The sequence below is a fragment of the Antarctobacter aquimaris genome (assembly GCF_900184945.1).
Classification (GTDB): Bacteria; Pseudomonadota; Alphaproteobacteria; order Rhodobacterales; family Rhodobacteraceae; genus Maliponia; species Maliponia aquimaris.
The window spans coordinates 1-55,347 of the sequence record NZ_FXYF01000022.1; the positions used below are offsets into that span (position 1 = coordinate 1).

Here is a 55,347-nt window from a genome sequence, read left to right on the forward strand (position 1 = left end):
CTGACCCAGACGGGGCGCGGCCACAGTTTCGGCCTGTTCCAGTCCGGTCGCGGCACGACGGCGCATATCGTGCAGCAAGGCCACGGACGGGCCGGCCTGCTGTTCCAGCACGGCTGGTGATGGGGCCGTGCCGATTGGCTGATCGGCCTTCGGCAACCGCTCCGTATCGGGGGGCGGCGGCGGCAATCCTTACCCAACTCACGGCACCGGGTCTTGAAGGCGTGGCGCCATGCGTGGTTCGGCTGCAAGCCCTCCGGCGTCAGCTCACTCTTGCGCAGCCAGTCAGACAGCTTGTTGCCGACGATCTTCACCGCGCGCCAGTATTTCTTCGGGTCGCTCTCGTTGTGGAACAATGGCCCATCCGCAGCAGCCCGCACGAAGTCGACAAACCCCTTCTCGATGACCTGGTGATGCAACGGCACGTCGCGAAAGTCGCCGGCCTTGACGGTCCCGGCGTCAGGCGTGATGCGCAACACCCATCTTCCGTCGATCTCGCGAACATCCTCCTTTCGCAGTTGGACGATCTCGCCGACGCGGGCGCCCGTGAAGGCGCAGATCAGCGGCACCCGTCGCTTCATGCCCACCGACTTCTCGCCCTCGCGCACGCGACCAGTGCCATCTGGCGTCGGCTCGTAGGCCCGTGAGGCGCGCAGAACCCGCAGGGCTTCCGCTGTGGTAAACCCACGTTCTCGACCGTAGATCCTTTTCGGCTTGGGCTGCTTGACAGTCGCGGCCACATTCTCGGGAAGACGATCATTCTCGACCGCCCAGGTGAACAATGACCTGACTGTCGACAGATAGATGTCGCTTACCGTCTTCGCCGACATCTGGTTCAGCAAGTGCTCGCGCCAAGCGAGCAGATCCTTCTTGGCGACGCGCGTCGCGTCATCGTGGCGCAGGAACGCCCGCAGGTTCTTGATCACCGGCGCCTGGCGTTTTCCACCATCGCGCATCGCTCCGATCTGCAGGCGGCTCCTGACATAGTCGTCCCACAGCCGCTCAAGGCTCACCGGCTGCCGGGCGGTTTCGGGCGGCTGCGCGTTCACGATAATCGGGGACGCCGGGACTCCGGTGAAGTCGCCTTCATCGCGCTCTGCCATGTGCGCCAGAGCTTCCAACTCGCCGTGGCAGAGCGCACGAGCGATCGCGCGCCACTCCATGCTGCCTGGCTGGGCATCGAGATTGCCGGAGGCTCGGAACTGCTCGATCTCGTTGCCGACCAGCGCGGTCAACACAGCGTCACTGGCGCGTCCCGCGACCGCCTCGCGCAACCTGCTTACCAGCAGGTCATTTATGCTCACGCTGGCCCAGCGAGGATCGTTGCGCAATTCATCGTCCAGAAGCAGCCGCCGTGTGTAGAGCGAGAGCGCCATCTGATCCGCGGCCATAGGGTATCGCGCAGGCGCAGCTGGTCTTCTCTGCCCCGATCGCCGTTCTGCGTCCAGAATCTCTGCCTGTAGCCGCGCGACCGCACCGGGCAGCAGCTTGATCGCGGTCCTGTAGTCTCCGCCAAGGGGTGTGCGCAACTCCGTCTTGCCGATGATCCCGCGCAGGTTATTGGGGACCACCAGCCGCGCATGATACCGCCCGGAACGGTTGACCAAGTGCCTCACCTTGCCCGCCATGCAACACCCCCGACTGTAACCAAAGAATGGGCAAAGGCCCTTGTTTGCAAGAGCCTTCTTTGATTCCAGATACTTGAGATGGTGCGGGTGGAGGGACTTGAACCCCCACGCCATAGGCGCCAGAACCTAAATCTGGTGCGTCTACCAATTTCGCCACACCCGCAACGACGCGCTCAATAGCAAAGCCGCGGGCACGAGGCGAGCAGAATTTTCCTTAAAATGGGCAAACAAATGCCCCGGATGTGAACGGATTGTTGCCGCATTCGAGGACAAGAACAGAGGGAGAAAAACAAAAGGACGAGCAGTGATGACCCCGAAGGCCCGGCTTGACCGCGGCGGCCTTGCCGCGCGCCACATCGCCCCCGAAACGCCTTGCAACGCGCTGGTGGCCGGCAGCATCGTACTGACGCTCGACGGCGCGCTGCCGGTCGAATTCCTGACCCCCGGAGACCGGGTGATCACCCGCGACAGCGGCACCGCCACGCTGCGCGCGGTCAACCATCGCCGCGCCCGCCTGCCCGCGGTCGCCATTGCGCCCGGCAGCCTGGGCCACATGCGCCCCGGCCACGAAATTACGCTGCCCGCGGCGCAGGAAATCCTGGTCCGTGACTGGCGCGCCGCGGCGCTCTTTGGCGCCTCCCGCGCGCTTGTTCCGGTCGCGCGCCTGGCCGACGGCACCCATATCCGCGAGGTCGGCGAGGTCGAGTTCAGCCTTTTCGAGCTGCGCTTTGACCGCCCGCACATCCTCTATGCCGACGGCCTGGAATTGGCCGCCGCCGCGCCGGTGACGGAACCGGCCTAAAGCCCCATGCCCCGGAACACCCGGGGCAGCGCCTCGGGCAGGTCCTCGGCAATCAGCCCGGGGCCATAGCTGCGCGCCGCCTCGACGTGCAGCCAGGCCGCCGTCACGGCCGCCCCGAGCGGATCGACCCCGCGCGCCAGCAATCCGCAAATCATGCCCGCCAGCACGTCGCCTGCGCCCGCCGTGGCCAGCCAGGGCGCCGCGCGCTCGTATGCGGCGGCATGGATGGCCACCTGTCCGTCGGGCGCCGCGATCACCGTGTCGCGCCCCTTCAGCAAAACGACGCAGCCCGCCCGCGCCGCCGCGGCGCGGCACGCGTCGACTTTGGAAAAGGCGGGGCCGCGGGTCGCCTCGGCGCGCAATTGCTCGGCCAGGTCGGGAAACAGCCGCGCGAATTCGCCCATGTGCGGGGTCAGCACGCAGGCCTCGTGCAGCATGCCGAACAGTACCGCAGGATCGCGCTGGAAGCGCGACAGCGCGTCGGCGTCCAGCACCGTGCCGCGCCGCGCCGCCAGGGCCGTGCGCACCAGCTCTCCGGTGGCCGGACCCAGGCCCAGCCCGGGACCCAGGCACAAACCGGTGTAGCGCATGTCCTCCAGCATCTCGGCCAGACCGGCGGTGCCGTCCAGCCCATGCACCATGATCGCGTCCAGCCGCCCCGCATGCTCGGCCACGGCGCGCAGCGGGCAGCCGACCGTGACCAGCCCCGCCCCCACCCGCAACGCGCCACGCGCCGCCAGCCGCGCCGCGCCGCCCTTGCCCGGCGGACCGGACAGCACGACGGCATGGCCGTGGGCATACTTGTGCGAGGGTCCCGCCTTGGACAGGCGTCCGGCAAGGGGCGCCTGCGCCAGCCAGGTCGGCGCCTCGGCCCGGTCCAGGCCGATGTCGCAGACCACCAGCTTGCCGCAACCCTCCGGCCCCTGCGCCAGGTAGTGGCCCGGCTTGGCGCTGTGAAAGCTCACCGTCAGATCGGCCTTGATGGCGGTGTCGAGGGCGGCGCTGTCGTCATGGCCCAGGTATCGCCCGCTGTCGGAACACAGCCCGCTGGGCACGTCCACGGCAACGATGCGCGGCTGCGCGGCCGCCTGCCATGCCGCCAGCCTGCCCCGCACGGCGCCGAGGTCAAGAAAGGGCCGCGTCAGCCCGGTGCCGAACAGCGCGTCGACCACAAGCGCCACGCCCTCAGCCCCTGCAAAGCGGTCGAGCGCGTCGTCGGTCAGAGGGTCCACTTGACCGATCTCCTGCCAACGCAGGAAGTTGTGGCGCGCATCGGGCGGCAGCCGCTCTGCATCGCCAAGCAGAAAGACATCGACCCGCCAGCCCCGCGCGTGCAGCAGCCGCGCGATGACGAAACCATCCCCGCCGTTGTTGCCTGGCCCGCACAGCACCACGGCGCGCTGCGCTCCCTCCTCCAGGTCCGGCCATTCGGCCAGCGCCGCAGCGACAACCCCGGCACCCGCACGCTCCATCAGGTCGAGTCCCGTGACCCCTCCGCCGGCCATGGCCGCCTGTTCGGCGGCGCGCATCTCGGTGGCGGTCAGGAGCGGGGCGTGGGAGAAGGAGCGATTCAATTTTGCCTCTTTAGTGTGCGAAGTGATCAATTTTTCACCTCGCCTAATTTTTCACCTGTTCCAGATCGCCGGCGAAGGGGCTATGCGATTGTGGCTGGCAGGGAGAAATGATCTGCCAGTGCCACACGGAGCGCAAGGGAGAGGTCAGGTCCATGAAAAAGATCGAGGCAATCATCAAGCCATTCAAGCTCGATGAAGTTAAGGAAGCTTTGCAGGAAGCGGGCATCCAGGGCTTGTCCGTGGTCGAGGTCAAGGGTTTTGGCCGGCAGAAGGGGCACACCGAATTGTATCGGGGCGCCGAATATGTCGTCGACTTCCTGCCCAAGGTGAAGATCGAGATCGTGCTGGACGACGACCAGGTCGACGGCGCCATCGAGGCCATTATCGGTGCGGCCAAGACCGACAAGATCGGCGACGGCAAGATCTTTGTCAGCCACATCGAACAGGCCGTCCGCATCCGCACGGGCGAAACCGGCCCGGACGCCATCTGATTCGTGCGACCGCGTCACCGGGGGGTGCGCGGCGAACCAACAATCGCAAGAGAAGGACAATAGAATGAGCAAGGACGCAGTTCTCGCGCTGATGAAGGAAGAGGACGTCGCCTACGTCGACATCCGCTTCACGGATCCGCGCGGAAAGCTTCAGCATGTGACCGTGGTGGCGGACCTGGTCGACGAGGATTTCCTCGACGAAGGTTTCATGTTCGACGGCTCGTCGATCGCCGGGTGGAAGTCGATCGAAGCATCGGACATGAAGCTGATGCCCGACACCGACAGCGTGTACATCGACCCGTTCTACGCGGAAAAGACCCTGTGCGTCCATTGCTCCGTCGTCGAGCCGGACACCGGCGAAGCCTATGACCGCGACCCGCGCGGCACCGCCGAAAAGGCCGAGTCCTACCTCAAGTCCTCCGGTATCGGCGACGTGGCCTATTTCGGCCCCGAGGCAGAGTTCTTCCTGTTCGACGATGTCAGGTATTCGGTCACCCCGAACAAGGTGTCCTACGAGGTCGACGCCGACCACGCGGCCTGGAACACCGACGCCGAGTTCGAGATGGGCAACCTGGGCCATCGCCCGGGCTACAAGGGCGGCTATTTCCCGGTGAACCCGGCCGACGACGGCCAGGACATCCGGTCCGAGATGCTGTCGACGATGAAGCGCATCGGCATGAAGGTCGACAAGCACCACCACGAGGTGGCGACCAGCCAGCACGAACTGGGCCTGATCTTCGGAACCCTGACCACCCAGGCCGACGAGATGCAGAAGTACAAGTACATCATCCACAACGTCGCGCAGGCCTATGGCCGTTCGGCCACCTTCATGCCGAAGCCGATCAAGGGCGACAACGGCTCGGGGATGCATGTCAACATGTCGATCTGGAAGGACGGCAAGCCGCTGTTCGCCGGTGACAAGTACGCCGACCTGTCGCAGGAGGCCCTGTGGTACATCGGCGGCCTGCTGAAGCACGCCAAGACCCTGAACGCCTTCACCAACCCGTCGACCAACTCCTACAAGCGCCTGGTCCCCGGCTACGAGGCCCCCGTCCTGCGCGCCTATTCGGCCCGCAACCGGTCCGGCTGCATCCGCATTCCGTGGACCATGTCGCCGAAGGCGAAGCGCGTCGAGGCCCGTTTCCCCGATCCGTCCGCGAACCCCTACCTGTGCTTCGCGGCCCTGCTGATGGCCGGCCTCGACGGCATCCGGAACAAGATCGATCCGGGCGAAGCCATGGACAAGAACCTGTACGACCTGCCCGCCGAAGAGCTGGCCGGCATCCCGACCGTCTGCGGTTCGCTGCGCGAGGCGCTGGACGCCCTGCGCGCCGATCACGCCTTCCTGCTGGCCGGTGACGTCTTCACCAAGAGCCAGATCGAAGGCTACATCGACCTCAAGATGGAAGAGCTCGAAAACTACGAGATGACGCCGCACCCGGTCGAATTCGCGATGTACTACAGCTGCTGAGCCTTCTCGGCTGGCAGACTTTTCGCGGGGCGCTCCCAGGAGCGCCCCGTTTTCGTGCGCGGCCCCCTGGGCGCCGGCCCTGCACCGGCGCGCGCCCTGTCCTCGCGCCACCCAACCCCGGTCCGACATCGGCCGCGGCCCGGACTGGGCAAGGCACCGCCGAAAACCGCTGCCGCACGGGGCAAAAGCCATGGCCCACGCGGGATTATCCCGCTAGTCTTCGGGCGACCCCGACGCCACATCCTGCCGGAGACTGCCCATGCGCCGCCTTGCCACCGCCCTTGCCCTGACCCTGTTCACCGCCGCCCCCGCGCTTGCCGCCGGCTGCGGCAACACCGGCCAGGGCTTTGACGCCTGGAAGGGCGAATTTGCCCAGGAAGCCCGCGCCGCCGGGGTGGGCGACCGCGGCATCGCCGCGCTGATGGCGGCCAGCTATTCCAGCCGCACGATCGGCGCGGACCGCAACCAGAAGGGCGTGAAGTACAGCTTTGAACGCTTTGTGCAGATCCGGCTGGGGTCCATCGACGGCTTTGCCGCCACCGCGCGCAAGCGCATCCAGGCCAACCAGGCCTTCTACGATTCGCTCGAAAGGCAGTTCGGCGTGCCCGCCGGGATCATCGTCGCCATCCACGGGATGGAAACCGCCTATGGCAAGACCATGGGCACCGAGCCGGTGGTGAACTCCATCCTCACCGTCGCCTACGACTGCCGCCGCCCGGATCTGTTCCGCCCGCACGCCATCGCCGCGCTCAAGATGGTGGATCGCGGGATGCTGGCGCCCAACCAGAAAGGCGCGTTTCACGGCGAGCTGGGCCATACCCAGTTCCTGCCCGGCAACGCCATGCGCTATGGCGTGGACGCCAACGGCGACGGGCGGGTCGATTTCTATAACATGTCCGACGCGCTGGCCTCCACCGCCAATTTCCTGCGCCAGAAGGGCTGGAAGGCCGGCCAGCCCTGGGGCCCCGGCACGCACAACTTTGCGGTGCTGAACGAATGGAACGCGGCAACCGTCTATCAACAGGCCATCGCCGCCGTGGCGGAACGCATCCACCGCTAAACCGGTATCGGAAACAAAGGATTAATAATCCTTTAATTTTCCCGAATTCGCCCGATTGCGACCACGATTCGTGCGCAACCTCTCCTTGTGCGGCCTGATGACCGCGAAAGGAGAGCAGCATGGCTTTTGATCACCCTTATGCCGGCCTGATCCTGCCCGATGTGCGGGACCTGTCGCCCGAACCCTACCTGGCCAGCGCCGCGCGCGTGCTGGCCCGGCTGGACCCCCGCCCCGAAAGGGGAGCGCCGACGCAGGTCCAGGACAGCCGCGTGATGGGCCGGACGATGGGCATCGCGGTGATCCCCGAAGAGCAGAGCGACTATGGCCCGCGCGTGGTGCTGGAGGTCGTGACCGACACGGACAGCCCGCCGGACGAGGGCGAGGCCGCGCGCCTGCTGTCTGACACCGTGCGGGAGGCGCTGAACCACTCATCGGCCGACATCCTGGAATGGTATCGCCCCGACGTGCTGATCGACCGCGAGGATTTCATCCGCCTGCGCAACTTTGTCTCGCCCGCGAAGATCGCCGAGATGGACAGCCGGATCGAGGATGCGCTGTTCGAAAGCGTCAACGCCGCGCAGGGTATCTGCGGCGCGCTCTACCCCGTCGTGCCGGACGACGTGATCGTGCAGGAGGTCCAACCGAAACGCTCGAAGTTCAAGGGGTTCTTGTCGCGGATCGGCGGCGGGCTGGGACTGCGCCGGACCGGCCATATCGCGGCGGTCACATGCCTGTTCACCGTGCTGACCTCGAGCAGTCAGATCGGCGGGTTGCTGGGTCCGCTGGTGCCGTGACTCACGTCGTAAGGGGCGCGCAGGCCAGCACGTAGGTGTGGATCGAAAACACCACGGCGCGGGTCTGCGGCAGTCTCAGGATGCATTGCCGCTCCGACCGCAGGAAGGGGGCTGCGCTCGGGTCGACCGGGGTCCGCGGATCCCTGACCGACCGCGGGTGGAACAGCGCGGCGCTGGCATAGCGCAGCGCGTTGAACCGCCACAGCGGGCGGCCCTCCTGCACCCCGTCGAACAGCCGCTGTACCCGGCGGGCCAGCGTGTCGTCGTAGTCCTTCACCGGATCGTGGATGCCGGTCAGCGGGCGCAGAAACTTTTCGTCCAGCCGCCAGCTGGCCGGAAAGCACAGCACCGCACCGGTCAGGACGTGCTGGTCGCCGCGTTTCTCCAGGAGGCAGAAATCCTCCTGGAACACCTGCCCCAGCGTGGCCAGCGGGTCGGTGTCGTCACGGGGCACCCGCGCGCCGTCAGGACAAAGAATAGTGTCGTCCTCACGGGCAAACCCCGCCGGGGCCGCCGCCAGCGCCACCTCCAGAAGCTCCCGCGCTGCCGGCAGCGCCTCGGGCGGCAGTGCCAGCACCTCGGGGCGGCGGGTCGCCAGCAGGCGGCGACGCTCGGCCATCTGCCCGGCGTAGGCCTCGTCGACGAGCAGCCAGTCGGCCGGGTCCAGCGGGCGGACGCCCGGCAGCGGCGGGGCTTCGGCGGGGTCGTAGGGAAGGTGCGTTTGCAGGATCATGGCGGCACACTAGACCGCCGCCCCGGCGGGTGAAAGACGGCGACGCAGGTCGAAAAAGCCCCGGTTGCAGGTCGCAAAACGGCGCGCGTCACCGGGCCGGAGCGTCCACCCTCGCGCCAGACCCCAGAACCCCGAGAGCCCGATGGACACCTTCTACCGCGACACCCGCAAGATCGACCCTACCCGTGGCGCCCTGACCGGCGACAACACCCCCAACGACATGGACCGGGTCGAGATCGGGCCGACGCGGCTGGCGCTGGCCGAATGGGCCGCTGTCGGGCTGGAACTGCCCGACCTTCAGGCGCTGCGCCGCTTTCGCTGGGAACGGCTGGTGTCCCACGTCGTCGCGCGCGACCTGGCCGGGGTGCTGATGTTCGACCCGCTCAACATCCGCTATGCCACCGACTCGACCAACATGCAGCTGTGGAACACCCACAACCCGTTCCGCGCGCTGCTGGTCTGCGCCGACGGCTACATGGTGATCTGGGACTACAAGAACTCGCCCTTCCTGTCCGCCTTCAACCCCTTGGTGTGCGAGGCGCGCTCGGGCGCGGACCTGTTCTACTTCGACCGCGGCGACCGGATCGGCGATGCCGCCGACACCTTCTCGCGCGAGGTGGCGGACCTGTTGACGCAGCACGCCCCCGGCAACAAACGTCTGGCGGTGGACAAGATCATGCTGCACGGGCTGCGCGCGCTCGAGGCACAGCGGCTGGAGGTGATCCCGGGCGAGGAACTGACCGAAAAGGCGCGGTCCATCAAGGGCCCGGACGAAATCAAGGCGATGCGCTGCGCGATGCATTCCTGCGAGATGGCCATGGCCGAGATGGAGCGTTTCGCCCGACAGAACGTGCCGGGCGGCGAGGTGTCCGAGGATGACATCTGGGCCGAGCTGCACGCCGGCAACATCCGTCGCGGCGGCGAATGGATCGAGACGCGGCTCTTGACCTCCGGCCCGCGCACCAACCCCTGGTTCCAGGAATGCGGCCCGCGCATTGTGCAGAACAACGAGATCGTCGCCTTCGACACCGACCTGGTGGGCGCCTACGGCATCTGCGTCGACATCTCGCGCACCTGGTGGATCGGCGACCGGGCGCCGCGTCCGGACATGATCGACGCGATGAAACACGGGTACGAACACATCATGACCAACATGGCGATGCTGCGCCCCGGCGTGAACATCGAGGACCTGTCGCGCAACACCCACGTGCTGCGGCCCGAGTACCAGAAGGGCAAGTACGGCTGCCTGATGCACGGCGTCGGCCTGTGCGACGAGTGGCCCCTGGTGGCCTACCCCGACAGGATGGTCGAAGGTGCCTTCGACTACGCGCTGGAGCCGGGCATGACACTCTGCGTCGAGGTACTGGTCTCGCCCGAGGGCGGCGATTTCTCGATCAAGCTGGAAGAGCAGGTGCTGATCACCGAGGACGGCTACGAGAACCTGACCAGCTACCCCTTCGATGCGCGCCTGATGGGACAGTGACCGCCCGCGGCGCGGCGGCGCGGGGTGGGTGGGCGGGAGCGTCGCCGCGCCGCGGCCCCACGCCGCTCAGAGGCGCGCCCGCAGGCGCAGCACGGACTCGGCCCGGGTGTGGCGTTCAAGCTCGGTCAAGCGCACCCAGGCCACCGCGTGCGACTCGTCCGAGACCGTCAGGTTCCCCGCCTCGGCCTGCATGAGAAAGCGCACGTCGTAGTGCAGATGCGCCGGCTCGTCCCCGCGCGCGGGGATCTCGTGGATGTCGATGTCGTAGACCGCCTCGGACAACAGCCGCACGCGCGCCAGCCCGGTCTCCTCGCAGACCTCCCTCAGCGCCACGAAACGGGCGTCGGCGATGCCGTCGCAATGCCCGCCCGGTTGCAACCAGCGGTCCAGCTTGCGGTGATGCAGCAGCACCAGCGCCCCGCCATCGGGCGACAACACCGCGCCCGAGGCGGTGACATGCCCGCCGATCCACGGATCGCGCGAAAACGCCGCCAGGCCATGCTGCGCGCAGAACGCCGCCAGCCGCGCCCATTCCTCCGCGTCGCGCGCATCGCGCGGCGCGAAGGCGCCGATCCCCTCAATCCGCATCCAGAAACACCCCCGCCAGCACCCCCGCGTGGTCCGATCCCAACAGCGGCCGCACCCGCGCCGCGCCACCCCCGGTGGCATAAACCTGGTCCAGTGGCAGCGGCACCGCCAGCGGCAGGCCCGAGGGACGCAGCCAGAACGTCGGGAACATGGGCCCGGCCCGGCGCACCCCCGTGGCGCGCACCAGCCGACGCACGTCGCTGCCCCAGGGCGTCATGTTGAAATCTCCCGCCAGCACCACCGGCCCCGGCAACCCGGTCACCAGAGCCTCGATCCGCTCGGCCTGCGGGCGCTGGTCATGCGGCCAGGGCCAGAACAGGTGCACCGACAGCACCCAGACCGGCCCTTCGGGCAGCGAGACACGCAAGCCCGCCAGCCCCCCGCCCTTCACGCACAGCGTTTCGCCTTGGACCACCGGGTGCCGCGACAGGACCGCCACGCCGGCGCAGAGGTACTGGTGCGGATAGCCCGGACGCAGCAGGTCCAGCAGGTGCCGGTTGCGGGTCGAAACCTCCTGCAAGGTCACCACGTCCGGCGCCTGTGCGGTGATTTCCGCCGCCATGGCCTCGGCCTGCGGGTTCCCGCCCCAGAGGTTCTTCTGGTACACGACAAAGGGGCCCGGCGCGGGCGCGTAGAGTTTCATTCCGCCGACCTGCCCCAGCGCCAGCAGGCACAGACCGGCGACCGGCCAGCGCAGGCGGCGCGGCCAGCTTGTCCAGATCACCGCCAGCGCGGCCAGCACCAAGAGCGGCACCCGCAGCACGGCCAGCGCGTCCGCCGCCGGGTGCAGCGGCCCTGCCCAGCTCGCCAGGGCCAGCAAGGCCAGCCCGGCTGCAACACTCTTCACCAACCTGTCCAACCCGCTCACCATCCCGTGACGCCACTGACACCCGGCTTGTGGCACCCTGCCCCGGGTCCCATTCTGGAGTCGACAGACAAAGGATGCCCCCATGCCCACCGAACGCATCAGCTTTCCCGGCCATTCCGGCCACACGCTGGCCGCCCGGCTTGACCTGCCGGACGGGCCGCACCTGGCCACCGCCCTCTTCGCCCATTGCTTTACCTGCGGCAAGGACATCGCCGCCGCGCGGCGCATCGCCCAGCGGCTGTCCGCCATGGGCATCGCCGTGCTGCGCTTTGACTTCACCGGGCTTGGGCATTCGGGGGGCGAATTCGCCAACACCACCTTCTGCACCAATGTCGCCGACCTGCGCGAGGCGGCGGCGTACCTCGAGGATCGCGGCATGGCCCCCAGCCTGCTGATCGGCCACTCGCTGGGCGGCGCGGCCATTTTGCGGGCAGCGCCGCAGATCCCGTCGGCCCGGGCCGTGGTGACCATCGGCGCGCCGTTCGACCCCGAGCACGTCACCCGGCATTTCGGCACCGCGCTCGAGACCATCGCGACGGAGGGCGAGGCACAGGTCGATCTGGGCGGACGCCCCTTCACGGTCGGGCGCGACTTTGTCGAGGACGTGCAGGCGCAGGAACTGGCGCCGGTGATTGCATCGCTGAAAAAGGCGCTGCTGGTGCTGCACGCGCCGCGCGACGCGGTGGTCGATATCTCCAACGCCACCCGCATCTTCACCGCCGCGAAACACCCCAAGAGCTTTGTCACCCTCGACGACGCCGACCACCTGGTATCCGATCCGCAGGACGCCGAGTACGTGGCCGAGGTGATCGCCGCCTGGGCCGGGCGCTATCTGGACCTCAAGCCCCCCGCCCCGCCCGTCGGCGCGCCCGAGGGTGTGGTGCGGGTGCGCGAATCCTCGCCCGACGGCTTTCTGCAGGACGTGCAGAACGGCCCCTATCATCACGCGCTGGCGGACGAACCGGAGGCTTACGGCGGCACGAACCGGGGCATGTCGCCTTACGGTTTTGTCGCCTCGGGGCTGGGGGCCTGCACTTCGATGACGCTCCGCATGTACGCGCGGCGCAAGGGCTGGCCGCTGACCGGGATCAGCGTGGACGTCACCCATGACAAGGTCCACGCGCAGGACGCGGCGGGGTCCGGCGACGGGCGGCTGGACCGCTTCATCCGGCGCATCACGCTGGAGGGTGACCTGGACGACAGCCAGCGCGCGCGGCTGCTGGAGATCGCCGACAAATGCCCGGTGCACCGCACGCTGGAACAGGGCGCACGGATCGAGACGGAACTGGCCTGACGGGTCAGAACGCCGGCGGCTGCACCCCCATGTGCAGCCAGGACACGAAGGTCAGGATCGAGAACACCGGCAGCCCGGTGGCCGCCCGGATGTCCGCCGCGTAGGGCCCCATGTTGGTGCATTCCAGCACGATGGCCCCCAGGTCCGGATGATCCGCCCTGAGCGCGGTCGCCGCGTCCAGCAGGTCGGCCCGCGCCTTGACCACGTCCAGCTGTGCCTCATCGTCCAGGATGGCGCGGGTGAACTCCGACCCGCCCTCGGTGCTGCCGATGGGTGTGCCCTCGGGCACACCCGCCAGGGCCAGGTGGCGCGGCGACAGGGTGCTGGCCGAGATGGTGAGGATCCCCGCGCGCCGGCCCGGCGGCAGCAGGCGGTTCACGGTCTCCACCTGCAACAGCGCCGAGGTCAGCACCGGGACGGGCAGCGCGGCGGCCAGATCGTGCTGGAAGACCGACAGGAACCCGCAGGAGGTGGTGACCAGCACCGCGCCGTCGGTCACCAGCGCCTGCCCCGCCGCGATGAAGTCTGGCAGCAGCGCGGCCGGATCGCGCCGCACCACGCGGTCGGGCGAGGCGCGGGCCACCTTGCGCGTCAGGATCGGAAACGGCCAGGACGCCGGGTTGCCGATGTCGCCGGGGATGCGCGGAAACCGCGTGTCGAGCATCAGGATGCCGACCGGGGCGGGTGTCTGGGTCATGGGGTCTCCCTGCGCGCGGGGCGCATACGGCATCTTGCGCAGGGGGGCGTATCAGGTCCAGTCTCCGCCTGACACTCGGGGAGAGAAAGATGGCGGACCCTCAGCATGTTGCGGTGATCGGCGCGGGCATGGTCGGCGTCTCGACGGCGCTCTGGCTGCAACGGCGGGGCGTCCGGGTGACGCTGATCGACCGCGAAGGCCCGGCGGCGGGTGCCTCGCAGGGCAACGGCGGCGTGCTGGCCAGCATCGCGGTGGTGCCGGTGCCGGTGCCCGGGCTGCTGCGCAAGGCGCCGGGAATGCTGTTCGACCCGAACCAGCCGCTGTTCCTGAAATGGGGCTACCTGCCCCGCCTGCTGCCGTTCCTCGCCCGCTATCTGCCCTATGGCCGAGCCGACCGGGTAGAGCGCATCTCGCAAGGGCTGACCACGCTGCTGCACGACAGCCCGGACCAGCACGCGGCCCTGGCGGCGGGGACGGCGGCGGCGGAGTACATCCGGCCCGGCAGCTACGTCTACGGCTACGAGTCGCGCGCAGCCTATGAACAGGACGCCTTTGGCTGGGAGCTGAAGCGGCGGCGCGGCCTGCCCTTTCACGAGATGGACGCCGAGGCGCTGGCCGCCTTCGATCCCGCGCTGACGGGACGCTTTGGGTTCGGGGTGAATTGTACCGGGCTCGGGTTCATCACCGATCCCGGCGCCTATGTCCGCGCGCTGGCGGCCCATTTCACCGAGAGCGGCGGCACACAAGTCACCGCCACGGTCAGCGGCTTTCGCGCCGAGGGCGGCCGCGCCGTCGCGGCATTGACCGATCAGGGCGAGATCGCGGCGGATGGATTCGCGCTGACGCTGGGGGCCTGGTCGGGCGCCATCGCCCGTGACCTGGGCATCACCGTGCCGCTGGAAAGCGAGCGCGGCTACCACGTCGAGTTTCACGACCCCAACCTCACCCTGCGCGGGCCGGTCATGGTGGCGGCGGGCAAGTTCGTGGCGACCCCGATGCAGGGACGTTTGCGGGCGGCGGGCATCGTCGAATTCGGCGGGCTGAAGGCGACGCCCTCGCGCGCGCCCTTTGACCTGATGCGCCGCAGCGTGGCGCGGATCTTTCCCGACCTGACCTACAGCCACACGACGGAATGGATGGGCCACCGCCCGGCCACGGCAGATTCGCTGCCGGTCATCGGACCCGCGCCGCGCCTGCCGAATGTCTGGCTGGGCTACGGTCATCATCACGTGGGCTTGACGGGCGGGCCAAAAACGGGACGCTGGTTGGCGCAGATGATGACCGGCGCGACCGTGAACGAGGACCTGTCCCCGTACGCTGCCGACCGCCGGGTGTAGGACCTGCCGAAAAAGAAAACAGGGAGACAGAGAAATGAAGTTCACCACCCTCACCGCCGTAGCCGCGCTGACCCTTGGCGCCGCGACCGCCGCCAAGGCCGAAAGCTGGGACATGCCGATGGCCTATGCCGCCTCGAACTATCATTCGGAGTTCGGCGTGGTCTTTGCCGACAAGGTGCGCGACTACACCGGCGGCAGCATCGACATCACCGTGCACCCCGGCGGGTCGCTGTTCGGCGGCGGCGACATCAAGCGCGCGATCCAGACCGGCCAGGTGCCGATCGGTGAACGCCTGATGTCGAGCCACGCCAACGAGGACCCGCTGTTTGCCTGGGACAACCTGCCCTTCATCGCCTCCAGCTACGCCGACAACGAAAAGCTGTGGCAGGCGGCCAAGGGCGCGGTGGGCGAGGCGCTGGAAGGCCAGAACCTGGTCACGCTCTACACCTGCCCCTGGCCGGGACAGGGCTTCTACTTCAACAAGGAGGTGAACGGCTCCGCCGACACCCAGGGGGTCAAGTTCCGCTCCTACAACGCCGCCACCGCCACCATCGCGGAAAAGCTGGGCATGATCCCGGTGCAGGTCGAGGCCGCCGAACTGAGCCAGGCGCTGGCCACCGGCGTGGCCGAGGCCTTCATCTCGTCCGGGTCCACCGGCTATGACCGCAAGGTGTGGGAGCACCTGAGCCACTACTACAAGGTCAACGCCTGGCTGCCGCGCAACTACGTCATGGTGAACAAGGGCGTGTGGGACGGGCTGGACGCCGACACCCAGGCCGCCATCCAGAAGGCCGCCGACGAGACCGGCGCCGCCTGCGCCGCCAAATCCGAAGAGCTGGCCGACTGGTATCACGACCAGCTGGCCGAGAACGGCATGTCGGTGACCGAGGCCAGCCCCGAGTTCGTGGCCGAACTGAAGGAAATCGGCAGCGGCATGCTGAATGACTGGCTGGCCCAGACCGGCGACGCCGGTCAGGCGATCCTCGACGCCTACAACCAGTAAGCGCGGCCTGACCGCTCTCCCCGGTCCGCCCGTCGCGGGCCGGGGCACTTGTGCACGAGGACCGGCATGCGCGATTTCGGACCCTACCTGGGCCTGCCCCTGTGGCTGTGGCTCTTTGTCCTTCCGACCGTCACGGTGATCCTGGCGGGGCTGTTCCGCCAACAGGCCGAGCCGTTGCTGCGGCCGGTCTGGCGGCTGCTGGACCGGGTGTACCTGGCCGGCGGGATGATCGCCGCCGTGGGCATGATCACCATTCTGCTGCTGATCGTCGGGCAGATGATCGCGCGCTGGAGTTCGATCGCCTTTCCCGGCTCCACCGCCTATGCCGGTTACGCCATGGCGGCGACCTCGTTCTTTGCGCTGGCCTACACGCTGACGCGGGGCGGGCATATCCGGGTGTCGGTCTTTCTCAACATGAACCGGTTTACCGCCTTCTGGCTGGACGCCTTCGCCATGCTGATCGGCGCGCTGACGGCGACCTTCTTTGCCCGCTACGCGATCAAGGCGATCGGCTTTTCGGTCATGTTGAACGACCGCACCCAGGGCCAGGACAAGGTGCCGGAATGGCTGCTGGCGGCGGTGTCGATGCTGGGCACCTGGCCGTGGCACTGGGCCGAGGTCTGGGCGACACGCGGCACCGGCTGGGTCTTTACCCCTCTCTGGCTGCCGCAGTTGCCGATGGCGGTGGGCACCATCCTGCTGGCCCTGTGCCTGTGGGATCATCTTTCGCGGCTGGTCGTGACCGGGCAGACCGCCATCGTATCGGAGGCGGTGGAATGACCGAACTGGGCGCGACGCTGATCTTCCTGTTTGCGCTGTTCGCGCTGCTGGGCTCCTCCGTCTGGGTCGGCCTTGCGCTGATGGGGGTGGCCTGGATCGGGATGGAGTTGTTCACCACCCGCCCCGCCGGCGACGCCATGCTGACGACGATCTGGGCCTCGTCCTCCAGCTGGACGCTGACCGCCCTGCCGCTGTTCATCTGGATGGGCGAGATCCTGTACCGCACGCGCCTGTCCGAGGACATGTTCCGCGGCCTCGCGCCCTGGATGCGCGGCCTGCCCGGCGGGCTGCTGCACACCAACATCGCCGGTTGCACGGTCTTTGCCGCAGTCTCGGGGTCCTCTGCCGCGACGCTGACCACGGTGGGCAAGATGTCGATCCCGGAACTGCGCGCGCGCGGCTACCCGGAGTACATGATCATCGGCACGCTGGCGGGCGCGGCGACGCTGGGCCTGATGATCCCTCCCTCGCTGACGCTGATCGTCTACGGGGTGTCGATCAACGAATCGATCACCCAGCTGTTCATGGCCGGCATCCTGCCCGGCCTCGTGCTGGCGCTGTTGTTCATGAGCTACATCATCGGCTGGCACTACCTGCGCCCGCAAGAGCGCGCGGCGCGCGAACCAAAGATGTCGTTCGGCGAGATGCTGGCCGAAAGCCGCTTCCTGATCCCGGTGCTGTTGCTCGTCTTTGCGGTCATCGGCTCGATGTACTTCGGCTGGGCCACGGCGACCGAGGCGGCGGCGGTGGGCGTGATCGGCGCGCTGCTGCTGGCGGGGCTGCAAGGCTCGCTCAACAGCAGCACCTTTTTCGAGAGCCTGATGGGCGCCACGCGCACCTCGGCGATGATCGCGCTGATCCTGATGGGCGCGGCCTTCCTGTCGCTGGCGATGGGCTTTACCGGGCTGCCGCGGGCGCTGGCGGGCTGGATCGACAGGATGGAGCTGTCACCCATCACGCTGATCGCGGCGCTGACGGTGTTCTACATCATCCTCGGCATGTTCCTTGACGGCATCTCGTCCGTGGTGCTGACCATGGCCATCGTCGAGCCGATGATCCGCCAGGCCGGGATCGACGTGATCTGGTTCGGCATCTTCATCGTCGTGGTGGTGGAAATGGCGCAGGTGACGCCGCCCATCGGCTTCAACCTCTTCGTGTTGCAGGGCATGACCAACCACCAGATCGGCTACATCGCCAAGACGGCGGTGCCGATGGTGGGGCTGATGCTGGTCATGGTGGTGATCCTGGTGGTCTGGCCCGAGCTGGCCACCTGGCTGCCCGAAACGATCCGGCAACGCCCCTGATGGACCCGCTGATCCTGGCCGGGCGCCATGCCAAGTGGGTCATGGCCGGGGGCCTCGTGGTGGCGGCGCTGCTGCCGGGGCTGGCCAAATGGCTGTCGCACGGGCTGGTGCCGCTGATCATGATGCTGATGTTCCTCGGCGCGCTGCGGCTGAGCCCGGAGGAAACGGCGCGCATCCTGCACCGGCCGGGTCGGTCGGTGCGGCAGGCGCTGACGTTGCAACTGGCGATGCCGTTGTTGGCGGCGCTGGTGCTGACGTTGACCGGGCAGATCGTCCACCTCTGGGCGCTGGCGATGGTGCTGGTGCTCAGCGCGCCGTCGATCGTCTCCAGCCCGAACGTCGCGGCGCTGCTGGGGCTGGATTCGGCCACGGCAATGCGGCTGATGATCTGGGGCACCGCGCTGGTGCCGCTCAGTTCCCTGCCCGCGCTGGTGCTGCTGTTCGGCACCTCGGGCATCGGCCCCATCGTCTGGGCAGCGCTGCGGCTGGCGCTCATCATCGCGGTGGCGGGGGGCCTTGGCCTGCTGGTCCGCCGCGCGGTGATGCCAAGCCCGGGCGCGCGGACGTTGCAGCAGCTGGACGGGCTGTCGGCGCTGGCGCTGGGCGTCTTTGTCATCGGGCTGATGCCCGCGCTGCGCGACGACTTGGCCGACCGGCCGGGGGTGATCCTGGGCTGGATCACCTTTGCCTTTGTGCTGAACTACCTGTCGCAGATCGGCACCTGGTTCTGGCTGAAACGGCGCGGTGTGCGGGCCGAGGCCGGGGCCATCGCGCTGATCGCCGGGAATCGCAACCTCGCGCTGTTCTTTGCCGCGTTGTCGCCGCAGCAGGCCGCGCCCCTGCTGCCCTTCCTTGCGGCCTACCAATTCCCGATGTTCCTGACGCCGCTCTGCCTGGGCTGGCTCTACCGCAAATGAAAAGGCCGGGCGCGGGGCCCGGCCTTTCTGATGCGTTCCCGGAGAGGATCAGCCGCGCGCGCGGCCCACGGCCTTCCACGCCAGCGGCAGCAGCACGGCGGCCAGCGCCAGCTTGATCGCGTCGCCCAGCAGGAAAGGGGTCAGGCCCCAGGCCAGGATCGGCTTGTCCCACCCGTAGAGCATGCCCAGCCAGATCAGGCCCGGCACGTAGATCAGCGCGTTGCCGATCAGCAGGGCGCCGGCTATCTTCGGCGCGGTGCGGTCCCAGCCGGCGCGCGCCAAAAGGCCCAGCGCAACGGTGGCCGCCACGTAGCCCACGAGGTACCCGCCGGTGCCGCCCATCATGTATTCCAGCCCGACCTTCTCGGCCGAGGAGCCGGCGAAGACGTCATAGCCCAGCGCGCCGACGATCATGTAGCCAAGGATGGTCACCAGACCCAGGCGTGCGCCATAAGCCGCGCCGATGGTCAGCACCGCAAAGGTGCCCATGGTGATCGGGACCGGCCACATCGGCACCTTGATCTTGGCCGCCACGGCCAGCATCAGGATGCCGAAGGCCACCAGCGCCACCTGCTTGAGGCGCAGCGCCGCGCCCTCGTTGGCGCCAAAAGCCTCGACCAGCACGGAGCGGTTCATCGTCAGGTTCATGGGGTCCCCCCTTGTCATCTGTCTGCCCTGTCTGTTTTGCCCGACTTGCTGCGCCGCCGCAAGGGCGCTTTGAGAAGATGTGCAAAGTCAGCTAACCTCCTCATTTGCAAACCCTGAATGACGCCTCCCCAATCGACGCGGTCGCGCGGCACCCACCCCCCTTGGGGGCGACGCCGTTTGCCGCATCGGCGGACGTCATGTACCCTGGACACAAATAATTCCCCGGAGAAACCGCTTGATCGGGCAAAGGGGACCCGGTTCAGTACGGCTCCAAAGGTAAAGGCCGGTTTCCCGGCTGGAGGAACGCCATGTCCATCGACAGGTACTACATGCGCGACAGCTCTCTCGTCGTCTCGGTTTTTTCGGGCGTGATTTGCAGAACTTCAATCAGCCAACACCTGGCCTCCCATCTTGGCGATCCGCTGTACCGGCCCGACATGCACGAGATCGCCGATCTGAGCGATATCGAGGATTTGCAGCTGGATTTTGGCAACATGCGCAGCGTCGTGCGGGAAAAGAACACCTCGTATTCGTACCGCAAGACGGTCAGCGTCTACGCGCCGGGCGACCTGGCCTTTGGATATGCGCGGATCTATCAGAACCTGGCCGAAGCGGACGATGGCATACAGGCGGAAGTATACAGGACCGAAAAAGAGACGCTGGGGTTTCACGGCTTGTCCGACCCGTCCATCGGGTGCCTGATCGCGCGCTGCGTCGCACGCCACGCCGACGTCCTGCCGGACGCTGCGCACCGGCCGGCAGGGTTACAGGTGCCCAAGCCGGCCCAATAACCCCGGCATCTGCCGCAACAGGTCCAGCGCCATGTTGGCGTCACGCAGGCTGAGCGCTGCGACGGGCGTCTGCCACGCCTGCCCGCGCACCGCGCAGATGCGGAATTCACCGCTGTCCCGGTCCCCCGTGCCGTCGTCGAAATACCCGAAGGCCACCACCATCGGTCCCTTGGCATATTGGGCCAGATCCTCGGCCAGCGCCGAAGGGGCGAGCGGCTCCAGCGGCTTGACGATCTGCCATCCCGCCCCCCGGAACACCGAATTGATCTGAAGCGCCGGTTCCATACGCTGTCCCCCGATTGTTTCCCTGCAGACTAGAAAGGGCCCGCCGGTCCGGCGAGCCCTTGATTCTGTCAGCGTCGAATGGGTGGCGGAAACCCGCCACCGCCCTAGGAGATGCGGTTCAGGAGCTCGCCCAGTGATGCCTTGGCGTCACCGTAGAACATCCGCGTGTTGTCCTTGTAGAACAGCGGGTTCTCGATGCCCGAATAACCGGTGCCCTGGCCGCGCTTGGAGACGAAGACCTGCTTGGCCTTCCAGCACTCGAGGACCGGCATGCCCGCGATGGGCGAGTTTGGGTCCTCTTGGGCTGCCGGGTTCACGATGTCGTTCGAGCCGATGACGATGGCCACGTCGGTGTCCGGGAAATCCTCGTTGATCTCGTCCATTTCCATGACGATGTCGTACGGGACCTTTGCCTCGGCCAGCAGCACGTTCATGTGGCCCGGCAGGCGGCCGGCCACCGGGTGGATGGCGAAACGCACGTCCTTGCCCTTGGCGCGCAGGCGGCGGGTCAGTTCCGCCACGTTCTGCTGCGCCTGCGCCACCGCCATGCCGTAGCCCGGGATGATGATGATGCTGTCGGCCTCTTCCAGCGCCGAGGCGACGCCGTCGGCGTCGATGGCGATCTGCTCGCCGGTGACTTCCATCGCCGGTCCGCCGGTGCCGCCAAAGCCGCCCAGGATGACGCTGACGAACGACCGGTTCATCGCCTTGCACATGATGTACGACAGGATCGCACCCGAGGAACCGACCAGCGCGCCGACCACGATCAGGAGGTCATTGCCCAGGCTGAAGCCGATCGCCGCCGCCGCCCAGCCCGAGTAGCTGTTCAGCATCGAGACCACCACCGGCATGTCGGCGCCGCCGATGCCCATGATCAGGTGATAGCCGATGAACAGCGCCATGATCGTCAGGATCAGCAGCGGGAAGAAACCACCCGAGCCGAGATACCAGAACAGGCAGAGCGCCGAGATCAGCGCCGCGCCGGCGTTCAGCATGTGCCCGCCCGGCAGCTTGGTCGCGGCCGAGGTCAGCTTGCCCGCCAGCTTGCCGAAGGCGACGATCGAGCCGGTGAAGGTCACCGCACCGATCCAGATGCCCAGCGACAGTTCGACCCGCAGGATGTTCTGCTCGACGCCGGTCTTGTGCGCCAGAAGCTCGGCAAAGCCGTGCAGCGCCTGGCGCGCGGTGTCGTCCATGGCCATGACGCGGCCCAGTTCGAAGTGCGCGTTGTAGCCGACAAAGACCGCCGCGAGGCCGACCAGCGAGTGCATCGCGGCGACCAGCTGCGGCATCTCGGTCATCTGGACGCGCTTGGCGACGATGTAGCCGATCACGCCGCCTGCGGCGACGAGGATGACCGAAAGCACCCAGAGGCCGGAGCCCGGCCCGATCAGCGTGGCAAAGACCGCCAGCCCCATGCCGAAGATGCCGTACCAGACCGCGCGCTTGGCGCTTTCCTGGCCCGAGAGGCCGCCCAGCGACAAGATGAAGAGGACGGCTGCGACCACATAGGCCGCTGTCGTGAATCCGAAGTCCATAATTCCCTACCCCTTCACGATTTCTGGAACATGGCGAGCATGCGCCGCGTCACGAGGAAGCCGCCGAAGATGTTGATCCCGGCCATGAACACCGAGAGCGCGGCCAGCACGATCACCAGCCCGCTGCCCGAGCCGATCTGCATCAGCGCGCCCAGGATGATGATCGACGAAATGGCGTTGGTGATCGCCATCAGCGGGGTGTGCAACGAGTGGCTGACATTCCAGATCACCTGGAAGCCGACAAAGACCGACAGCACGAACACGATGAAGTGCTGCATGAAGCTGGCCGGGGCGACGAGGCCCACCAGCAGCAGGAGGCCGCCGCCGATCGTCAGCAGCGTGACCTGCTGCCGGGTCTGCGCCTTGAACGCGGCGATTTCCTTGGCGCGCTTTTCTTCCGGTGTCAGTTCCTTGGGCTTCTCGCGCTTGACCGCGGCGATGGCCTGGACCTTCGGCGGCGGCGGCGGAAAGGTGATCTCGCCCTGATAGGCGACGGTCGCGCCACGGATCACGTCGTCTTCCATGTTGTGGTTGACCTTGCCGTCCTTGGCGGGCGTCAGGTCGGTCAGCATGTGACGGATGTTGGTGGCGTACAGCGTCGAGGCCTGCGAGGCCATGCGCGACGGGAAGTCGGTGTAGCCGATGATGGTCACACCGTTCTCGGTCACCACCTTCTCGTCCTTGACGGTGCCTTCGACGTTGCCGCCGCGTTCGGCCGCGAGGTCGATGATCACCGAGCCGGGCTTCATCGCCTTGACCATGTCCTCGAGCCACAGCTTGGGCGCGGGGCGGTTGGGGATCAGCGCGGTGGTGATGACGATGTCCATCTCCGGGGCGAGTTCGCGGAACTTCTTCAGCTGTGCTTCGCGGAATTCCGGGCTGGAGACCGAAGCATAGCCGCCGGTGGCCGCGCCGTCCTGCTGCTCTTCCTTGAAATCGAGGTAGACGAACTCGGCGCCCATCGACTCGACCTGTTCGGCCACCTCGGGACGCACGTCAAAGGCGTAGGTGATGGCGCCCAGCGAGGTCGAGGTGCCGATTGCGGCCAGACCCGCGACACCGGCGCCGACCACCAGCACCTTGGCCGGGGGCACCTTGCCCGCCGCCGTGATCTGCCCGGTGAAGAATCGGCCAAAGTTGTTGCCCGCCTCGATCACCGCGCGGTAGCCGGCGATGTTGGCCATCGACGACAGCGCGTCCATCTTCTGCGCGCGGCTGATCCGCGGCACCATCTCCATGGCGATGACGTTGGCGCCCTTCTCCTTGGCCTTGTCCAGGCCTTCCTGGTTGCCGCCCGGGTTGAAGAAGGTGATCAGCGTCTTTTCAGGCGACAGGTGGTCCAGCTCGTCCAGCGTGGGAATGCGGACCTTGGCGATGATGTCCGACTGCGCCCAGAGATCGGCGGCGGACTCTGCCACGGTGACGCCCGCGGCCTGGTAGTCGGCATCGGAAAAGCCCGCTTTCTTGCCGGCGCCGGTTTCGATGAGGCACTCGTAGCCCAGCTTCTGGAGCTGGCGCGCCGAGTCCGGAGTCATCGCGACGCGATTTTCCCCGGCCTCGACCTCCATTGGTGTCCCGATTTTCACGTTTCTCATCCCCCTTATTCAGGAATTCCGTGCCCGATGCCCTGACGGCACCGACTTGGCGATGGGTCTACAGGGCTGACCTAAGCCCGACAACCTCGACGAGCGGTTCTAAACCACAGCTTTGGAGGTTTTCAAAGCCATCTTCGCGTTTGTTGCGAGTACCGCGCGAATTCGGCAACAAACTTGCGCCGCAACCGCGCTTCTTCCGGCTCTATGAAGCGTTTTTCGATCACCCAGACAAAGACCGGCACAAGCGCGAGCGCCAACACCGCGTCCCAGTACAGGATCATCCCCAGCAGGATCATCGAATCGCCCAGGTAGATCGGGTTGCGCGTGCGCTTGAAGATGCCGCTGGTCACCAGCCGATCGGCCTCCATGTGCGGAACGACCGTGGTGCGGTGGCGGCGCATCTCGTAGATGGCCAGCGCAAGCAGGATCAGCCCGCCGCCCACCAGAAGGCCGCCCAGCAGGTCCGCCCAGACCGGGCCAAAGCCCAGCCCGAACCCGTACCGCGTCTTCTGCACCCATGCGAGCGCAAGCGCTCCGGCCAGCCAGACCGGCGGCATGTCGATCCATTTCAGCATCTGCGCGGCTTCCTGCTTCTTTGGTTTTCAAAATACCTCGGGGGAGGCGCCCCGCAAGGGGCGGCGGGGGCAGCGCCCCCCTCTCCCGAAACCGTTCAGGCCACGCTGTCCGGGGCTTGCGCCTTCACCGTTCTCACCCGGAATGGCACCGCGTGGGCCAGTGATCTTTCGCTGCGCGAAAGACACCCTTGCCCACCGGCCGCGCAAGACGGAGCTTGCGTTGAGCCTGAGCACCCGGAATTGCACCGTGTGGGCTGGTGACCTTTGCTTTGCAAAGGCACCTTTGCCCACCGGAATGACTTCGCCTTCGCGAAGTCATTCCCACTCCATCTCCTCGAAGACGCGGCCGGCGTTCTTGGTCGCCAGTTCCTCGAAGGTGTCCAGGTGCGCCCACTGCGACTGGTCGACGTAGTAGGCTCCGGCCAGGTCGCCGCCATCGTCGATATGCACCCGGATCTTCTCCCGCAGGTCCTTGAGGTAGTCCGTGGTATAGCGCGTCACCTGCGCCATGTTGGTCGGATGTCCATGGCCCGGGATCACGTAGGTCGCGCCCAGCCCGGTGAAGGGGCCGTCAAAGGTCTCGATCCAGCAACTGGTGCAGGTGTCGCCAAAGATCGGCGGCATCCGCTCGTGAAAGGCGATGTCACCGGCGATCACGATGCCCCATTGCGGGATCCAGACCTGCGTGTCGCCCGGCCCGTGCGCGGGCCCCAGGTGCAGGACGTGGAAATCGACCCCGCCCAGGGTAAAGGCGTATTCGTCCTCGAACGACATGTTGGGCACCACGACGCGCGTGCCCTCGGCCTTGTCCTGGTTATAGCCGCGCATCCCTTGCAAGATGAAATCGCCGTTGGTCTCGATCTCCTCGATGGCCTCCACGTGGGCCAGGATATCGACCCCCAGGTCGGCCCAGTAGGAATTGCCGAGGATCGCGTGCCCCTGGCCGTTCTCGTTGATCACCAGCTTGACCGGCAAATCGGTGACAGCCTTGATCTCGTCGTGCAGCGCGGCCGCCAGGCGGGCAGAGGCACCGCCATTGATGACCACCACGCCTTCGTCGGTCACGACAAAGCTCAGGTTGTTGTTGTGGCCCGAGTTCTCGTAGGTCGGCGGCGCGGTCGCGCCGATCGCCGAAAAGACATGCGGGATCACCTCGTAGGGTTTGTCGTAAAGCTCGGATTGCGGGTATTTGTCGGCGATGTCCTCGCTGGCCTGTACCGCCACGGTGGCGGCAAGGACAAGCGCGAGACCCGGAACCAGGGAAATGCGTGTCATGGAGTTCCTCCCAGAAAAACAGGGACATATTCGCATGCGTGAATAGCATTGCCAAGCGGCCTTCGCGGACCACTTGTCACAGCCCGCCGCGCCTGTAGGCTGCGGACAACACGGGAGGGTTTCATGCTGGACGGAAAACACGCGCTGGTCACCGGCGGCGGAAGCGGCATCGGTCTTGCCATCGCGCGGGCGCTGGCGGCCGAGGGCGCCACGGTCACGATCACCGGGCGCAACGTCGACCGGCTGGAGGCGGCGCGCGGGCCGCACATCTTTCCGCTGTCGATGGACGTGATGGACGAAACCTCGGTCTGCCACGGCGTCGCCGAGGCGGTGGCCGAGCGCGGGCCGATCCAGATCTGCGTGCCCAACGCCGGCATCGCCGAGGGCCGCGCGCTGCTCAAGACCGACATGGCCTTCTGGCGGACGATGATGGCGACGAACCTCGACGGTGCCTTCCTGACGATCCGCGAATGCCTGCGCTCGATGTCCGGCACGGACTGGGGCCGGGTGATCGCGGTGTCCTCGATCGCCGGGCTGCGCGGGCTGAAAGGCGCGCCGACCTATACCGCGTCGAAACACGCGCTGATCGGGCTGATCCGGGGGCTGGCGGCGGACTACGCGAAAAAGCCCTACACCTTCAACGCGCTCTGCCCGGCCTACGTGGACACCGACATCGTCACCAACAACGTCGGCTCGATCATGGAGCGCACCGGCTGGTCCGAGGCCGAGGCCCGCGCCGTCATGGTGGACGTCAACCCGCATGGCCGCCTGATCGCGCCCGAGGAAGTGGCGCAGGCCGCAGTCTGGCTCTGCCACCCGAATTCGGCCAGCGTCAATGGCCAGGCGATCCAGATCGCCGGCGGCGAGGTCTGAGCGCCCCGCCCGCCCTCACTCCTGTCCCAGTTCGCCCAGCCAGCCTTCGACCCGCGCGCGATTCACGCCCATGTCGGACTGGCCGAAACGCGCCCGCGCCCAGAGTTCCAGCACCTCGCCGCTATCCTTGACCGTGGTGTAATCGGGAAAGCCCATCCACCTGGAGCGGGTGATGTAGGTCACCAGCCCTTCGGCGGGGCTGCCGGCCAGCACCTCGGTGCGCGGGGTGGCCAGGACGATGGCGTTCAGGCGGTCAAACACGCCCTCGCCGCCCGGAATGCGCCGCCGCACCCCGTCGGCCAGGTCCTGGTCGGCGGTGACCTTCGGATCGACGTGCCAGCGCGCCGGGTCCGAAGGTGCCAGACGGATCCAGGCCAGGCCGGCGGCGGCAAGCAGGACAACGATCAGCAAGAGCATGCGCAAGGGGAACCTCTTTCAGCCGGGGCGGGACATGGACCGGGCATGCCATGCCCGGCCCCGATTCTGAAAGCCAAGGTATCGCAAGAGCGCCGCGCGCTCATCCCTTGCGCCGGGTCCAGCCCCAGAGGCAGAGGATTTCCGTCGCCACATGGGCGGCAGCGATGGCCGTGGCCCCCGTGGTGTCGAACGGCGGCGAGACCTCGACCACGTCGCCGCCCTTGAGGTCGATGCCCGCAAGGTGGCGCAGGATCACCGCCGCCTGGTGGCTGCTGAGCCCGCCCCAGACCGGCGTCCCGGTGCCGGGCGCAAAGGCCGGGTCCAGCGCGTCGATGTCGAAGGTCAGGTAGCAGGGCCGCTGGCCCACGATCTCGTGCACCCGTTCAGCCACCCACTCCGGTCCGTTGCGGTGGACGGCGCGGGCGTCGAGGATGTTGAAGCCGTGGGTGTCGGGATTGTCGGTGCGGATGCCGATCTGGACCGACCGCTCGGGGTCGACGAACCCCAGCTTGGCCGCCTTGTAGAGAAAGGTGCCGTGGTCGATGCGGGTCATGTCGTCATCGGTCCAGGTGTCGGAATGCGCGTCGAACTGGATCACGCTGAGCGGGCCGTGCCGTTCGGCATGGGCCTTCAGGCAGCCGAAGGTCACCGAATGGTCGCCGCCCAGCACGACACAGGCCGCGCCCGCATCGAGGATTCCGCCCACGTGGTCGGTGATCCGGTCCCAGACCTCGGCCGGGCGGGCATAGTCAAAGGGCATGTCGCCATAGTCGGCGATGGCGAATTCGCTCAGAACGTCATAGCCCCAGCCGTAGGGCGCGTCGCAGGGTTGCAGCAGGGAAGCCTCGCGGATCGCCCTCGGCCCCAGCCGGGTGCCGGGCCGGTTGGTCACCGCCTGGTCAAAGGGCAGCCCGGTCACGGCGACATCCACCCCGGCCAGGTCCTTGGTGTACTTGCGGCGCAGGAAGGAGGCGGCGCCGGCAAAGACGTTCTCGAACGAGGACCCCTTGAGGTCGGTCCGGGTGAAGGCGTGGTCGATCTGCTGCTTGGCGTCTTCGAGACTCATGGATCAGGTCCTTGTGGAAACGGGGCAAGGGGGCGCTGCCCCCTCTTGGCCTGCGGCCAATTCACCCCCGGGATATTTCTGGCCAGAAGAAACACGGGGCGCCGGTCAGCCAGGCAGCGGCAGCGCCTTTTCGACGAGGCGGGCAAAGAAGCTGGCCCCCACGGGGGCGATGGCGTCGTTGAAGTCGTACTGCGGGTGGTGGCAGACCGGCGTATCGCCCTGACCGAGGAAGAGATAGGCGCCCGGCCGCGCCTCGAGCATGTAGGCGAAATCCTCGCCCGGCATGATCGGCGGGCAGTCGATCGACACGGCGTCGGCGCCGACCACCTCTTCGGCCACAGAGGCTGCGAATTCCGCCTGCGCGGGGTGGTTGACGGTGGGCGGGTAGCCCTCGGCGTAGTCGAGCGTGGCGGTCATGCCAAAGCTCCTGGCCTGGTATTCGGCGATCTCGGCCATGCGCTCCTTGACCACTGCCTGCACCGCCTTGTCGTAGTAACGGACCGTGCCGTTCAGCATGGCGCTGTCGGGCACGATGTTCATGGCCGATCCGGTGTGGATCTGCGTCACGCTGACCACCGCCCGGTCCAGCGCGTCGATGTTGCGGCTGACGATGGTCTGCAGCGCCTGCACCATGGCGGCGGCGCAGACCACCGGGTCGCGGGTCTGGAAGGGCACCGCGCCATGGCCGCCGCGGCCCTTGATGTGGATGGTGAATTCGTCCACGCCGGCCAGCAGCGCGCCGCGGTTGGTCAACAGGTGGCCCACCGGCTGGCCGGGCGAGTTGTGGATGCCGTAGACCTCGTCGATGGCAAAGCGGTCCATCATGCCCTCTTCGACCATGATGCGCCCGCCGCCCTCGTTCTCTTCGGCCGGCTGGAAGATCAGCGCGACGCGACCCGAGAAATTGCGCGTCTCGGCCAGGTATTTCGCGGCGCCCAGCAGCATGGTGGTGTGGCCATCATGGCCGCAGGTGTGCGCCATGCCCCGTACGGTCGAGGCGTGCTCGGTGCCCGACAGGTCCTGCATCGGCAGCGCGTCCATGTCGGCGCGCAAGCCGATGGTCTTGCCCGGGGCGCGGCCCTCGACGATGGCGACGACGCCGGTGCGGGCAAGGCCGGTGTGGATCTCGGTGATGCCGAAGCTCTTGAGCTTGTCCACCACGAAGGCCGCCGTCTTGTGGCACTCCAACCCCAGTTCCGGGTGCTGGTGCAGGTGCCGCCGCCAGGCGGTCATCTCCGGTTCGAGCGCGGCAATGGAATTCACGATGGGCATGGCACAGTCTCCTTTGCGCGCAGACTGCCTTTTCGGACAGGCGAAGGAAAGGGCCCAAGCCGACGGCGGACTGATGGCGCGCGCCCCTGTTTCTTCTCTGGATAAATACCCCTGAAACGCCGGATGTCAGCGGGCGTGCCGTGTTTCGATCAGCCGGGAAAAGAAGCTGGCGCCATAGGGCGCGGCGGCGTCGTTAAAGTCGAAGGCCGGGTGGTGCACCGACGGCCCGATTCCCTGGCCCAGGAACAGGAAGGCGCCGGGGCGCTTTTCCAGCATGTAGGAGAAATCCTCGGCCCCCATTTCCGGCGGCAGATCCTCGATCACGTCCGGCGACACCTCGCGCGCGACGGCGGCGGCAAAGCCGGTCTGTGCGGCGTGGTTGATGGTGGAGGGGTAGTTGCGCCGGTAGTCGAGGTCGACCGTCACCCCGTAGGAGGCCGCCTGCCCCGCCACGATCTCGGCGATGCGCCGTTCGGCCATGTCGCGCACCTCCGGTGTCAGGCTGCGCACGGTGCCGGCAAGGCGGACGCTCTCGGGGATGATGTTGAAGGCGGTACCGCCGTGGATCATGGTCAGCGAGACGACCAGCGATCCCAGCGGGTCGGCGTTGCGCGAGACGACCGTTTGCAGCGCCTGACCGATGGCCAGCGCGCAGGGCATCGGGTCGACACAGGCATGCGGGTAGGCGGCGTGCCCGCCCTTGCCCTTCACCACCATCTCGAAATCGTCCACCGCGGCCATGATCGGCCCCGGGCAGGTTCGGAACTCGCCCAGCGTGCCAAAGGGATCGGTGTGCAGGGCATAGACCTCCTCGATGCCGAAGCGCTCCATGATGCCTTCCTCGACCATGATGCGGCCGCCACCGATGGTTTCCTCGGCCGGCTGGAAGATCAGCACGGCGCGGCCGGTAAAGCGGCGCGTCTCGCACAGGTACTTGGCCGCGCCCAGCAGCATCGCGGTATGGCCGTCGTGACCGCAGGCGTGCATCCGGCCCGGCACCGTGCTGGCCCAGGGCGCGCCCGTCTCCTCTGTCATCGGCAGCGCGTCCATGTCGGCGCGCAGGCCCGTCACCGGCCCCGGCCCCTGCCCCGCGATCACGGCGACCAGGCCGCTGGTGGCGATGCCCTCGTGGATCTCGTCGACACCGAAACCCCGCAGCCTTTCGGCGACAAAGCGCGCCGTCTCGTGGCAGTCGAGGCTCAGTTCGGGGTGCCTGTGCAGGTGACGGCGCCAGCCGGCCATCTCGTCGGCCATGTCGGCAATGGAATTGATGATCGGCATCTGAATCGTCCTCGCGGTTCGCATTGCGCCCTGGTGCGGGCAGCATGGATAGGACCGGGCGGCAGGGCAGCCTCCGGGTCAAACACAGGCTCGAGATAGGTCGACGCCCTGCCTCGCGCAATCCGCCCCGGACCGTGCGACCCGAGAAACCCGGATGCCACCCGGGCCGGCCCCGCCCTTGTCTTGCGCGACACGACCCGCAGGACCCGCGACGACGCCCGCCGCCGCTGGACTCCGGCGGCGGGTTCCTGCATCCCTGTGCCCCGACGCAAGGGAGCATGGCGCGATGAGCGACGATCTGATCCACGACCCGAACGGCGGCATGCCGCGCCTGCTGGAGATCATGCGCCGGCTGCGTGATCCCGAAGGGGGATGCCCCTGGGACCTGGAACAGGACTTTGCCAGCATCGCGCCCTACACCATCGAAGAGGCCTACGAGGTCGCCGACGCGATCGAGCGCGAGGCCTGGGACGAACTGAAGGGCGAGCTGGGCGACCTGCTGTTCCAGTCGGTCTTTCACGCGCAGATGGCGACGGAGGCGGGGCTGTTCACCTTCGACGAGGTGGCGGATGGGATGTCCGACAAGATGGTGGCGCGGCATCCGCATGTCTTTGGCGACGAGAGCCGCGACAAGTCGGCCGAGCAGCAGACCCGCGACTGGGAAGCGATCAAGGCGACCGAGCGCGCCGAAAAGGCGCAGCAGGGCGTGCTGGACGGCGTCGCGCAGGGGCTGCCGGCGCTGCTGCGGGCGGTGAAATTGCAAAAGCGCGCGGCGCGGGTGGGCTTTGACTGGCCCAGCACCGACGAGGTCATGGACAAGCTGCGCGAGGAAATGGACGAGCTGCGCCAGGCACCCGACGACGCGGCGCGGTTCGAGGAATTCGGCGACCTGCTGTTCGTCATGGCCAACCTGGGCCGGCACATGGGGATCGACCCGGAGGCCGCGCTGCGGGCCGCGAACGCCAAGTTCACCCGACGGTTCCGGTCGATCGAGGCGGCGCTGGCCGCCCAGGGGCGGCGCCCCGAGGACAGCGACCTGGCCGAGATGGACGCGCTGTGGGACGCAGCCAAGGCGGCGGAAAAGGCGGCGGGCTGAGCGAGGGGACTCGTCCTGGCGGCCGATGAAGGCAAGCAGGGCCTCGGGGTGATCGGTGAGCCCCGACAACCCCTGGTCGAGGATCGCCCGCCAAGGCGCCGGATCGCCCCTTTCGACCAGCGCGAAATCCTCGCCCAATGCCCAGCCCGAGATCACCACCGCCAGGTCCAACGCCCTTGCCCGGGCAAGCACCTCGGGGGTCGCTTCGCGGGACTTCAGCATGACCATCTTCGGGTGAGGCCCCAGCTGCGCCGCGACCGCATCTAGATCGGACAGGACATCGCGCGACCGCTGCAGCGCCACCCCCACGCCCAGACTCGTCGCCTCGACCAGCGCACGCAGTTTGCTCTGGTCGGTGCCCGGATCATGGAGCTGGAACAGTCCGCGTCATGCCCTGCCGGGGCGGCCGCAAGACTGTCCACCTCATAGGTCTTGAGACCAAGGCTGACCAGCATCCCTCCCCCGACGAGATCGAGCGCCGCGCCAAGCGTCGGCACCGGGTGGGCCACGCCGTCCGGGCCGGGCCCGAGCCGCAGCTAGCGGATAACCGCAAGCCGGTCGTTGCGGATGAAATCCTTGCCGCCCCGCGCCGCACGTGTCCGCCCCCCGGGCGGCCCCGCCGGAAAGACCGTTTCGGCATCGGTCATCCGGTTCAGCATTTGGTCGCGCATCGGGACCTACTGCCCGTCCGTGGTCAGCTGCGGATTGACCTGCACCCCGTCGATGCCAGGCACGATGCCGGGGTGGGTCCAGGGCAACGCGTTTTCCGGGAACCCGCCCAGCACCGCGCCGCGATGCGCCGGCACAAGGGGCGGTAGGCCGTCGACGGGGGCCGCTCGGCCAGCGCCACGAGTGCGAAGACCGATCCCATCAGGGCCCTTCTCGACATCATGGTCCGGGCTCTCCCCGCGAACCGCCAAGACCAGCCCTCAGCCTGCCGAAGCGCGAAGACCCGGACCTTGATGCGGGTCAAGGTCGCACCGCACAAATGAAAACGGCGCGCCGGGGGCACGCCGTTCCTGTCTGGTCGTCCGACGGGGACGCTTATTGTGCGTCGGTGATGAACTTCACCGCATCGCCGAAGGTCTGGATGGTTTCGGCCGCGTCGTCCGGGATCTCGATGCCGAACTCTTCCTCGAAGGCCATGACCAGTTCCACGGTGTCAAGGCTGTCAGCGCCGAGATCGTCGATGAACGAGGCCGATTCCGTCACCTTCTCTTCTTCAACGCTCAGGTGCTCGACCACAATCTTCTTAACCCGATCTGCGATGTCGCTCATGTCTGTTCCTCACAAGTCTGTCGGACCCTTCGGCCCATTTTGCCCTGCCCCGCGGCGTGGCGTCTGGTGCCCTCACGGGCGGCTCGATCTCCCGGCCCTCCGGGCGCACCGGCGGCCCGCAACGCGGGCAACCGGCTGGAATCTGCGCGGCCTATAGCACAGGCGGCGGTGATGGCAAACGCTTTCCCATGCTGCACTGCAACAGCCGCTTTGCCTGTCAAAGCATGGCCATGCCGCCATTGATGTGCAACGTGGTGCCGGTGACATAGGCCGCCTCGGGGCTGGCCAGGTAGAGCACGCCGGCGGCAATCTCCTCCGGGCTGCCCATGCGCCCCGTGGGGATCTGGGTCAGGATCGCGGATTTCTGGTCATCGGTCAGCTTGTCGGTCATCGCCGTCTCGATGAAGCCGGGGGCGATGGCGTTCACGGTGATGCCGCGGCTGGCGACCTCGTAGGCCAGCGACTTGGACATGCCGACCATGCCGGCCTTGGCGGCGGCATAGTTGCCCTGCCCCGGGTTGCCCGTCGCGCCCACCACCGAGGAGATGTTCACGATGCGACCCCAGCGCGCCTTCATCATGCCGCGCAGCACGCCCTTGCAGAGGCGGAAGGTCGAGGTGAGGTTCACGTCGATGACGCTCTGCCACTCGTCGTCCGACATCCGCATGAAGAGGTTGTCGCGGGTGATGCCGGCGTTGTTGACCAGGATGTCGACGCTGCCCATCGCCTCGGCGGCCTGCTTGGGCAGCGCGGTGACGGCCTCGGCATCGCCCAGGTTGCAGGGCAGGACGTGGGCGCGGTCGCCCAGGGCGGCGGCCAGTTCCTCGAGCGGCGCAACCCGGGTGCCCGACAGGCCCACGGTGGCCCCCGCGCCGTGCAGCGCCCTGGCGATGGACCCGCCAATGCCGCCCGACGCGCCGGTGATCAGGGCGGTCTTTCCCGTCAGATCGAACATTGTCCTCGTTCTCCTCTCGCGGTGCAAATTCCGTGTGCGGAATTTGCAAATTTTGTCGACAAAATTTGTGCGCCCGGCTCAGCCGGCGGATGCCTCGACGGCCGCGGCGACATCCGCCGCCGTGCCGACAGTGCGCACGGCTGCCTCGCGGTGGATGCGGCGCACCATTCCGGACAGCGCCTTGCCCGCGCCGATCTCCCAGAACTCGGTCACGCCCTCCTGCGCCATCAGCGCCACCGACTCGCGCCAGCGGACCGCGCCACAGATCTGCGCCTTGAGCAACGCGCGGATGGTGTCGGGATCGCTGACCGGCGCCGCCTCGACATTGGCCACCACCGGCACCAGGGGCGCCTTGATCTGCACGGCGTCCAGCGCCGCGGCCATGGCCTCGGCGGCTGGCTGCATCAGGGCGCAGTGGAACGGGGCCGATACCGGCAGCATCACCGCGCGCTTGGCCCCGGCCGCCTTGGCCAGTTCCACCGCGCGTTCTACCGCCGCCTTGTGTCCCGAGATCACCACCTGCGCCGGATCGTTGTCGTTGGCCGCGGCCACGACCTCACCCTGCGCGGCCTCCTCGGCCACCTTGCGCACGGCCTCCAGGTCCAGCCCCAGCAGCGCCGCCATGGCCCCGACGCCCACAGGCACCGCCGCCTGCATCGCCTGCCCGCGCGTGCGCAACAGGCGCGCCGCATCGGCCAGGCTGAGCGCGCCCGCCGCCGTGAGTGCCGAGTATTCGCCCAGCGAATGCCCGGCGACAAAGGCCGCCGAGGTCACGGCGACGCCTTCGGTCTCGAGAGCGCGCATGGCGGCCATCGAGGTCGCCATCAGCGCGGGCTGCGCGTTTTCGGTCAGTGTGAGGGTCTCGATATCGCCGTCCCAGATCAGCGCCGAGAGTTTTTCACCCAGCGCCGCGTCGACCTCGTCGAAGACGGCGCGCGCCGCCGGGTAGGCCTCGGCCAGGTCCCTGCCCATGCCGATGGTCTGAGCCCCCTGCCCGGGAAAGATGAACGCGCGGGTCATGCCCCTCTCCTTGCCGTGATCTGCTTTCCGCAAGCCCTTACAGCCCGGAACGCCGATCCGCAATCTTTCCCCGCGCGTCGGGACCGGTCGCGCGGGGGTGGGTGCGCTCAGACCTTGCGGTGGAGCGCGCCCGAGAACAGCCCCAGCCCGCCGGTCAGCATGGCGACGGACAGCCCCAGCTTGAACAGCATCAGCGAGGGCGAGACGGTCGCGGCGGGCACCAGCCACAGCGCGAAGGTCGCCAGCACCAGCGCACCGCCGACCAGCAACTGCACAAGAGGTGCGAGGCTGGTCGAGCGTTCGCCGTCATGGGCGCGGGCATTGTCACGGGTGGCGGTGGGGACGATCTCGATGAGGGCCATGTCACATTACTCCGGTCTGTTGTTAACGATGAATTAAACTCTGGATTGTGCCCGCAATTGGGCGCATCCGGGGCAATCCCGGGCCGGATCCGGCCCCCTTGCGCAACGCGGCGATCCGTGTATACGGGGCGCTCTCTTCGCAACGACGTTTACCCGCGCAGGCTCTCGTGGGCAGGGCGCGAAGAGCCCAAGGCCCCTGCCCTATGAAATGCGCCTTGATAGAAATGGAGCCCGCATGCCGCTGTATGAGCATGTATTCATCTCGCGTCAGGACTTGTCCAACGCGCAGGCCGAAGGTCTTGTCGAACATTTCGGCACCGTCCTCGCGGACAACGGCGGCAAGGTCGTCGAAAGCGAGTACTGGGGCGTCAAGACGATGGCCTACAAGATCAACAAGAACCGCAAGGGCCACTACGCCTTCCTCCGCACCGACGCGCCCGCCTCGGCCGTGCAGGAAATGGAGCGCCTGATGCGCCTGCATGACGACGTGATGCGCGTCCTGACCATCAAGGTCGACGCCCACGAAGAGGGCCCTTCGGTCCAGATGCAGAAGAGGGACGAACGTGGTGACCGTGGCGATCGCGGTGACCGCGGAGATCGTGGCGACCGCCGCGAACGCCGTCCGCGCGACGACCGCTGACCCCAGGAAGGAGAGCTAAACCATGGCCGCAAAACCGTTTTTCCGCCGCCGCAAGGTCTGCCCCTTCTCGGGCGACAATGCACCTGCGATCGACTACAAGGACACCCGTCTGCTGCAGCGCTACATTTCCGAGCGCGGCAAGATCGTCCCCTCGCGCATCACCGCCGTCTCGGCCAAGAAGCAGCGTGAACTGGCCCGCGCGATCAAGCGCGCCCGCTTCCTCGCCCTGCTGCCCTACGCCGTGAAGTAAGGAGTACGACCCATGCAAGTCATCCTTCTCGAACGCGTGGCCAAGCTGGGCCAGATGGGCGATGTCGTCGACGTCAAGCCCGGCTTCGCGCGCAACTACCTGCTGCTGCAGGGCAAGGCGCTGACCGCCTCGAAAGAGAACATCGCCCGCTTCGAAGAGCAGAAAGCCCAGCTCGAGGCGCGCAACCTCGAGACCAAGACCGAAGCCGAAGCCCTGGCCGCGCGGCTCGACGGACAGAAGTTCGTCGTGATTCGCTCCGCTTCGGACGGCGGCAACCTGTACGGCTCCGTCACCACCCGTGACGCGTCCGTGGTCGCCACCGAGAACGGCTTTTCGGTCGACCGCAAGCAGGTGATCATCCGCCAGCCGATCAAGGAACTGGGCCTGCACGAAGTCGAGGTGCACCTGCACCCCGAGGTCGTGGTCACGATCCTGCTGAACGTCGCGCGTTCGCCCGAAGAGGCCGAGCTTCAGGCCTCCGGCAAGTCGATCCAGGAACTCGCCGCCGAGGAAGAGGCCCAGGCCGAATTCGAAGTGTCGCAGCTGTTCGACGACATCGGCGGTGCCGCCTCCGACGACGAGGGCGATGCCCCCGCCCGTCCGGCGGCCGACGACGAAGACAACTGAGCGCCACCCAGGCGTCAGCCCTGACAAGAACCGCGCGGGACAGTGTCCCGCGCGGTTTTTTCATGCCGGGACACGTGCCCGCCCTTCGACCCGTGCCATGTTCACGGTCAAACGGTCGCCTCCGTCCTGCATCGTCAATCGGGTGATGACCGGCGTGCACCGAACTGCCGTTTCCGGCGCCAGACCCGTCCAGATCCAAGGTGCGGCGCGGCACGCCTTACCGTGAGGGGATGGACTTAAGCATGCGCGTCACCTCGGCATCCGGCCGCCCGTAGCTGACCACGCGGACCTCCAGGCCGTGATCGCGCACCAGGCCCAGCGCCCGCGCCACCGCGTCCAGAATCCAGCCCTTGCCATTGCCGAAGGCGCCGCCGCCCAGCAGGGTCAGGAACACCCGGTTCGACGCCCCGCGGGCCGCGTTCCGCAGGGCGCAGAGCATCGTCGCCTCGTAGGCCGCCTCCAGCACCAGCCGGGCAAAGAGCTCCCACTCCGACAGCGCGCCGCCGCCGTAGGCCACCGGCAAGGCGCTGCAATAGACCTGGCTGACGACATGGCCGGTCGGCGCGATCGTGACCTCGCAGTCCTCGTGCAGGCCGATCCGAAGGAGACCGCGCAGGTGGTCCTTGCCCCCAGCATCCAGCCCGCGCAACTGTCCCGCCACCGCGGCAAGATCCCCGGGCCGCGGCAAGGCATAGCCGTTGCGCATCTGCCAAAGCGCCCCCTGCCCGTTGCCGAAGGCTGCGCCCAGATCCGCCAGCGTGTCGATCTGCACCTCGGTCTGGCCCAGCCCGCCCGACAGCGGCGTGAAGTAGTTGCGCCAGATCGTGCCGGCACCGCAGGCGATGGCGCAGGCCGGCCCTTGCGTGGGATCAAGGGCATAGCGCGTCACGCCGTCCGACGGCGTGACCGAGGGACCGACCATCTCCAGCAGGTTGAATTGCGACGCGACCTGGAACAGCGCCCCGGTGTTGGCCGGGTCCTTGTGCAGCGCCCGAACGTCCGCCACCACCTGCCGGAAGGTCGATGGTACGTCGCACGCAGGCGGCGCGTCGGCGCGCAACTCGGCCAGCGACGGCAGGGACAGCCGGCCCGCGCGCATCCGCCGGCCGGTCTTGCGTGCGATCAGGAATTCCCCGTCGCAATCAAAGGCCGCGCGCGCCGCGTCAGGGGATCCCTCGGGCACCCCGGCCAGCGTTTCGAACCATGTCATGACCCAACCCAGCGTTCGCGAAAACGAAAAGGGGCCGCCCTGGCAGGCGGCCCCGAAATCCTGACACGGATCGAAGGTCAGGTCACTCGTCGTCGAGCGACTCGACCGCCTTCTGAAGCTCTTCCTTGGTCACTTCCTTCTCGGTGACTTCGGCCTTGCTCACGATGTGATCCACGACCTTGTCCTCGAAGATCGGCGCGCGCAGCTGCTGCTGCATGCCGACGTTCTGACGGACGTATTCGAAGAACTGGCGCTCCTGGCCCGGGTACTGGCGGGCCTGGTTCATGATCGCCTGGGTCATCTCGGCGTCGGACACCTCGACCTCGGCCTTCTGGCCCATATCAGCCAGCAGCAGGCCCAAGCGCACGCGGCGCTCGGCCAGCTTGGTGTGCTCCTCGGTGGTCTCGATATCGGGGTGGTTGTGATCGTGGACGTCCGGGTTTTCCTCGTGCCACAGCTGGTGCGCGATCTGCTTGGCCTCGGCTTCGACCAGGGTCGGCGGAAGTTCGAAGCTGACCATGCCGTCCAGCTTGTCCAGCAGGGCGCGCTTGAGCACCTGGCGCGCGGCGCCGGCGTATTCAGCCTCAAGCCGCTCGCGGATCTGCGTCTTGAGCGACGCGAGGTCCTCGGCGCCGAACTTCTGCGCCAGCTCGTCGTTGATCTCGGCGGCCTTGGGGGACTTCACGCCCTTTACGGTCACGTCAAACACCGCGGACTTGCCGGCCAGGTGCTCAGCGCCGTATTCCTCGGGGAAGGAGACCTCCACGGCCTTTTCGTCGCCCGTCGAGACGCCGACCAGCTGCTCTTCGAAGCCGGGGATGAACGACCCCGAGCCCAGCGTCAGCGGGTAATCCTCGGCCGCGCCGCCCTCGAAGGCTTCGCCGTCGACCTTTCCGACGAAGTCGATCACCACCTGGTCACCGTCCTCGGCCGCGCCGTCCTTGTCGTCGAAGTCCTGCGCAGTGGCGGCGAGCGAGGCCAGTGCCTCGTCGACGGAGGCGTCGTCGGCCTTGACCACAAGGCGCTCCAGCGTGACGCCGGCCATGTCCAGTTCGGGGACCTCGGGCAGCGCCTCGTAGGTCATCTCGACCTGCACGTCGTCGCCTTCCTTCCAGTCCTCGTTGGCCATCTTGACCTGCGGCTGCAGCGCCGGACGGTCACCCGAGTCCTCGAAATGCTTGGACATCGCGCCGTCGATGACTTCCTGCATGGTCTCGCCCAGCATGCGCTGGCCGAACTGCTTCTTGAGCAGCGGCAGCGGCACCTTGCCCTTGCGGAAACCCTTCATCTCGATGTCGGGCTGTGCTTCTTTCAGCTTCTCGGTGACCTTGTCGTCAAGCTCGGCCGCCGTCACGGTGATGGCGTAGCCGCGCTTGAGCCCCTCTTTCAGCGTCTCGGTGACCTGCATGTCTCTTCCCTCGGAATGGTCAAGCGCCCCGGAGTCCGGGGCGCCCTGTGCGAATTTGGCACCTTCTATTGCCCGTCGCCGCCCGGCGCAAGCGGGATTCAGGCCGCAATCCGCAGCGATGCCGCGTGCAGCCGCTCATAATGCGGCAAGGCGGCGTCGTGGACCGCGCGCAGCGCCGGGTCCACCTTGGGCAGCGGCCCCTCGGCCCCGGCAAATCCGGTCGACCTGTGCACCGCGTCGTACCAGTGCGCCGCCCAGACACCGTCGTCCTTGTGCCCGCCCGCGGGCCAGGACAGCATGGCCGGGTCAAAGGGCAACCCGATGGCACCGCAGAGCGCGCGCATCGCGGGTTCGGGCGCCCGGCGGATGTCGTAACTGTCAATCACCGCGTGCCGCCAGCCGCGCCGCACCACCTCATCAAAGATCGCACCCTGCTGGACAAAGCCGATGTCGGTCAGCGCGGGGTTCTCGCGCTTGACCGAGTAGCTGGCCAGCACGCGGGCCGGATTGCGGATCAGGAAGACATGCACCGCCTCGGCGGCCCAGTCGATCCCGTCGCCCTCCAGCACGTGATGCGTCATCAGCTTGAGGTAGAAATGCGGCTGCCCACCCGGCGCGGGGGCGGCGCAGCGGCGGGCGACCGAGGCAAAATCCCTCTCGCCCGCCGCAAGGATCTCGTCCCGCATGGGATGCACGATCCCGGTGCGGTCGAGATACGCGGCGTAAAACGGTTCGTCCCAGACACCGCAGTCGCTGCGGGCCCCGAACGAATACATGAGCGCAGTCGAAAGGTTCCGGGGACCGGACCAACACGCGATATTCATGTCCCTGCTCCCCTTCCATGGGTGATGGCCAAATGGATCATGCGCCCTTATTGCGCCGATTTGGCGCGGAGGTCGAGAGTGTCAGGGGGTCCTTGCGTGCCTGTCTTGTACTCCGGGCTGGCGGTCGATCATCCCTGCCCGGCCGGCGGCAGAACCCGCTTCGTCGCCCTCGGCCGGGCCGGCCCGGGAGAGGGCGGCACCGCGCCGACCGCGGCGGTATTGCCCCTACCTGCTGCCCGGCGATGGCATCGCCTGCCATGACAGCGGCGTGACCGACATGGCCGACGTGGCGCGGGTGGTGGGCGCGGTGCGGCGCTGCCGGCAAAGCCTCAGCCCAGGCTGGGCGCGGGCGCCGTGTCCCAGGCGGCACGGGCCTGCGTGATGGCCACGGACAGCGCCGCGGCATCGTCCTGTTCGGCGGCGGCCTCGACCTTCAGCAAGGCCATGCGCAGGTCCGGCTGGCCAAAGGCCGCGGCGCTGCCCGCGATGCGGTGTGCGCGCTCGGCGATCTCGGTCATGTCCTCGGGCCGTGTCTCCAGCCAGTCCAGCAGCTGCGCGCCCTCGGCCATGTATCGCGCCATCAGCGCCGCCATCGGGTCGGTCTCGGCCGCCGGAGGCGAGGCCTGCGGCAAGGGGGTGTGGTCAGTCGGCATGGGCCGGCAGCACCGCGCGATCAGTTCGGCCAGCTCGGTCTTGCTCAGCGGCTTGCCCAGAAAATCCGACATGCCCCCGGAGATGAAGCGGTCCTTGGCCTCGGGCAACACGTTGGCCGACAGCGCGACGATGGGTGTCGCCTGGTTCGGCCCCTGCCCTTCGCGGATCGCCCGGGTCGCGGCCAGCCCGTCCATCACCGGCATGCGGATGTCCATCAGGATCAGGTCGAACCGCCGCTGGGCCGCTGCCTGCACACCTTCCAGGCCATTGACCGCCACCGTCACCTGATGCCCCAGCAGGTGCAGCATGTCGCGCGCCAGCTGCATGTTGATCTCGTTGTCTTCGACCAGCAGGATCGCGCAGGGGGGCTGCGCCGCGGCGGGGGACATGTCCTGTCCCGGCTCAGGCTCTGCCGGTTCCTCGTAGGGCGTGACGGGCAGATGCACCCAGAACACGCTGCCTTCGCCCAGCGTGCTTTCGGCCCCGATCTCGCCGCCCATGGCCTGGACAAAGCGCCGCGCGATGCCCAGACCCAGCCCGGTGCCGGGCACCGCGTGCGCGAGCGGCGCGGAGCCGGTCTGGAAGTCGCCGAAGACGCGTTCGATATCGTCCTCGGCGATGCCGACGCCGGTGTCGATGATGCGGAACTCGACGACGGGAGCGCCGGCGCCATCCTGCCGTTCCAGCTCGATCGAGACGCGGCCCTGCCGGGTGAACTTGAGGGCGTTGCCGACAAGGTTCAGCAGCACCTGCTTCAGGCGCGAGGCGTCCACCGCCACCCAGTCCATCGGCGCGCCGACCCAGCCCCATTCCAGCCGGTTGCCATGTGCCGAAGCGGCGCTGGCCTGGCTGTCGACAAGGTCCTGCACCAGCCGGCCCAGGTGCACCACCTCAGCGGGCGACACCGATGCGCCCGCTTCGAACCGGGCCACGTCCAGCACCGCGTCGACGTGCTGCATCAGCAGGTCGCCCGAAATGCCCATGTTCCGCACCAGCCGCTCCTGGTGGGCCGTCAGCGGTGTTTCGGTCAGCAGCGACAGGTTGCCCAGCACGCCGTTCAGCGGGGTGCGAATCTCATGTGTCATCATGGCCAGGAAATCCGCCTTGGCCTTTTCCCCGGCGAGCGCGCGGTCGCGCGCCTCCACAAGCTCGTTCTCGGCCGCGACCCGGTGCGAGATGTCACGCAGGAAGCCGATCACCATTTCCTCGTCGCCGGTCTGCGCCATCTCCAGCGCCATTTCGACCGGAAAGACCTCGCCGCCGGCGCGCATCGCCTCCAGCCGCACGCGGCCATGACCGACCACGCGCTTTTCGCCCGTCGCATGCATCCGCGCCATGCCAGCCTGATGCGCGGCGCGCAGGTGGTCCGGCACGATCAGATCGCCGATGTTGCGGCCGATGGCCTCCTGCGCGGCGTAGCGGAAAATGCGTTCCGCGGCGGGGCTGAACTGCAGGACCCGGCCGCCCGGATCGGCCACGATGACCCCGTCCAGCGAGGTGTCGAGGATGGTGTTCAGCCGCGCATAGGCGGCGGCCAGTTCGCGCCCCCGGCGTTCCGTCTGGCGGGAGGCCTGGCGGGCATGGCGCAGGAGATACAGCAAGGCCAGCACCAGCAGCCCGGTCAGCAACGCCAGCCGCGTCAGAGTGACGGCGACAGAGGTGCGCTGCGCGTCGGATTTCGACGCGAAGTAGGACAGCCCCGAGGTCGACAGCGCCCGCACGTCCTGCCGCATGTTGTCCAGCGACGCCGCCATCTCGTCGATGCGGGCGGCGAGGTCCTCGCGCGGGCCGTCGATCAGCGGGACCAGCGCCATCATCTTGTTGCGGACACTTCGCAGGGCGTCGTCAAAGCCCGGTTCCGCCCGAACCCCTTCGTAGAGCGAGCCTTCGGCCAGCGTGGCGATCCGGCTGAAGAAGATGTCGTATTCCTCGACCAGGCTGTCCAGGCTGCCGTCCGCGCCGGAGCGCGCGACGTCCAGCGCGTGCTGGAACTCGAGGAACTCGACCTCGGCCTGCGACAGGGTCCATTGCACGTTGTCCGAATCGGCGGTGTTCAGCAGACGCAGATCGCGCACGATCTCGGTCACCAGGTAGGCGATGGCGCCGAGGCACAGCAGCGCAAGACCCAGCAGCAGGGACCGGCCGCCGATGTGGCGCGGCAGCGCCCTGCGCGGCTGTTGCCGGGTCATCCGCCGCTCAGTCGTGGACGTGCATCCGGTCAAGCTGCCAGATGCTGCGGGCGTAGATCACCTCGGTGCGGTAGCTGCTTGACGATGCGTAGGGGTAGATCAGCCACAGCGGTCCCTTGTCCCGGCGCGACATCGGCTGGCCGTTCATCTCGTAGGCGACGACGGGCCCGCCGTCCACGCCATCGCTGGCAGGCACCACGACGGCATAGTCGTTTATCGCGCGGGCATCGACCTGGCTGCCGGTGGCGCCGACATAGGCCAGCAGGTCGTCCAGTTCGACCCCGGTGTAGGTGGCGGGTTCGGCGGTCCAGATGGTGTCCGTTTCGAAAGAGGTTTCGCCGATCGCGCGCAGCATGTCGATGTCCAGCCGCGCGGCACCATCGCCATTGGTGTTGGTGATGTCCCCCGTCACGGTCAGCAGGACCGTTCCCTGCGGTTGCGGCAATTCCCCCGCGAGTACCGTGACATGCGGCCCAAGGCCCAGAGCAATCGCGGAAAGAATGACAATGTTCAGCATCGCATTTGGCATAAAGGGTTCCTGGACTTCGGACAGACTGATGGCATGTAGGTCTTAACATCGAATTGGCGAAAAAATCACCGAGGCGAAAGGTAGGGGTGGGCCTATACGAATGGATAGGGCGCTTCTGGTCATTGCCTGGCGTCAGCGGGCTCCGCGTCTTGGGGCCACCGCCTGCGCCGTCATCGCCAGCGGGACGGCCAGATCGGCAGCGATGCGGTCGGGCGGCACCATGCCGGCCCGGTCCAGCGCGGTAACGGGTCCGGCCTGGGGGCGCGGGTGCTGGCACTATGCGTTCCGGAAACGGACGCGCCGGGCGATGCACCCCGGGTTCGAAAACGTGGCAAAGGCCGCGTGACGGCGGCGGCGGTGTCAAAGGCCGGGGCGATACAGGGTTTCACGACCGGATTCTCCGGTGTCGGCGGTGTCCGTGTCTTGGCTCGGACCGCCGCCCGCAAGGGCTGCCCCGGTCAGGGTGCGCCGCCATCGGACAATGCCGCAGCGCCGCCCTGCGGCCCCGAGGAACAGTCCGACTGTCGCCGCAAATGGGCCCGAAACTTTCTTCGCCGGAGTTTCAGGATATGCCGGTTTGATCCGCCTCCGCCGACAGACTATGGTCGCGGCACAGCTGCAACGACGGAACGCCATGCGCATCCTCATCGCCGACGATCACGATCTTCTGCGCGACACGCTGGTCGCCTTCCTCGGCGCGGCCCAGGGCTTCGAGGTCGGCACCGCCGCCAGCTTTGCCGACGCCTGCACGCGCATCCGCGAGGACGCGCGCTATGACCTTGTCCTGCTGGATTACAAGATGCCGGGGATGCGGGGGCTCGACAGCCTGCGCGAGGCGCTGGACATGGAGGGCGGACAGCGCGTGGCGCTGATCTCGGGCGAGGCCACGCGCGAGATCGCGGAAAAGGCGCTGGACATGGGCGCCGCCGGTTTCGTGCCCAAGACCCTGCCGGCCAAGTCGCTGGTAAACGCCATCCGCTTCATGGCCATGGGCGAGAAATACGCCCCGCTCGATTTCATGACCGCGCCCGATCCCAGCGAAAGCCACCCGCTGGCGCAGCGCCTGACGCCGCGCGAAATGGAGGTGCTGAAAGGGTTGGGCGAGGGCAAATCCAACAAGGAGATCGCCCGCGACCTGGGTCTGACCGAACCGACGATCAAGCTGCACATGAAGACGCTGTACCGCAAGCTGGAGGTCAACAACCGCACGCAGGCGGCATTGGTGGCGCACGAGTCGGGTCTTTTCTAGGGCAATCGCGGGCGCCTGCCTGTTCAGGACCCTGTGTCATTGCCCTCCGCGCCCGAAGCGCTCGCGTCGGGCAGGCCGCCCCCCACGCCGCGCCGGACCCGATGCGCGACTGGCCGGTCTACATGGAACGCGACCTGAGGCCAGGGGCGCCTTTCCCCCGGATTGGGCCCCGCGCGAGTGTCCCGCCCTTCCCTCCCGGCGCGCGGAGGATCCTGGACCACGCCCCGGGATTTCTTCTGGCCCGAAATATCCCGGGGGAGTCTCCCGGCGCGAGAGACGGGGGCATCGCCCCCTCCCCCTTGCCCACCGGCGCAAAGCCCCTTGCACTCGGCCCCGCCCCGGTCTGTGATGTCACGCAAGACGGGAGGAAACAGATGAACCTGGCAAGACTGGCCGCCGAGGCGGCAGAGCGTGGCACCCCGGTGCGCGCGGGCCTGATCGGCGCGGGCAAGTTCGGCTCGATGTTCCTGAGCCAGGTGCCCAGCATCGCCGGGCTGGAGGTCACCGCCATCGCCGATCTCGACGTGCAGCGCGCCCGCGCCGCCTGCGCCGCCGTGGGCTGGGAAGACACGCGCATCTCCGCGACGACCTTTGTCGAGGACGGCGCGGCGCTGGCCGCGCGCGACGATGTCGACGTGGTGATCGAGGCGACAGGCCATCCCCGCGCCGGCATCCGCCATGCCCGCGCCGCCATCGCCAATGGCAAACACGTCGTCATGGTCAACGTCGAGGCGGACGTGCTGGTCGGACCCGCGCTTGCCGCGGAGGCACGCGCGGCGGGCGTGGTCTATTCGATGGCCTACGGCGACCAGCCCGCGCTGGTGGCGGAACTGGTCGACTGGGCGCGTGCGGCCGGTTTCCACGTCACCGCCGCGGGCAAGGGGACCAAGTACCTGCCCGCCTACCACGAGGTCACGCCCGACGACGTCTGGACCCACTACGGCCTGACGCCAGACGAAGCCGCCCGCGCGGGCATGAACCCGCAGATGTTCAACAGTTTTCTCGACGGCACGAAAAGCGCCATCGAGATGGTCGCCATCGCCAATGCCTGTGGCCTGTCGGTGCCCACCCAAGGCCTGTCCTTCCCGCCCTGCGGGGTCGACGACCTGTCCCACGTCCTGCGACCGCGCGACATGGGCGGCCAGCTGGAGGGGCGCGGCATGGTCGAGACAGTCTCCTCGGTCGAGCGCGACGGACGGCCGGTGTTCCGCGACCTGCGCTGGGGCGTCTATGTCGTGCTGGAAGCGCCCAACGACTACGCCGCCGCCTGTTTCCGCCAATATGGCCTGCCCACCGATTCCACCGGCCGCTTTGCCGCCATGTACAAGCCGTTTCACCTGATCGGGCTGGAGCTGTCGATTTCCGTCCTCAGCGCCGCCTTGCGCGGCGAGGCCACCGGGCAGGCGCGCGAGATGCGCGGCACCGTCGCCGCCATAGCCAAGCGGGACCTCAAGGCCGGCGAGATGCTGGACGGCGAAGGCGGCTACACGGTCTGGGGCAAGGCGCAGCCGGTCACGCGGGCGGGCGATGCCCTGCCGATCGGGCTGGCGCAGGGGGTGGCGCTGAGGCGCGACCTGGCGCGCGGCGAGATGCTGCGCCTTTCGGACGTGGACCTGAAGGACGATCCGGTCGTAACGCTCTATCGCGGGTTGCTTCCGGCCTGAGAAAAGGCCGGCCCCGAAGGACCGGCCCAGGGCCTGTAATGCCGCCTGTGGCGGTCTGTTGTTGTCGCGGGCGCGTCTTCAGGCGGCCAGCGCGACCTTGTTTTCGCCGTCGAAAAACGCGTCGTGCAGCGCCTTGATGGCCTTCTGCATGTCGCCGCGTTCCAGGATGTACAGCGTGTCCACGTTGCGCGGCCCCTGGCTGGCGCCGACGGAATAGATGCCAGCGCGGTCAAAGGCTTGCAGGCCGCGCTGCAACACCGCCAGCCCGCTCAGGTCACGCCCGATGACCGACACCAGCGACAGCTTGCGCGCCTGGATCTCGGCCTGCGGATAGTGCTCGGCCAGGTCCTTTTCCACACGCCGCAGCACCTTCAGCGAGGCGTCCACGTAATGGGTCACCGTGTTGGCGTTCGACACCTTGGAGACGATGCGCACGTTGTGCCGCGTGAGCGCGTCGAGGATCGTGGCGTCGTAGCCCTTGACCCCCACCATGTCCTGCTCGAACACCTCGAGCGCAACGATATCGAGCCCGGTCACGATCTCGACCGCCGGCGCCTCGGCCGGCTGGTCGTCGATCAGCGTGCCCGGATCGCCGGGATCAAAGGCGTTTGTCACCCGCAGGGGCACGCCCGCCTGACGCAGCGTCTTGGCCGCCGAGGGGTGGATCGCCTCCATCCCGAGGTTCGCCATCTGGTCGGCCACGTCGTAGTTGGTCCGGCCCAGCTTGCGCACCTTGTCGGCGCCGACGATCTTGGGGTCGGCCGAGGACAGGTGGAATTCCTTGTGGATGATCGCCTCGCGCGCGCCGGTCTCTGCTGCCAGCCGCGAAAACGTCACCTCGGAATAGCCCCGGTCGAATTCGCGCATCAGCCCTTCGCGGCACTGGGCATAGCCGGTGACGATGGGCATCTCGGTGTCGGGGTCGATCCCCGCCATGCCCTGCGCCAGCCGCTCTTGCAGCGTCACCTCGCCTTCGTCGCGCCAGCCGGTCAGGTCCACCAGCCGCGCGTTCACACCGGCGCGTTGCAGCATCAGCGTGGCCACCAGCGCGGAATGTGCTTCGCCCAACCCGGACAGCAGTTCGCGGATGTGCAACAGGTGCGCGTTCAGCCGGAAATGCCCGTAGGAGCACAGGCGCTGAAGGTCGATCAGGCAGTTGCGCGCGCCCTCGATGCGATCCTGGACGAAACGGGTCGCCTGTTCGACATCGCCGGGATGGTCCAGCACGGACTCGTGCGCTTCGATCATGGCGCGGGCGGTGCGGGCCAAGGCTTCGTGCCAGCCGTGATCATCCTCGCCATCGGCAAAATGGGCGTAGACCCCGGCCTCGCCGGTCTTCTTGTGTTCCAGCAGCAGGTTGGTGATGCCGCCAAAGGCCGACACCACGAACACCCGGCCATAGACCGGCTTGCCATCCCTGAGGAACAGAGTGTCGCGCAGGTCCGCGAGGCGGGACATGGACGTCCCGCCGATCTTTTCCACGGTATGGTTCATGAGGTCAGGCCTCCACCTCTTCGGGCGCGGCATAGGAGCCGTCGGCGCGGTGCACCTCCTTGCCGGTCACGGGCGGGTTGAAGCAGCAGGCCATGACCAGCTCTTCGTCCGCCTTCAGCGTGTGGCGGTCGTGCTGGTCCAGCGCGTACATCACGCCGGGCTTGATGCGGTGCACCTCGCCGGTGGCCAGGTCGGTGATCGACCCGGTGCCCTGGATGCAATAGACGCTCTCGAAGTGGTTCTTGTACTCGAAGGTATGCTCCGAACCTTCCTCGAGAAAGGTGATGTGAAAGGAAAACCCCATCCCGTCATCGGCCAGCAGCATGCGCACGCTGGTCCACTGCGCGTCCGACACGACGCGGTCCGGCTGGGTTTTCGAGATCTGGTCAAAGTCGCGTACGATCATGCCGGGTTACTCCGCTGCCATCTTTTGCGTGGACAGGACGCGGCGGGCGGCCGCGGTCAGGATGTCGAGACCCTGTTTCAGGGTCTCGTCCGGAGTCGTCAGCGGCGCCAGAACCTTGACCACCTCGTCCTCGGGGCCCGAAGTCTCGATGATCAGCCCGTTGCGGAAGGCCTCGGCGCAGATCGCGCCGGCCAGCTCGCCCGAACCGACATCGACACCGCGCATCATGCCGCGCCCCTTCAGCTGCGCGCCCGGCACCATCGCGGCGATGGTGTCCAGCGCATGTTCCACCGTGCGGCCACGCCGCGCGATATCCGTCTTCAGGGCATCGTCGGACCAGAACTTCTCGATCGCGACGCGGGCGGTGACAAAGGCATGGGTGTTGCCGCGGAAGGTGCCGTTGTGCTCGGCCGGGCCCATGACGTCATGCTGCGGACGCACCAGCACCATGGCAAAGGGCAGGCCAAAGCCCGACAGCGACTTGGCCATCGTGACGATATCCGGCGTGACGCCCATCTCCTCGAAGGAAAAGAAGCCGCCGGTGCGCCCGCAACCGGCCTGGATGTCGTCGATGATCAGCAGCGCGCCATGGTCCTTGGCGAGCTCCGCAACCTTGGAGACGAACTCGGCGCTGGCGGCGTTCAGCCCGCCTTCGCCCTGCACGGTCTCCAGCAGGATCGCCGCCGGGGCGTCGATGCCCGAGGACGGATCGCCCAACATCTGTGCCAACAGATCGGCCGAGTCGACGCCATCCATGTAATCGTCAAACGGCACGCGGCTGACGCCAGACAGCGCGGTCCCTGCCCCGCCGCGATGATAGCCGTTGCCGGTGGCGGCCAGCGCACCCATGGTCACGCCGTGAAACCCGTTGGTAAAGGCGATGACGTTCTCGCGCCCGGTCGCCTTGCGGGCGATCTTGATCGCCGCCTCGACGGCGTTGGCGCCGGTCGGGCCGGTGAACATCATCTTGTGATCCATGCCGCGCTTGCGCAGGATCTGCTCTTCGAAGGCCTCCATGAAGCGGGCCTTGGCGCCGGTGTGCAGGTCAAGGCCATGCGCGATGCCGTTCTCGGACAGGTGCGCCATCAGCGCGGCCTTCATGTCCGGATCGTTGTGGCCGTAGTTCAGCGAGGAACAGCCGGCGAGAAAGTCGATGTAGCTGTTCCCGGCGGCATCGGTCATTTCCGAGCCGAGCGCGGTGGTAAAGACGGTGTCGAAGCCGCGGCAATAGCTGCGCGCCTCGGATTCACGTCGTTTGAAGATGGTCGGTTTGAAGGTCTGCGAGGACATGTGAACTCTTTCGGTAAAGGGTGTGTCAGGACAAGGGCGGCGGGCCTGCCGTCAGGCGGCCCGGGCCAGCGCCTTGGCCAGCTTGATGGTGACCAGGTTCTCGGTCTCGTGGCGGTTCCCGAAATGCTGGCCGCGCGTGTAGTGCGGCCGATAGTCGAGATCCTTGCCCTGAGCGCGGGCAAACTTGCGGAACAGCGCCCAGGAGGCGTCGTTGTCGCTGGTGATGGTGGTCTGCAGGCGGGTAGCGCCCTTGCAGGCGGGCCGCTTGACCAGGTGGCGCAGCATCAGCGCGCCCAGACCCATGCCGCGCGCCTTTTCGGACACGGCGACCTGCCAGACAAACAGGGTGTCGGGGTCGTTCGGCAGGACATAGGCCGAGATCCAGCCGACGATGTCGCCGTTCAGTTCGGCCACGACACAGGTGTCGGCGAAATGATCGCATTGCACCAGGTTGCAATACATCGAGTTCTCGTCGAGCGGCTTGCACGCCCGGACGAGTTCCCAGATCGCGGCGCCATCCCTTGCGGTCGGCTCACGCAGGGAGGGCAAGGACTGACGGACGAAATCCCTTGAATGATGCATCTGGTCTGCTGCTCCTTGTTGCTTCGTACGGCTAAGTAACCCCGCACGGCGCACGCTTCAACAGGGGAATTTATTTTTTTCAGATCGCGGAACTTATTAACGTTTCAGACATTTTACTTCGGTTATTCCCTTCGATACTCAAAGCATATTCCTGTTGCTGCATGGGCTGACAAGGGATACGCTTAGACATGCTAAGCTGTGAGCTGACCATGGATCGTGTCGACGCCGCCCTCATCGCCCTGCGCCGCATCCTGCGGGCAACCGACCTTTACGGACGCGAGCTGAAACAGGCCGCCGGGGTGACGGCGGTGCAGCTACGCGTGTTGCAGATCATCGCAGAAAAGGGCCAGGCGACACCCAAGGAGATCTCGGTCCGGATGCGCGTGTCGCAGGCCACGATGACCTCGCTGGTGGACAAGCTGGTGCGCGACGGCATGGTCGTGCGCGAGAAATCCGAACAGGACCGCCGCCAGACCAACGTGCACATCACGCCCAAGGGGCTGAGAACCCTGGCCGAGGCCCCCGACCCCCTGCAACAGCGTTTTGTTCGCAAGTTCGAGACCATGGAAGACTGGGAACAGGCCATGCTCATGGCCAGCCTGGAGCGGGTGGCCGCGATGCTCGATGCCGACGACCTGGACGTCGCGCCCGTCCTGGAAGCCGGCGACATCAAGCAGACCCCGGCCCCCTGACCACGCGGCCCCGGCACGCGCGCTTGCCTGGCCATCTTGATCCAGAGCAACAAGAGCGACCGACAACCTACTGAAAAATGTTGATAGTCTATCTGGCTTCCTGTCGGAGTTGCGGGATATCCGGGCATTGGCACCGTCCGGAATCCGACGCCGAAGCGTCGCGGTCATGGCCTCCGGGAAAAACATACCAAAACCTGCATGTTTTGACACAGATCAAGGTCAGTCCGTTTTGGCACACACATAAGGGATTCGTGATATGTGAAAACATTCACGTTTACCAAGGCACGAAACGTAACAATCTGCTCAGGTGGGGATCTTCCATGGCCGACACGCCACACATTACCAATCCGACATTCACGTCCACGCACGTCTTCAGCACCAATGACGTTACCGGCACCTTTGATGGTCTGACCCAGGGAACGCTGCTTCCCGGCGACCTGCCGATCGTGAACTTTTCCATGGCGCCGATGATCACGAAGGAGGGGGTCAGCCTGTACCCGGTCGACAGCGAATTCGGCTTCTACGTGACCGATTTTGTCGGCGCCGAGGACAAGATCCGCGATTATGATTACGCCGAAGGCTGGGTTGGCGATCTCACCGGAGCGGCCGGGGAACAGCTGGGCATCGTCGTCTCCGATGCGCCGACCGACACCTTCAAGACCCCCGCCGTCCTGGGCACCTGGCTGGCCGGCCTGGGCGACAACACCGTCAAGGCATCGACCGAACACTATGCGGTCATGCAGAACGTGCTGTCGGACCAGAAGTACCCGGGCGATCCGGACGCTGTCTATCCGCTGGACGATGACCTGATCCTGCTCAGCCAGAACCCGGACTGGAACGGCCAGCATGTGGCCGACCTTCTGACCGATCCGGTGACCTACGGCGTGGTCGACAAGAACAACGACGGCGCGCTCGACATCCAGGACCTGCTGAACCCCAACGAATCGACCATCGCCTATGACATCGCCTACAGCTCGGACTACTCGGTCACGATGAAGGACGATGGCAAGCTGCTGTACCGCTGGGGCAACGAGATCAAGCGCCCCAACGACATCCGGCTGGAGGCGACGCTGGACCTGCCCGACGAGTGGAGCAGCGACGACCCGGCCACCGACCTGCGGCCGCTCTACCGGATCACCGCTGCCGAACTGGTGACCGAGCACACGATCACCAACAACCCCAACGACCAGATCCGCCCCGAGGACTTTGAAAACGAGGCCGCGATCGGCACGCTGCCGACCTACACCGTCGTCACCGACTACACCCTCGACGGCAACGGCCCGCGCGAAGTCTGGGTGACCACGGACGATTATTATGCCGGCGACGGCACGCTCTATCCGGCGGGCACGATCCTCAAGGACGAACTCCTGGCGCAGCAGGCCGCCGCCTCGCCGCTGGCCGCAATCGGCGGGGTCGACGAGGCCTTGCTGGACGGCTTTACCAACGCCTGGTTCACCACCATGGACCGCGAGCCCTTCGAGGCCAGTCTCGACAGCAACGGCGACTACATCTCCGGCCCGCGTTGGCGGCTGCAAACCGACAAGTACGGGCAGGATCTGCCCAGCGTGGTGATGCCGATCGACCCGAGCGATCCGCTGCCCACCACCAGCTCGGAGGTCAAGTACGAGGTCGGGGCCGATGATGTCACCGTGATCAACCTGCTCGACTGGGAGACCGATGTGTCGCCGCTGTCGATCAGCGCCGGCTGGCAGAACAACACCGGCGGTGTGTCGGTCAACGGCCTGAACATGAGCGACGAATTCGACGTGGCCTTCTACATCAAGGGCGACACCAAGCCCGCCACGCTGTACAACACCACGCTGCTGCTGGAGTACGAAGAAATCCAGATCTTTGACGTGGCACGCGGCAAGGTCGGCACGGCCGAATCCGACTACCTGGTCGGCCAGGGCAAGAACTACTTTGTCGGCGGAGACGGCAGCGATCTCTTTGTGGTGTCCTACGGCGCCGAGGAAGGCGACGATTTCCTCAGCAGCACCATCGCCGACTTCGAGACCGGTGAAGACGCGCTGGGCCTGTTCGACCTCGGCATCACCGAAGGCAACTTCTACACCCGTGTCACGCAGGTCGTGGATGCGGCCGGCCTGCACATCATGGTGGATGGCGACCAGATCGCCCTGCTGCAAAACATGACCGAGGCGCTGGAGTACGAGGACTTCCTGCTGATCAACCGCTTCCCGCTCCCCTCGACCGATGTCGGCACCGCGGGCGACGATCTGCTGGTCGGCACCGCGGGCGATGACGTGCTCGACGGGATGGAAGGCAACGATACGGCCCTGGGCCAGGGCGGCGAAGACGTTCTCATGGGCGGCGCCGATGACGACGAACTGCTGGCCGAGCCGGTCGAGACGGCCTTTGACGCGGCGGCGGAGCAGGTTTTCCGGATGTACCAGACGGCTTTCGACCGGCTGCCGAACCGGGGCGGGCACTCGGCCTGGACCGAGGCGCTCCTGGCCGGGACCGTCGTCATGGAGGGCGTCGCCCGAGCCTTCATCGGTTCGCCCGAGTTCACCGCGCTCAACGGCGTGCTGACCAATACCCAGTTCGTCGAGCTGATGTATGCCAACGCGCTGGACCGCGCGCCCACGGCCACCGAGCTGTCGACCTGGGTGTCCCAGCTGGACGGCAACACGGTGTCGCGCGCACAGGTCATGATCGGCGTCTCGGAAAGCCCCGAGTTCGTCGAGAACACCAGCGCCGTTTCGCTGGAATTCTCGCGCGCCGGCTACCAGCAGGAGTACACCGACGAGGCGTACCGCCTGCTGCTGGCAACGACCGGCGCCGAACCGGACGCCGACGACCTGGCGGCCGTGGCGCGGGATCTCGCGCAGGGCGACAGCTTTGCCGAGGCTGCGGCCGACCTGCTGGCGTCGGCCGATGGCACCGCGCTCTACGGTTCGCTGGACAACACCCAGTTCGTCGAGACGCTGTTCCAGACCGTGCTGAACAGGGCGCCCGCAGCGAGCAGTCTGAGCGTGTGGGCAGCAGCACTGGACAGCGGCACCTGGACCCGCGAGGCACTGGTCGTGGCGGTGTCGGAAAGCGCCGAGGCCAAGACCAAGCTGGCCGATGACCTTGTCGACCACATGAAGGCGCTGGGCCAGGACGACCTGCTGGACGGCGGCGAAGGCAATGACCTGCTGTTCGGCGGCATCCTGTCCGACACCTTCCACTTCGACGCGGCGGATGCCGGCGCGGACGAGGTGGTCGGGATCGAGGCCTGGGACATGCTGCAGTTCACCGGCTTTGGCTATGCGGACGCCGCCGAGGCGCGCGGCCACATGAGCCAGGTGGGCGCGGACGTGGTCTTTGCCGACCTCGGGGTGACGATCACGCACCTCAACACCAGCCTGGCCGAGATCACCGAGGACATGATCTTCGTCTGATCGGCAGCCTCATGCGACACGGGAAAAGGCCGCCCCCCGGGCGGCCTTTTTCGTCGCGTCGAACGCTGCGGCGCTGCATCGGCGCACCCTGCCCCTACACGTCCGGGCCGGTGAAGTACCCCGGATGCTCCAGCCGCAATGACTCGACCCGCTGGATCGTGCCGGTCAGGTGCCGCCGCATCGCCGCGGCGGCGGCCTCGGGGTCGCGGCTGCGGATGGCCCGCAGGATCTCCCGGTGCGCCGCGACGATGTCCTGCATCTTGCCCGCGCGCGGCAGTTCCAGCCGCTGGCACCGCGCCAGGTGCCCCTGCCGCCGGCCCACCATGGCGTGCAGGCGCCCCATGCCGACGCCTTCGAACAGGGTGCGGTGAAACGCCCGGTCCAGGTCCAGGAACATGTCCATCCGGCTGACATCCCCGACCAGCACCGCCTGCATGTCGACAACCGCCTGCGCGCGGTCCAGCGCGTCGGCGTCCGGGGTCTGCGCCAGGCTGCGCACGACCTCGATCTCGACCGCCATGCGCAGGAACTGGTTCTCGCGCAGCTGCGCCTGGTCGATCCGGGTCACGACGGTGCCCGACTGCGGCCGGATGCGCACCAGCCCGTCCTGTTCCAGCTGTTGCAGCGCCTCGCGGATCGGCATCAGGCTGACACCGAACTCGGCCGCCAGGTCCTTGCGGCTCAGCGCGGTTCCGGGCGGCAGTTCGACGTTGACGATGCGCCGGCGCAGCGTCTCGTAGACGGACTGCGGGATCGCCCGCCCCTCTGCCTCCGGTATGGCCACCGGCGCATCGCTGCGCGGTGGTCTGGCTTGGTCGATCACGACGCTGTCTCCGTTTGGGAACGGTCCGGCCCTGGAACGGCAACCGGACGTTCGACGACAACTTAGGTTGATTGAACTAGTATACTAATATATTTGTCAAGGTCACGGCTGGTGGCGGCGCAGGTCTCCTCACGTCGGCAGGATACGGAATCGGGAGGATTTCCATGAGACTCAAGACACTTGGCGCAGCGGTTGGCCTGGCCATCGCGGCGGGACTCACCGCCACCCCGGGCTTTGCCGAAACGCAGGTCCTGAAAATCCAGA

The 55,347-nt window shown here is 67.2% G+C and carries 55 protein-coding genes and 1 tRNA gene (1 of these 56 only partly in view); 23 read left to right on the plus strand and 33 right to left on the minus strand.

Features of this window, described 5'->3' with window-relative positions:
• Positions 1–1,625, minus strand: a 1,625-nt coding sequence (locus MAA8898_RS26450) for a DUF6538 domain-containing protein (RefSeq protein ID WP_176445299.1), incomplete at its 3' end; no start/stop codon positions are given.
• Positions 1,626–1,704: 79 nt separating this feature from the next.
• Positions 1,705–1,788 (minus strand) — tRNA-Leu (locus MAA8898_RS23460).
• A gap of 144 nt (positions 1,789–1,932) precedes the next feature.
• Between MAA8898_RS23460 and MAA8898_RS23465 the strand changes: the two genes are divergently transcribed.
• Entirely contained in the window at positions 1,933–2,427 is a 495-nt protein-coding gene (locus tag MAA8898_RS23465; protein WP_094023460.1) for a Hint domain-containing protein, read from the plus strand.
• Here MAA8898_RS23465 and MAA8898_RS23470 read toward each other — a convergent pair.
• The gene (locus MAA8898_RS23470) at positions 2,424–3,956 is read right to left on the minus strand and encodes an NAD(P)H-hydrate dehydratase (protein ID WP_094023510.1); all 1,533 of its coding nucleotides are present in this window, start codon (positions 3,954–3,956) and stop codon (positions 2,424–2,426) included. The two genes, MAA8898_RS23465 and MAA8898_RS23470, sit on opposite strands and share 4 nt — an antisense overlap.
• A gap of 197 nt (positions 3,957–4,153) precedes the next feature.
• On the opposite strand from MAA8898_RS23470, the gene MAA8898_RS23475 reads away from it, so the two are divergent.
• From MAA8898_RS23475 to MAA8898_RS23490, 4 genes are all read left to right on the plus strand, one after another.
• Positions 4,154–4,492: a P-II family nitrogen regulator gene (locus MAA8898_RS23475; RefSeq protein WP_094023461.1), complete on the plus strand. Its 339-nt coding sequence runs from the start codon at positions 4,154–4,156 to the stop codon at positions 4,490–4,492.
• A 64-nt stretch (positions 4,493–4,556) separates the two neighbouring features.
• Positions 4,557–5,963 (plus strand): type I glutamate--ammonia ligase, encoded by a 1,407-nt coding sequence (glnA, locus tag MAA8898_RS23480; RefSeq protein ID WP_094023462.1) that lies wholly within the window; start codon positions 4,557–4,559, stop codon positions 5,961–5,963.
• A 259-nt stretch (positions 5,964–6,222) separates the two neighbouring features.
• Positions 6,223–7,023 carry a lytic murein transglycosylase gene (locus MAA8898_RS23485; RefSeq protein ID WP_094023463.1) on the plus strand — a complete coding sequence of 267 codons (801 nt, stop codon included), beginning with the start codon at positions 6,223–6,225 and terminating at the stop codon, positions 7,021–7,023.
• Between the two features lie 119 nt (positions 7,024–7,142).
• A complete protein-coding gene (locus tag MAA8898_RS23490; protein WP_094023464.1) occupies positions 7,143–7,817 on the plus strand; it encodes a hypothetical protein in 675 nt (224 codons plus the stop codon).
• Between the two features lies 1 nt (position 7,818).
• Here MAA8898_RS23490 and MAA8898_RS23495 read toward each other — a convergent pair whose 3' ends face one another.
• The gene (locus MAA8898_RS23495; protein ID WP_094023465.1) at positions 7,819–8,550 is read right to left on the minus strand and encodes a heme-dependent oxidative N-demethylase family protein; all 732 of its coding nucleotides are present in this window, start codon (positions 8,548–8,550) and stop codon (positions 7,819–7,821) included.
• 142 nt (positions 8,551–8,692) lie between these two features.
• On the opposite strand from MAA8898_RS23495, the gene dddP reads away from it, so the two are divergent.
• A complete protein-coding gene (gene dddP, locus MAA8898_RS23500) occupies positions 8,693–10,033 on the plus strand; it encodes a dimethylsulfonioproprionate lyase DddP (RefSeq protein WP_094023466.1) in 1,341 nt (446 codons plus the stop codon).
• 66 nt (positions 10,034–10,099) lie between these two features.
• Here dddP and MAA8898_RS23505 read toward each other — a convergent pair whose 3' ends face one another.
• Both MAA8898_RS23505 and MAA8898_RS23510 read right to left on the minus strand, forming a co-directional pair.
• Entirely contained in the window at positions 10,100–10,621 is a 522-nt protein-coding gene (locus tag MAA8898_RS23505) for an NUDIX hydrolase (protein WP_094023467.1), read from the minus strand.
• Positions 10,611–11,468, minus strand: coding sequence for an endonuclease/exonuclease/phosphatase family protein (locus MAA8898_RS23510; protein ID WP_176445300.1), 858 nt, complete (start codon positions 11,466–11,468; stop codon positions 10,611–10,613). The genes MAA8898_RS23505 and MAA8898_RS23510 overlap by 11 nt, the downstream gene beginning before the upstream one ends.
• Positions 11,469–11,571: 103 nt before the next feature.
• On the opposite strand from MAA8898_RS23510, the gene MAA8898_RS23515 reads away from it, so the two are divergent.
• Positions 11,572–12,783: a bifunctional alpha/beta hydrolase/OsmC family protein gene (locus MAA8898_RS23515; RefSeq protein WP_094023469.1), complete on the plus strand. Its 1,212-nt coding sequence runs from the start codon at positions 11,572–11,574 to the stop codon at positions 12,781–12,783.
• A gap of 4 nt (positions 12,784–12,787) precedes the next feature.
• Here the strand turns inward: MAA8898_RS23515 and MAA8898_RS23520 are convergent, their stop codons facing one another.
• On the minus strand, positions 12,788–13,480 hold the full coding sequence (locus MAA8898_RS23520; protein WP_094023470.1) for an aspartate/glutamate racemase family protein: 693 nt from the start codon (positions 13,478–13,480) through the stop codon (positions 12,788–12,790).
• Here MAA8898_RS23520 and MAA8898_RS23525 point away from each other — a divergent pair.
• From MAA8898_RS23525 to MAA8898_RS23545, 5 genes are all read left to right on the plus strand, one after another.
• Entirely contained in the window at positions 13,468–14,817 is a 1,350-nt protein-coding gene (locus MAA8898_RS23525; protein ID WP_370738640.1) for an FAD-dependent oxidoreductase, read from the plus strand. The two genes, MAA8898_RS23520 and MAA8898_RS23525, sit on opposite strands and share 13 nt — an antisense overlap.
• 34 nt (positions 14,818–14,851) lie before the next feature.
• Complete coding sequence (locus tag MAA8898_RS23530; RefSeq protein WP_094023472.1) at positions 14,852–15,820, plus strand: TRAP transporter substrate-binding protein; 969 nt, start codon at positions 14,852–14,854, stop codon at positions 15,818–15,820.
• Positions 15,821–15,886: 66 nt separating this feature from the next.
• Entirely contained in the window at positions 15,887–16,600 is a 714-nt protein-coding gene (locus MAA8898_RS23535; RefSeq protein WP_094023473.1) for a TRAP transporter small permease, read from the plus strand.
• Complete coding sequence (locus MAA8898_RS23540) at positions 16,597–17,904, plus strand: TRAP transporter large permease (protein ID WP_094023474.1); 1,308 nt, start codon at positions 16,597–16,599, stop codon at positions 17,902–17,904. The genes MAA8898_RS23535 and MAA8898_RS23540 overlap by 4 nt, the downstream gene beginning before the upstream one ends.
• Positions 17,904–18,821 carry a hypothetical protein gene (locus tag MAA8898_RS23545; protein WP_094023475.1) on the plus strand — a complete coding sequence of 306 codons (918 nt, stop codon included), beginning with the start codon at positions 17,904–17,906 and terminating at the stop codon, positions 18,819–18,821. The genes MAA8898_RS23540 and MAA8898_RS23545 overlap by 1 nt, the downstream gene beginning before the upstream one ends.
• A gap of 48 nt (positions 18,822–18,869) precedes the next feature.
• On the opposite strand, the gene MAA8898_RS23550 is transcribed toward MAA8898_RS23545, so the two are convergent.
• Positions 18,870–19,469: a biotin transporter BioY gene (locus MAA8898_RS23550; protein WP_094023476.1), complete on the minus strand. Its 600-nt coding sequence runs from the start codon at positions 19,467–19,469 to the stop codon at positions 18,870–18,872.
• Positions 19,470–19,777: 308 nt separating this feature from the next.
• On the opposite strand from MAA8898_RS23550, the gene MAA8898_RS23555 reads away from it, so the two are divergent.
• Complete coding sequence (locus tag MAA8898_RS23555) at positions 19,778–20,260, plus strand: hypothetical protein (RefSeq protein ID WP_094023477.1); 483 nt, start codon at positions 19,778–19,780, stop codon at positions 20,258–20,260.
• Here the strand turns inward: MAA8898_RS23555 and MAA8898_RS23560 are convergent.
• The 5 genes from MAA8898_RS23560 to MAA8898_RS23580 form a co-directional block, all read right to left on the minus strand.
• Complete coding sequence (locus tag MAA8898_RS23560; RefSeq protein WP_094023478.1) at positions 20,234–20,545, minus strand: hypothetical protein; 312 nt, start codon at positions 20,543–20,545, stop codon at positions 20,234–20,236. The genes MAA8898_RS23555 and MAA8898_RS23560 overlap by 27 nt on opposite strands.
• A gap of 104 nt (positions 20,546–20,649) precedes the next feature.
• The gene (locus tag MAA8898_RS23565; protein ID WP_094023479.1) at positions 20,650–22,083 is read right to left on the minus strand and encodes an NAD(P)(+) transhydrogenase (Re/Si-specific) subunit beta; all 1,434 of its coding nucleotides are present in this window, start codon (positions 22,081–22,083) and stop codon (positions 20,650–20,652) included.
• A 14-nt stretch (positions 22,084–22,097) separates the two neighbouring features.
• A complete protein-coding gene (locus tag MAA8898_RS23570; protein ID WP_094023511.1) occupies positions 22,098–23,669 on the minus strand; it encodes a Re/Si-specific NAD(P)(+) transhydrogenase subunit alpha in 1,572 nt (523 codons plus the stop codon).
• Between the two features lie 131 nt (positions 23,670–23,800).
• On the minus strand, positions 23,801–24,253 hold the full coding sequence (locus MAA8898_RS23575) for a methyltransferase family protein (RefSeq protein ID WP_094023480.1): 453 nt from the start codon (positions 24,251–24,253) through the stop codon (positions 23,801–23,803).
• Between the two features lie 315 nt (positions 24,254–24,568).
• Positions 24,569–25,528, minus strand: a complete 960-nt coding sequence (locus MAA8898_RS23580) for an MBL fold metallo-hydrolase (RefSeq protein ID WP_094023481.1) — start codon at positions 25,526–25,528, stop codon at positions 24,569–24,571.
• 123 nt (positions 25,529–25,651) lie between these two features.
• On the opposite strand from MAA8898_RS23580, the gene MAA8898_RS23585 reads away from it, so the two are divergent.
• The gene (locus tag MAA8898_RS23585; protein ID WP_094023482.1) at positions 25,652–26,401 is read left to right on the plus strand and encodes an SDR family NAD(P)-dependent oxidoreductase; all 750 of its coding nucleotides are present in this window, start codon (positions 25,652–25,654) and stop codon (positions 26,399–26,401) included.
• Between the two features lie 15 nt (positions 26,402–26,416).
• Here MAA8898_RS23585 and MAA8898_RS23590 read toward each other — a convergent pair whose 3' ends face one another.
• The 4 genes from MAA8898_RS23590 to MAA8898_RS23605 form a co-directional block, all read right to left on the minus strand.
• Positions 26,417–26,818, minus strand: coding sequence for a DUF1499 domain-containing protein (locus MAA8898_RS23590; protein WP_094023483.1), 402 nt, complete (start codon positions 26,816–26,818; stop codon positions 26,417–26,419).
• A 100-nt stretch (positions 26,819–26,918) separates the two neighbouring features.
• On the minus strand, positions 26,919–27,884 hold the full coding sequence (gene speB, locus MAA8898_RS23595; RefSeq protein WP_094023484.1) for an agmatinase: 966 nt from the start codon (positions 27,882–27,884) through the stop codon (positions 26,919–26,921).
• Between the two features lie 105 nt (positions 27,885–27,989).
• On the minus strand, positions 27,990–29,156 hold the full coding sequence (locus tag MAA8898_RS23600; protein WP_094023485.1) for a M20 aminoacylase family protein: 1,167 nt from the start codon (positions 29,154–29,156) through the stop codon (positions 27,990–27,992).
• A 126-nt stretch (positions 29,157–29,282) separates the two neighbouring features.
• Positions 29,283–30,437: a M20 aminoacylase family protein gene (locus MAA8898_RS23605; RefSeq protein WP_094023486.1), complete on the minus strand. Its 1,155-nt coding sequence runs from the start codon at positions 30,435–30,437 to the stop codon at positions 29,283–29,285.
• Positions 30,438–30,723: 286 nt separating this feature from the next.
• Between MAA8898_RS23605 and mazG the strand changes: the two genes are divergently transcribed.
• Complete coding sequence (mazG, locus tag MAA8898_RS23610) at positions 30,724–31,533, plus strand: nucleoside triphosphate pyrophosphohydrolase (RefSeq protein ID WP_094023487.1); 810 nt, start codon at positions 30,724–30,726, stop codon at positions 31,531–31,533.
• A gap of 536 nt (positions 31,534–32,069) precedes the next feature.
• On the opposite strand, the gene MAA8898_RS27135 is transcribed toward mazG, so the two are convergent.
• The 6 genes from MAA8898_RS27135 to MAA8898_RS23630 form a co-directional block, all read right to left on the minus strand.
• Positions 32,070–32,204 (minus strand): hypothetical protein, encoded by a 135-nt coding sequence (locus MAA8898_RS27135; RefSeq protein ID WP_281252915.1) that lies wholly within the window; start codon positions 32,202–32,204, stop codon positions 32,070–32,072.
• A 6-nt stretch (positions 32,205–32,210) separates the two neighbouring features.
• Positions 32,211–32,339, minus strand: coding sequence for a hypothetical protein (locus MAA8898_RS27140; RefSeq protein WP_281252916.1), 129 nt, complete (start codon positions 32,337–32,339; stop codon positions 32,211–32,213).
• A 238-nt stretch (positions 32,340–32,577) separates the two neighbouring features.
• Positions 32,578–32,811, minus strand: coding sequence for an acyl carrier protein (locus tag MAA8898_RS23615; protein WP_094023488.1), 234 nt, complete (start codon positions 32,809–32,811; stop codon positions 32,578–32,580).
• A 217-nt stretch (positions 32,812–33,028) separates the two neighbouring features.
• Positions 33,029–33,766 (minus strand): 3-oxoacyl-ACP reductase FabG, encoded by a 738-nt coding sequence (fabG, locus tag MAA8898_RS23620; protein ID WP_094023489.1) that lies wholly within the window; start codon positions 33,764–33,766, stop codon positions 33,029–33,031.
• A gap of 78 nt (positions 33,767–33,844) precedes the next feature.
• On the minus strand, positions 33,845–34,786 hold the full coding sequence (gene fabD / locus MAA8898_RS23625) for an ACP S-malonyltransferase (protein ID WP_094023490.1): 942 nt from the start codon (positions 34,784–34,786) through the stop codon (positions 33,845–33,847).
• Positions 34,787–34,893: 107 nt separating this feature from the next.
• Positions 34,894–35,148: a hypothetical protein gene (locus MAA8898_RS23630; RefSeq protein ID WP_094023491.1), complete on the minus strand. Its 255-nt coding sequence runs from the start codon at positions 35,146–35,148 to the stop codon at positions 34,894–34,896.
• 235 nt (positions 35,149–35,383) lie between these two features.
• Between MAA8898_RS23630 and rpsF the strand changes: the two genes are divergently transcribed.
• Genes rpsF through rplI form a run of 3 tightly spaced genes read left to right on the plus strand, consistent with a single transcriptional unit; the run spans position 35,384 to position 36,665 of the window.
• Positions 35,384–35,788: a 30S ribosomal protein S6 gene (gene rpsF / locus MAA8898_RS23635; RefSeq protein WP_094023492.1), complete on the plus strand. Its 405-nt coding sequence runs from the start codon at positions 35,384–35,386 to the stop codon at positions 35,786–35,788.
• 22 nt (positions 35,789–35,810) lie between these two features.
• Positions 35,811–36,038 carry a 30S ribosomal protein S18 gene (gene rpsR, locus MAA8898_RS23640; protein ID WP_005852865.1) on the plus strand — a complete coding sequence of 76 codons (228 nt, stop codon included), beginning with the start codon at positions 35,811–35,813 and terminating at the stop codon, positions 36,036–36,038.
• A 12-nt stretch (positions 36,039–36,050) separates the two neighbouring features.
• Positions 36,051–36,665, plus strand: coding sequence for a 50S ribosomal protein L9 (gene rplI / locus MAA8898_RS23645; protein WP_094023493.1), 615 nt, complete (start codon positions 36,051–36,053; stop codon positions 36,663–36,665).
• A 217-nt stretch (positions 36,666–36,882) separates the two neighbouring features.
• Here the strand turns inward: rplI and MAA8898_RS23650 are convergent, their stop codons facing one another.
• From MAA8898_RS23650 to MAA8898_RS23670, 5 genes are all read right to left on the minus strand, one after another.
• On the minus strand, positions 36,883–37,875 hold the full coding sequence (locus MAA8898_RS23650; RefSeq protein WP_094023494.1) for a hypothetical protein: 993 nt from the start codon (positions 37,873–37,875) through the stop codon (positions 36,883–36,885).
• An 82-nt stretch (positions 37,876–37,957) separates the two neighbouring features.
• Positions 37,958–39,283: a trigger factor gene (tig, locus tag MAA8898_RS23655; RefSeq protein WP_094023495.1), complete on the minus strand. Its 1,326-nt coding sequence runs from the start codon at positions 39,281–39,283 to the stop codon at positions 37,958–37,960.
• Between the two features lie 98 nt (positions 39,284–39,381).
• The gene (locus MAA8898_RS23660) at positions 39,382–40,107 is read right to left on the minus strand and encodes a sulfotransferase-like domain-containing protein (protein ID WP_094023496.1); all 726 of its coding nucleotides are present in this window, start codon (positions 40,105–40,107) and stop codon (positions 39,382–39,384) included.
• 329 nt (positions 40,108–40,436) lie between these two features.
• Complete coding sequence (locus tag MAA8898_RS23665) at positions 40,437–42,950, minus strand: PAS domain-containing hybrid sensor histidine kinase/response regulator (RefSeq protein ID WP_245853597.1); 2,514 nt, start codon at positions 42,948–42,950, stop codon at positions 40,437–40,439.
• A 7-nt stretch (positions 42,951–42,957) separates the two neighbouring features.
• The gene (locus tag MAA8898_RS23670) at positions 42,958–43,467 is read right to left on the minus strand and encodes a putative pterin-binding protein (RefSeq protein ID WP_094023513.1); all 510 of its coding nucleotides are present in this window, start codon (positions 43,465–43,467) and stop codon (positions 42,958–42,960) included.
• 646 nt (positions 43,468–44,113) lie between these two features.
• Between MAA8898_RS23670 and MAA8898_RS23675 the strand changes: the two genes are divergently transcribed.
• On the plus strand, positions 44,114–44,728 hold the full coding sequence (locus MAA8898_RS23675; RefSeq protein ID WP_094023497.1) for a response regulator transcription factor: 615 nt from the start codon (positions 44,114–44,116) through the stop codon (positions 44,726–44,728).
• Between the two features lie 374 nt (positions 44,729–45,102).
• Complete coding sequence (locus MAA8898_RS23680; RefSeq protein WP_094023498.1) at positions 45,103–46,392, plus strand: NAD(P)H-dependent oxidoreductase; 1,290 nt, start codon at positions 45,103–45,105, stop codon at positions 46,390–46,392.
• Between the two features lie 78 nt (positions 46,393–46,470).
• Here MAA8898_RS23680 and MAA8898_RS23685 read toward each other — a convergent pair whose 3' ends face one another.
• From MAA8898_RS23685 to ectA, 4 genes are read right to left on the minus strand one after another with little or no spacing between them, the layout of a single operon-like run.
• A complete protein-coding gene (locus tag MAA8898_RS23685) occupies positions 46,471–47,886 on the minus strand; it encodes an aspartate kinase (protein WP_094023499.1) in 1,416 nt (471 codons plus the stop codon).
• Between the two features lie 4 nt (positions 47,887–47,890).
• The gene (locus MAA8898_RS23690) at positions 47,891–48,292 is read right to left on the minus strand and encodes an ectoine synthase (RefSeq protein WP_094023500.1); all 402 of its coding nucleotides are present in this window, start codon (positions 48,290–48,292) and stop codon (positions 47,891–47,893) included.
• A 6-nt stretch (positions 48,293–48,298) separates the two neighbouring features.
• Positions 48,299–49,582 carry a diaminobutyrate--2-oxoglutarate transaminase gene (gene ectB / locus MAA8898_RS23695; RefSeq protein ID WP_094023501.1) on the minus strand — a complete coding sequence of 428 codons (1,284 nt, stop codon included), beginning with the start codon at positions 49,580–49,582 and terminating at the stop codon, positions 48,299–48,301.
• A 51-nt stretch (positions 49,583–49,633) separates the two neighbouring features.
• Positions 49,634–50,164: a diaminobutyrate acetyltransferase gene (ectA, locus tag MAA8898_RS23700; RefSeq protein WP_094023502.1), complete on the minus strand. Its 531-nt coding sequence runs from the start codon at positions 50,162–50,164 to the stop codon at positions 49,634–49,636.
• Between the two features lie 209 nt (positions 50,165–50,373).
• On the opposite strand from ectA, the gene MAA8898_RS23705 reads away from it, so the two are divergent.
• Both MAA8898_RS23705 and MAA8898_RS23710 read left to right on the plus strand, forming a co-directional pair.
• Positions 50,374–50,856: a MarR family winged helix-turn-helix transcriptional regulator gene (locus tag MAA8898_RS23705; RefSeq protein WP_094023514.1), complete on the plus strand. Its 483-nt coding sequence runs from the start codon at positions 50,374–50,376 to the stop codon at positions 50,854–50,856.
• A gap of 320 nt (positions 50,857–51,176) precedes the next feature.
• Complete coding sequence (locus MAA8898_RS23710; RefSeq protein ID WP_217900533.1) at positions 51,177–54,260, plus strand: DUF4214 domain-containing protein; 3,084 nt, start codon at positions 51,177–51,179, stop codon at positions 54,258–54,260.
• Between the two features lie 94 nt (positions 54,261–54,354).
• Here the strand turns inward: MAA8898_RS23710 and MAA8898_RS23715 are convergent, their stop codons facing one another.
• On the minus strand, positions 54,355–55,083 hold the full coding sequence (locus MAA8898_RS23715) for a GntR family transcriptional regulator (protein WP_094023504.1): 729 nt from the start codon (positions 55,081–55,083) through the stop codon (positions 54,355–54,357).
• 164 nt (positions 55,084–55,247) lie between these two features.
• Here MAA8898_RS23715 and dctP point away from each other — a divergent pair, with 164 nt between their 5' ends.
• Positions 55,248–55,347, plus strand: partial view of a TRAP transporter substrate-binding protein DctP gene (gene dctP, locus MAA8898_RS23720; protein WP_094023505.1) — the 5' portion only. Its footprint extends 932 nt past the window's final position; 100 of the gene's 1,032 nt are visible here — the first part of the coding sequence; it begins with the start codon at positions 55,248–55,250; its stop codon lies off the right edge, out of view.

Bases quoted from the DNA above. Each gene is read 5' to 3' on its own strand.
- MAA8898_RS23465 (WP_094023460.1), top strand. From the start codon at position 1,933: ATGACCCCGAAGGCCCGGCTTGACCGCGGCGGCCTTGCCGCGCGCCAC.
- MAA8898_RS23470 (WP_094023510.1), bottom strand. From the start codon at position 3,956: ATGCGCGCCGCCGAACAGGCGGCCATGGCCGGCGGAGGGGTCACGGGA.
- MAA8898_RS23475 (WP_094023461.1), top strand. From the start codon at position 4,154: ATGAAAAAGATCGAGGCAATCATCAAGCCATTCAAGCTCGATGAAGTT.
- glnA (WP_094023462.1), top strand. From the start codon at position 4,557: ATGAGCAAGGACGCAGTTCTCGCGCTGATGAAGGAAGAGGACGTCGCC.
- MAA8898_RS23485 (WP_094023463.1), top strand. From the start codon at position 6,223: ATGCGCCGCCTTGCCACCGCCCTTGCCCTGACCCTGTTCACCGCCGCC.
- MAA8898_RS23490 (WP_094023464.1), top strand. From the start codon at position 7,143: ATGGCTTTTGATCACCCTTATGCCGGCCTGATCCTGCCCGATGTGCGG.
- MAA8898_RS23495 (WP_094023465.1), bottom strand. From the start codon at position 8,550: ATGATCCTGCAAACGCACCTTCCCTACGACCCCGCCGAAGCCCCGCCG.
- dddP (WP_094023466.1), top strand. From the start codon at position 8,693: ATGGACACCTTCTACCGCGACACCCGCAAGATCGACCCTACCCGTGGC.
- MAA8898_RS23505 (WP_094023467.1), bottom strand. From the start codon at position 10,621: ATGCGGATTGAGGGGATCGGCGCCTTCGCGCCGCGCGATGCGCGCGAC.
- MAA8898_RS23515 (WP_094023469.1), top strand. From the start codon at position 11,572: ATGCCCACCGAACGCATCAGCTTTCCCGGCCATTCCGGCCACACGCTG.
- MAA8898_RS23520 (WP_094023470.1), bottom strand. From the start codon at position 13,480: ATGACCCAGACACCCGCCCCGGTCGGCATCCTGATGCTCGACACGCGG.
- MAA8898_RS23530 (WP_094023472.1), top strand. From the start codon at position 14,852: ATGAAGTTCACCACCCTCACCGCCGTAGCCGCGCTGACCCTTGGCGCC.
- MAA8898_RS23535 (WP_094023473.1), top strand. From the start codon at position 15,887: ATGCGCGATTTCGGACCCTACCTGGGCCTGCCCCTGTGGCTGTGGCTC.
- MAA8898_RS23540 (WP_094023474.1), top strand. From the start codon at position 16,597: ATGACCGAACTGGGCGCGACGCTGATCTTCCTGTTTGCGCTGTTCGCG.
- MAA8898_RS23545 (WP_094023475.1), top strand. From the start codon at position 17,904: ATGGACCCGCTGATCCTGGCCGGGCGCCATGCCAAGTGGGTCATGGCC.
- MAA8898_RS23550 (WP_094023476.1), bottom strand. From the start codon at position 19,469: ATGAACCTGACGATGAACCGCTCCGTGCTGGTCGAGGCTTTTGGCGCC.
- MAA8898_RS23555 (WP_094023477.1), top strand. From the start codon at position 19,778: ATGTCCATCGACAGGTACTACATGCGCGACAGCTCTCTCGTCGTCTCG.
- MAA8898_RS23560 (WP_094023478.1), bottom strand. From the start codon at position 20,545: ATGGAACCGGCGCTTCAGATCAATTCGGTGTTCCGGGGGGCGGGATGG.
- MAA8898_RS23565 (WP_094023479.1), bottom strand. From the start codon at position 22,083: ATGGACTTCGGATTCACGACAGCGGCCTATGTGGTCGCAGCCGTCCTC.
- MAA8898_RS23575 (WP_094023480.1), bottom strand. From the start codon at position 24,253: ATGCTGAAATGGATCGACATGCCGCCGGTCTGGCTGGCCGGAGCGCTT.
- MAA8898_RS23580 (WP_094023481.1), bottom strand. From the start codon at position 25,528: ATGACACGCATTTCCCTGGTTCCGGGTCTCGCGCTTGTCCTTGCCGCC.
- MAA8898_RS23585 (WP_094023482.1), top strand. From the start codon at position 25,652: ATGCTGGACGGAAAACACGCGCTGGTCACCGGCGGCGGAAGCGGCATC.
- MAA8898_RS23590 (WP_094023483.1), bottom strand. From the start codon at position 26,818: ATGCTCTTGCTGATCGTTGTCCTGCTTGCCGCCGCCGGCCTGGCCTGG.
- speB (WP_094023484.1), bottom strand. From the start codon at position 27,884: ATGAGTCTCGAAGACGCCAAGCAGCAGATCGACCACGCCTTCACCCGG.
- MAA8898_RS23600 (WP_094023485.1), bottom strand. From the start codon at position 29,156: ATGCCCATCGTGAATTCCATTGCCGCGCTCGAACCGGAGATGACCGCC.
- MAA8898_RS23605 (WP_094023486.1), bottom strand. From the start codon at position 30,437: ATGCCGATCATCAATTCCATTGCCGACATGGCCGACGAGATGGCCGGC.
- mazG (WP_094023487.1), top strand. From the start codon at position 30,724: ATGAGCGACGATCTGATCCACGACCCGAACGGCGGCATGCCGCGCCTG.
- MAA8898_RS27135 (WP_281252915.1), bottom strand. From the start codon at position 32,204: ATGCGCGACCAAATGCTGAACCGGATGACCGATGCCGAAACGGTCTTT.
- MAA8898_RS23615 (WP_094023488.1), bottom strand. From the start codon at position 32,811: ATGAGCGACATCGCAGATCGGGTTAAGAAGATTGTGGTCGAGCACCTG.
- fabG (WP_094023489.1), bottom strand. From the start codon at position 33,766: ATGTTCGATCTGACGGGAAAGACCGCCCTGATCACCGGCGCGTCGGGC.
- fabD (WP_094023490.1), bottom strand. From the start codon at position 34,786: ATGACCCGCGCGTTCATCTTTCCCGGGCAGGGGGCTCAGACCATCGGC.
- MAA8898_RS23630 (WP_094023491.1), bottom strand. From the start codon at position 35,148: ATGGCCCTCATCGAGATCGTCCCCACCGCCACCCGTGACAATGCCCGC.
- rpsF (WP_094023492.1), top strand. From the start codon at position 35,384: ATGCCGCTGTATGAGCATGTATTCATCTCGCGTCAGGACTTGTCCAAC.
- rpsR (WP_005852865.1), top strand. From the start codon at position 35,811: ATGGCCGCAAAACCGTTTTTCCGCCGCCGCAAGGTCTGCCCCTTCTCG.
- rplI (WP_094023493.1), top strand. From the start codon at position 36,051: ATGCAAGTCATCCTTCTCGAACGCGTGGCCAAGCTGGGCCAGATGGGC.
- MAA8898_RS23650 (WP_094023494.1), bottom strand. From the start codon at position 37,875: ATGACATGGTTCGAAACGCTGGCCGGGGTGCCCGAGGGATCCCCTGAC.
- tig (WP_094023495.1), bottom strand. From the start codon at position 39,283: ATGCAGGTCACCGAGACGCTGAAAGAGGGGCTCAAGCGCGGCTACGCC.
- MAA8898_RS23660 (WP_094023496.1), bottom strand. From the start codon at position 40,107: ATGAATATCGCGTGTTGGTCCGGTCCCCGGAACCTTTCGACTGCGCTC.
- MAA8898_RS23665 (WP_245853597.1), bottom strand. From the start codon at position 42,950: ATGACCCGGCAACAGCCGCGCAGGGCGCTGCCGCGCCACATCGGCGGC.
- MAA8898_RS23670 (WP_094023513.1), bottom strand. From the start codon at position 43,467: ATGCTGAACATTGTCATTCTTTCCGCGATTGCTCTGGGCCTTGGGCCG.
- MAA8898_RS23675 (WP_094023497.1), top strand. From the start codon at position 44,114: ATGCGCATCCTCATCGCCGACGATCACGATCTTCTGCGCGACACGCTG.
- MAA8898_RS23680 (WP_094023498.1), top strand. From the start codon at position 45,103: ATGAACCTGGCAAGACTGGCCGCCGAGGCGGCAGAGCGTGGCACCCCG.
- MAA8898_RS23685 (WP_094023499.1), bottom strand. From the start codon at position 47,886: ATGAACCATACCGTGGAAAAGATCGGCGGGACGTCCATGTCCCGCCTC.
- MAA8898_RS23690 (WP_094023500.1), bottom strand. From the start codon at position 48,292: ATGATCGTACGCGACTTTGACCAGATCTCGAAAACCCAGCCGGACCGC.
- ectB (WP_094023501.1), bottom strand. From the start codon at position 49,582: ATGTCCTCGCAGACCTTCAAACCGACCATCTTCAAACGACGTGAATCC.
- ectA (WP_094023502.1), bottom strand. From the start codon at position 50,164: ATGCATCATTCAAGGGATTTCGTCCGTCAGTCCTTGCCCTCCCTGCGT.
- MAA8898_RS23705 (WP_094023514.1), top strand. From the start codon at position 50,374: ATGGATCGTGTCGACGCCGCCCTCATCGCCCTGCGCCGCATCCTGCGG.
- MAA8898_RS23710 (WP_217900533.1), top strand. From the start codon at position 51,177: ATGGCCGACACGCCACACATTACCAATCCGACATTCACGTCCACGCAC.